Source organism: Lacibacterium aquatile (assembly GCF_042683105.1).
GTDB classification, from domain to species: domain Bacteria; phylum Pseudomonadota; class Alphaproteobacteria; order Elsterales; family Elsteraceae; genus Lacibacterium; species Lacibacterium aquatile.
The window spans coordinates 169944-226315 of the sequence record NZ_JBHUIP010000014.1 but is presented as its reverse complement, the minus strand read 5'-3'; the positions used below and the strand labels follow the sequence as shown (position 1 = coordinate 226315).

Sequence of the window (56372 nt, the reverse complement as noted above, 5' to 3'; positions counted from 1 at the left end):
GCGATATTATAGACGCGGGCATAGCCCTTCTCGGTGAGTTTCTTGGCCGCCGCCAAACTGCGCACGCCGGACCGGCACAGCAGCACCAACGGCGTTTCAGCCGTAATCACCGGGATGCGCCGCACCTCGCCGACGAACCCGTCGTTGAGAGCAGACGTCGGCCAATGCTGCCATTGGACTTTATGCGCCGTCCGATTGAGCGAGGTCAGATCGGGAAGACCGACGAAGTTCCATTCGGCTTCCGAGCGCACGTCGATAAGCTGCGCGGTCGGCTCCGCCACCAGCAGATCCCAAGCTTCGCGCGGCGAGATATCACCCGCATAGAGCGCGGCGACAACGGGGGGCGATCCATCAGGCATAGTGCCTCTCCTATCTCAGGAATGCGCGGCGGCGGCCTTCAGGCCGCGGTCGATATCCGCCAGCAGGTCGTTGACGCCTTCCAGGCCGACCGACAGGCGCACCAGCCCTTCGGTGATCCCCATGGCCAACCGGTCCTCCTCGGCCATCGCACGATGGGTGGTCGTGGTCGGATGGGTGATCAGCGACTTGCTGTCACCAAGGTTGTTCGAGATATCGATGATCTTGAAGGCATCCATGAAGGCCCAGGCGGCAGCGCGACCGCCCTTCAGTTCCAGCGACAGGATGGTGCCGCCGCGATACATCTGGCGACGCCCCAGTTCGACCTGCGGGTGGCTGTCGTGGTGGGGATAGAGCAGCTTGGCGACCTGCGGCTTGTCGCCCAGGTGGTCAGCCAAAATCTCCGCGGTATCGCAGGACCGCTGGACGCGTAGCGACAGGGTTTCGAGGCCCTTGGACAGCAGCCAGGCATTGAAGGGAGAGAGCGCAGGGCCGGTGTGACGCAGGAAGGGCTGCAGCACATCGGTGCAATATTCGGAGGTTCCCAGCACCGCGCCACCCAGGCAACGGCCCTGACCGTCGATATGTTTGGTCGCGGAATAGGTGACGATATCTGCGCCCAGCATCAGCGGGCGCTGCAGCAGCGGGGTCGCGAAGGCGTTATCGACAATGACCTTGGCCCCCGCCGCATGGGCGATGGCGCTGACCGCCTTCAGATCGACCAGGGCCAGGGTGGGGTTCGCCGGGGTTTCCAGGAAGAAGACCTTGGTATTGGGGCGCACCGCGCTTTCCCAGGCCTTCAGGTCGTCGCCGTCGACGAAGGTGGTCGTGATATTGTAGCGCGGCAGAATGGTCGACAGGATCACATGGCAGGATCCGAAAAGCGCGCGGCTCGCGACCACATGATCGCCTGCATTCAGGGAGGTCGCGAGCGCCGCATAGACCGCGGCCATACCCGAGGAGGTGCCATGACAGCCCCCTGCCCCTTCGATCTGGCGCAGACGCTGCTCGAAGATATCCAGGGTGGGGTTGGCATAGCGGGAATAGACGAAGCCGGGGTTCTCGCCGGTGAAGCGGGCCTCGGCCTCGGCAGCACTGCCATAGGTGAAGCCGGAGGTCATGTGGATCGCCTCCGACGTCTCGCCGTAATTGGACCGGGTGAGCCCGCCGCGAATCAGCAGCGTGTCCAGTTCGATAGCGTCGTCGGGATGTGGGATACCCATGAAATCCTCCAAGATCACAAACGTTCGATCCGACCGGGAGGAAGCAGGCGCGGAGTCCGCGCGCACGACCTTTTAGCTGCTTGTTTAACGTGGCCGCAAGCCGGTCGGCTCAAATCACCACGGGAAGTTGTTTAACCCTTGCTTGGCGGATCCGTCAAGCCCCGCAGCAGGAAAAGATGATAGGTCTCCGAAGCGCCTTTGCCCAGGGGAACCGTGATCGCGCCGATCCGCTCCTGTTCGCGGAAATGCTGCAAGGCGCCGGGCTGGTTCGAGCGGGTAACGTAAAGGATCGTATCCTCCCGCGCTTGGGAGGCCGGATTTTCCATCTCAAACTGGCTGTCGGTCCGCCCGTTCGCATCCCACTGCACCTGCTTGCGCGGCCGCGCGTAATAGGCGAGCTGGGCGTAGAGCAGCCGCTGATCCGTCATCAGCACCGGCATGCCGCGTTCGGCCAGCACACCCGCAACAGCCCGACCGATGGTGCGCCCCCCCTGGAAGCGGCGGGTCGGATCGCTCTTATAGGGGATCTCCACCCCCGCCATCCGGGCAAGGTCGTGGTAGGTATAGCCGATACCCATCGCCACCACATGCAGCACCGTGGCGGCGATCAGGACCATACGCCCCCGCTTGCCTTCCGCCAGCATCGCCGCGACCAGAACGCTCCCACCGACATAGCTGACCGCCGCCCAATTGGCATTGGCGCGCGACAACATCGACAGGCCGGTCATCAGTACCAGCGACGGCAGGATCAGGCACAGCAACAGCGCAGTCGCTTCTGCTTTCCAGAGCGTCTTGAAGCGCACGACGATCAGTCCTACGAGCGCCGCAAACGTAATCGGCCCGAAGACCCCCAACTGACCGGCGATAAAATCGCCCAGCTTGGCCGGATCCAGGCGAACGCCATGGCCGAGGTCGGCGTTATCAGCCGTATGGGCCAAGGTCGCGCCGCCGTTCATGGCGTTCCAGATCAGGTTCGGCGACAGAACCGCGAGGCCGACGGCGATCATCAGCCAGAGCCCCGGCATCCGCAGCAGATCGCGCCGCTTGGCAACGACCCACAACAGCAGGCCCGCCAGGAAATAGACCATGGCGTATTTGGCCAGCAGGCCGACACCGAAGGCCACCCCCCCGACCAGCCACCATTTCAACTTCTGCGGCGCCTCAACCGCCCGCACCAGGGCATAGAGCGACAACGCCCAGCAGAACAGCAGCGGCGGATCGGTCGAAATCAGCAGGGACGACCAGGAGACGCCGGGGATCAGGATATAGGTGAGCGAGCCCCAGAAGCCGACCCGACGAGAGAAAAGCCTGTTCCCGATCCCATAGATCAGCAGCGCGGTGCCGAGATGCAGCAGCGGTGATGCCAGGCGCACCACAAACTCACGGTCGCCCAGCAGCCCGGTGAAGGCACCGATGATCCAGGCGATCAGCGGCGGCTTGGAGTAATAGCCAAAGCTCAGCTCTTGCGCCCACAGCCAATACTGCGCTTCATCGCCATGCAGGGGGTAAAATTCGTTGCTGTTAACCAGCAGCCGGCTGGCCGTCACCAGAAACAGCAGCGATACGCCGAAGCGGAAAACTTCGGGCGGCATATCGTCTTGCGGTTTGGTGTCGACGCTCATCCTTTATGCACCCTGGTTCGAGCGCTGTTCCTTGCGCACCAGAAAAACATTGCGGATATAGACGATCAGGCCCAGCAGCTGACCGAGGCCGAACACCAGTTCCTCGCGATGGACGGCATAGGCGAAGAGCGACAGGCCGCCCGCGATGCTGATCCACCAGAAGGCCATGGGGATCATCGACCGCTGATGCTTTTCGCTATAGATCCATTGGACGATGAAGCGCGACATGAACAGCGCCTGGGCCCCGAAGCCGACCAGCAACCACCAGCCGTCGGCATGCCACTGCTGCAGGAACAAGCCCCAGAATTTATCGATAAGCGCCATCTTATTCCTCGTTGGCGGTCGGGATCGAGGCACGGCGTTGCAGCCATGCGACCCCCAGAAGATCCGACACTCCGACCAATGCGCGGTCGAGATTGCCGTATTTGGAAACACCCTGCGTGCGATGGCGGTGATTGACCGGCACAGAAACAATGTGTCCGCCCTGGCGGATCATCAAGGCACACAGATAGCGGTGCATGTGTTTAAAGTAAGGAAATTCGAGGAACTGCTCGCGCGGGAAAAGCTTCAGGCCGCAGCCGGTGTCGGGCGTGCCGTCCTTCAGCATTGCGCGGCGCAGCTTGTTGGCAAGGCGCGAGGCGATCCTCTTGGACAGAACATCCTGGCGCTTCACCCGCCAGCCCGCGATCAGCACGGGCTTGGGGTTGGTCGCGATCTCCTGCTGGGCGCGATCCCACATGGCGGGAATATCGGCCGGATCGTTCTGCCTATCGCCGTCCAGGGTCGCAATCCAGGTGCCGCGCGCCGCCTTTACACCCGACCGCACACCGGCAGACTGGCCGCAGCGCGTCACATGACGAAGGGAGCGGAAATTTGGCCCCTGAGCCCGCAGCTCGGCCAGGATCTGCGGGGTCGCATCGGTGGAGCCATCATCGACATAGATGATTTCATAGTCGAGTTTACCGTCGAGGGCGGCGCGGATCTCGGCCACCAGCGGGCGGATGTTCTCGGCCTCGTTGAGGACCGGGACGACGACGGAAAGCTGCATCTGGCAAAAAGCCCGCTAATCTCGAGGAAATACGCCGCAACGGCGTACCTTAAACGCCCTGCGCTGACCAGTTATTTCAGCTGCCTTTTCGTGCCATCAGAATGCCGGTCAGCACGATTATGCCGCCGCTGATCGTCCAGGCCGTCAGCGGTTCGCCCAGCATCGCCGCCGCGATCAAGGCCGCCCCCACCGGCTGGATCAGCAGACCGACCGCAGAGAATGTCGCAGGCAGATGGGCGAGGCTCCAGCCGATCAGCCCCTGTCCTGCCGCGTGAGTAAAGAAGGCCAGCCCCAGCACGACACTCCAGCCATAGGAGGTCTGCGGCATGATCGTCTCGCCGAATGCCAGCGCCACCGGCAGCAGAATAACGGCCGAAACAATCGCGCTGATCAGCATGATGCGGCCGGTGCCGACCCACTGCCGGGCCTTCTTCACGTAAAGCAGATAGGCGCAATAGAAAGCAGCGGTGCCGATGGCGATCACATCACCCGCCAGTTGCTCCGGCTTCACCGTGAAGCTGCCCCCCATCAGGACGATGGCTCCGCCCACCGCCAGGGCTAGTCCCGCCAGGAAGCGCAGCGAATAGCGCTCGCCCAGGAAGCAGAAGCCGATGACCGCCATATAGACGGGCATTAGGTTCGGCAGCAGCGTCGCATTGGCAACCGACGTCCATTTGACGCTGAGATGCCAGAAGCCCAGGTCGGCAGCAAAGGCGATACCGGCCAGAACCATAGCGCGCCATGCACGATTATCCGGCGAACTGTGCACGCCACGCCTCTCCAAAACCGTCCAGAGCAGCAGCACGGGGATGGGCAGGAAGACACGCCAGAAGGCGGTCGCCGTCGGCCCCACCTCGGAAAGACGCACAAAGATCGGCGCCATGGCGATGCAGCAGGCACCGGCGAACAGGGCCAGCAACGGCCAGCGCGGCAGGCCGGTGGATTGGGGTTCGGAAACAGCGGACATGGCGCGGGAGACTATCCGCCCGCCCCACACCCAGCAAGCCGCCTAGTCGACAGGCAGGGTTGCGATGGCAGAAGCCTTAGTTCTTCGCAGCGGGAACGCGACCTTCGACGCTGGCGGTTCGTGCGATGTTCGTCAGTTCCGCAGGCGAGATGCTTTCGCGCGTAGCGCATACGAAGGCCAACAGGTTACCAAGATCGGTACCAGCCTGGACGGAGGCACAATAGCCGACGTCTTTGCGTCGATAGTGGCTGAAGTTGTAAACCACCCCGTGTCGCGTCTCGGCCCAATCTCTTAGAAGAGTGGTTTCGTCATTGAGCGGTCTTGCCTTGGCCCAAGGGGCAATCGGATCCGCCGCCTTTGGATTGATCGCGAATACCATTGCCACTATTCGGGGATCAGCAGCTATCGATCCAAAAAAGACCGCTTTTTCGGATGCCATCGGAATAATGCCGGAAGTATAGACGTCCGGTCTGAAAGCGGTGAGATCAATGCGGGTCGGATCGGGCGCATTTCGATCAACCTCAAAGGGTAACTGACTTAATATTTTCGGATCATCGGCCTTGATTGCCGCTGCAAGTTTCTTCCCCTGATCAGGATCGAGATAATTCAGAAACAGCTGCATGCTGCCGACTTGCAGTTCGATCTTGTGCTGCCGCTCCTGTTCCGACCCCTTATAGGCACATCCAGCCAGAAAAATTGCCGCGATCACCAGTGGCGGGAACTTCCGCAGTTTCTTCATCTTCAAATCCATTGAATTGAATTAATCGACCGGAAGCGTTGAGATATCCGCACCTTCCGCAGAGAATTGCCCCGCTAGGCCTACACCATTGACGATGGCTTCAGCCCGTGACTTCCCTAGCGGTTGGCCAGGCGGCGCGCAAATATCTCCATAGATGGCGGCGGTCCAGGAACTGCCTGCAAAGATGACACAGGATGTGTCGCGCAGCCGGTAACGGGCATAATCGATAGTCGTTCCCGACGCTATGCGCTTGGCCACCCCCCGTGACAGCACCTCTTCTGGCTTCCGGTCTTCGAGTTTTTGGTCAACCGTACCAGCCCCCATCCTTAGGTTTGGCATGGGGTTTGGAAAAAGGATGCCACCGACACTCCCCAGATACCCGTCCTTGCTGCGCAGGCTCATCCCATAGTGATAGAAACCAAGGGAATAGAGGGCGACCCGATATTCGGCCTCCCAACGCGCTCCTGAACTTGAAAGCGCCGTTCGAAGGCGGCTATTTGCGTATGGGCCGTTCGTGATCTGATACGTCACGCTCTGGTCGGGCGACTGGAGGTTCATATTCCAGCGGTACCGCAGATCCGCCGTAAAGGCCGTCAGGTTTTCGAGATCGTCTCGCACGGTTCCCTGGGGCCCCGCGGCACACCCCGCCAAAAAAATCGCCGCCCCGAAGGCGGCGATGATACGTAGATGCACCACTTATACTCCCGCTTAAGCTGCGGGCGATTTAATCACGTTGTGGAAGTCGTGTCGTCTTCAATCCCGTCTTGACCCGCGCCAGAAGGTCGTGGGCGCTGGGGCCAAGGCGTAAGGCAATACCCGTCGTCAGAACATCGACCACAGTCAGTTGTACGATGCGGCTGGCCATCGGGGTGAAAACCTCGATGTCTTCAGCCGAGGAAACGCCTATCGCCGCAGCAGCCAGGGCGGCGAGCGGCGAAGCCGGTGCCGTAATCGCGACGACCGAGACGGCGTTATCCGCGGCAATCTCTGCCATCTCCAACACCGACTTGGTGCGGCCGGTATTGGAGATCGCGACGAAGACATCGCCCGGCGTCATGCCGGTCAGGATGATGCGGGTCTGCACCGGATCGACCAGCGCCTGCACCGGCATGGCAAAGCGCGAGAACTTATGCGCCGCGTCCTGGGCAATCGGGGCCGAGCCGCCGACACCGAAGATCACGATGCGCCGGGCATAGGCCAGCAGCCCCACGGCCCGCTCGATAGCCGTGATGTCGAGCCCGGTGCGCGCCTCATGCAGCGCGCGCGAGGTGGCATCGAAAATCTTCGCAACGAAGGTCGCCGTCCCGTCGCTGGTCTCCACCGCTGCCGAGACAAACGGCACGCCGGGAACGAGGCTCTGAGCCAGCTTCAGCTTAAAATCAGCGAACCCGTCGCAGCCGACCGAACGGCAGAGACGGATCACCGTCGGCTGGCTGACACCTGCCTTATTGGCAACCACCGCCACCGGGCTTTGCAGAGTTCCCTGCGGATCCGACAGGATGACCGAGGCGACGGCCGCTTCCTGGCGCGACAGGGTCGGCAGATGCGTGCGCAGACTATCGATGATATTTGCCATGCGCGTCAGCCTTTCAGACCAGCAGCCTCCCGCGCAAGCGTTTCGATGCGTGCCCAGTCGCCAGCCTTCACGGCATCGGCGGGGGCCACCCACGAACCACCCACACAGGGTACATTAGGAAGCTTCAGATATTCCTTGGCCTTGGCCAGATCGATGCCGCCGGTCGGGCAGAAGCGCATCTCGGGCAGCGGACCGCCCAGCGACTTGATGTAGTTGGTGCCACCCGCCGGTTCGGCCGGGAAGAATTTGGCATGGTTGAGGCCACGCTCGGCAAGGCCCAGGACTTCCGACGCCGTGACGGCACCAGCCAGGAACGGCAGGCCGCTGTCGAGGAAAGCATCCAGCAGTGCCTCGGTCGAACCGGGCGAGACGAGGAAGCGCGAACCGGCAGCAACGGCAGCTTTCACGCTAGCCGGATTATTCACCGTACCGGCACCGATCATTACCTGCGGCAGCGCATCGGCAATCGCGCGGATGCAATCGAGGGCAACCGGCGTCCGCATGGTCACTTCCAGCACCGTCAAACCGCCGGCAGCCAGAGCGGTTGCCAACGGCACCGCTGTCTTCAGATCATCGATAACCAGAACCGGAATGACCGGCGCGCGGGAAACCAGTTCGGCAGTGGCGTGATTGATCGCGGACATCAGGCAGTAAACTCCAACTGGTCATCGAGCCAGGCCGCAGCGCCATCAAGGGCGGGGGTGGCAGCAAGAATGAGGAAGGTCGGGATGCGCTTGGCGTATTCGACCATGCGGTACTTATTCTCGAAACGAGCCCGGAACTGGCTGCGGGACAGGAAATCGGCGATACGCGGCGCAATACCGCCACCGATATAGACCCCACCACGCGCGCCCAGCGTCACAGCGACATTGCCCGCCAGACCGCCCAGGATTGCGCAGAACAGATTGAGCGTCTCGCGGGCATGGGGGTCACCCTTGCCCAAACCGGCCTCGGTGATCTCGGCCGCCGACAGCGTCTTGGATGCGCCATCGAAACTAGTAAGCAGCTTATAGACCCGCTCCAATCCGTTGCCGGACAGGATGCATTCGCCCGTCACCGCGCCCTGATCGGCGATCAGGGCGGAGGCCAGACGCATCTCGCGCCCCGTCACCGGGGATAGATCCACATGACCACCCTCGCCTGGGATCGGGATCCAGCGTTTGCCGACCGGCAGCAGACCGCCGACACCTAGTCCGGTGCCTGCCCCAACCACCGCCATCGCCTGCCCTTCTTCCGACGTGCCGCCACCGATCTGCTTCAGATCGAACGGTTTCAACCGGGGGAGCGAGCGGGCCAGCGCCGTAAAGTCATTGACTAGGAACATGGCATCGAGGCCAAGCGCTGTCCGGGTTTCCTCGACCGAGAAATCCCAATGGCTGTTGGTCAGCTTGAAGCGGTCGCCCACCACAGGCCCCGCCACCGCGACACAGGCCGCCGTGGGCTTAGCGCCCTTGGCATGCTCGTCGAGGTACTTCTGCGCGGCATCGGCAAGGTTCGGGAAGTCCGCCACCGGATAAACGAAGGCTTCCTCCGGTACGCCTTTGGGAGAGGTCACCAATGCGAACCGCGCGTTGGTGCCACCGACATCGGCAACCAGCCAGGGCGCCTTTTTCGTCGCAGCCCGGATCACGGCTGATACCCCGGCAGATCGGCACCGAATACATGGGCGCCCTGCTCCGCCCCCACCGCCGCGCGGCGGAAGAGACCAAACAGATCGCGGCCAACACCAAAACCATTAGACGACAGATCGGCAGTTGCCTGTGGACGGGCGTTGAACTCGGCCTCCGGCACCTTCACTTCCAGCGTTCCGGTTTCGGCGTCGAGGCGGATAATATCGCCTTCGCGCACCTTGCCCAGCGGACCACCGGCCAACACTTCCGGCGTGATATGGATCGCGGCCGGAACCTTGCCCGAGGCACCGGACATACGGCCATCGGTGACCAGCGCCACCTTGAAGCCCTTGTCCTGCAGCACACCCAGCGCCGGGGTAAGCTTATGCAGTTCCGGCATGCCGTTGGCCTGCGGACCCTGGAAGCGGATGACGGCGATGAAATCGCGCTCCAGCTCGCCCCGCTTGAAGGCTGCCTGCATCTCGTCCTGGCTGTCGAAGATCAGCGCCGGGGCTTCCACCACACGCTTCTCCGGCTTCACCGCCGACACCTTGATAACCGAACGGCCGAGATTGCCGGTCAAGATGCGCAGACCACCGTCTTCAGAGAAGGGATTGTTTGCCGGACGCAGCACGCTTTCGTCGTGGCTGGTCTTGGTCGCGGGCTTCCAGGTCGCCTTGTCCCCATCCAGGAAGGCTTCCTTGCGATAGCCGTCAAGATCGGTCCCAGCGATGGTCTTCACGTCATTGTGCAGATGCCCCGAATCCAGCAGCTGCGAGATGAGGAAGCCCATGCCACCTGCGGCGTGGAAGTGGTTCACGTCGGCCGACCCGTTCGGATAGACGCGTGCCAGCAGCGGCACCGCACCGGAAAGATCGGACAGATCCTGCCAGTTGAGCTTCACGCCCGCCGCCGCCGCCATAGCGACGATATGCATCGTATGGTTGGTCGAACCGCCCGTTGCCAAGAGGCCGACGATGCCGTTGACCCAGACCTTCTCGTCCAGCACTTCGCCGATGGGAGTATATTCATTGCCCATGGCGGTGATCTGAGTCACCCGCTCCACTGCCGCCGTTGTCAGAGCATCGCGCAGGGGCGTGTTCGGATTGACGAAGCTGGAGGCTGGCAAATGCAGCCCCATGATCTCCATCAGCATCTGATTGGAGTTCGCGGTGCCATAGAAAGTGCAGGTGCCCGGCCCGTGATAGGAGGCGCTTTCGGCCTCCAGCAGTTCGGGACGACCGACTTTGCCTTCGGCATAGAGCTGACGGATACGGCTCTTTTCGTTGTTCGACAGACCCGAGGTCATCGGACCGGCGGGCACGAAGATCGACGGCAGATGACCGAAGCTCAAGGCACCCATGATGAGGCCGGGGACGATCTTGTCGCAGACGCCGAGATAGAGGGCGGCGTCGAACATCTGATGGCTCAAGGCCACCGCCGTCGATTGGGCAATGAGATCGCGGGAAAAGAGCGACAGCTCCATGCCCGCCTGACCTTGGGTCACGCCATCGCACATGGCCGGCGTGCCACCGGCCACCTGGGCCACAGCGCCAACTTTACGGGCAGCTTCCCGGATCAGTTCGGGATAACGTTCGTAGGGCTGATGGGCCGAGAGCATGTCGTTATAGGCGGTGACGATGGCGATATTCGGCGCCGTCCCGGCTTTGAGTTCCTGCTTGTCGCCCGGACCACAGGCGGCAAAACCATGGGCGAGATTACCGCAGGCCAGCGTCCCGCGACGCGGCCCCTGCGAGCCCGCCTTGCGGATCCGCTCCAGATAAATCTCACGGCTGCCCTTCGAGCGCTCGATGATACGGTTCGTAACCTCGGCGACGATCTTGTTCATGCTGGCCATTAGTCGACCTCCTCGTGCCACGTGCGACCGTCACGCTCGATCAGTGCGATCGAGGCCGCCGGCCCCCAGGTGCCTGCGGTATAGGGCTTCGGATGCTCCGACCGGCGCTGCCAGGCTTCCAGGATGGGCTCGACCCAGGTCCAGGCCGCTTCCACCTCGTCACGACGCATGAAGAGCGTCGCATTACCGCGCACCACATCGAGCAGCAGACGCTCGTAAGCATCGGGCGAGCGGACCTTGAAAGCCTCGGCAAACGTCAGGTCGAGGGGCGCCGGGCGAAGCCGCAGACCACCAGGACCAGGATCCTTGATCATCAGATGCATGCGGATGCCTTCGTTGGGCTGCAGCCGCACGACGAGACGGTTCGCTTCCACCATCCCGCTGTCTTTCGGGAAGATCGAATGCGGCACCGGGCGAAACTGGATGACGATCTCGCTGGTCTTCTGGTGCATGCGCTTGCCGGTTCGCAGATAGAACGGCACGCCTGCCCAACGCCAGTTCTCGACCTCCAGCTTCATCGCGACAAATGATTCCGTCAGGCTGTCGCGGCCAAGTTCCTCGATATAGCCCGGCACGGCGGCACCATTCGCGGCGCCTCCTTTATATTGGCCGCGGACCGTCTGGCTCAAGACCGCCTCCGGCTCCATCGGCTTCAGGGCGCGCAGAACTTTCAGCTTCTCGTCGCGGACGGCGTCCTTGTCGAAATGCACCGGCGGCTCCATCGCGACAAGGCAAAGGAGCTGGAGGAGATGGTTCTGCACCATGTCGCGCAAGGCGCCCGAGGTGTCGTAATAACCGGCACGACCTTCGACGCCGACCGTCTCGGCGACCGTGATCTGCACATGGTCGATCCAGGAGGAATTCCACAGGGGCTCGAACAGCGAGTTGGCGAAACGCAGCGCCAAGAGGTTCTGCACCGTCTCCTTACCGAGGTAGTGATCGATGCGATAAACCTGGGTTTCGTTAAAGACCGCGCCGACTTCCTGGTTGATACGCTTGGCCGACGCCAGATCCTTGCCGATGGGCTTTTCCAGAACAACGCGGCTGTCCTCGGAGACGAGACCGGCCTTCTCCAGGCTGCGGCAGATCGGGCCAAACAGATCGGGGGCGGTGGCGAGATAGAAGACGCGGATACGGGTCGATCCCTCAACCACCGCCGCCAGTTCTTCCCAGCCTTCAGAGCTGGTGACGTCCAGGCCGACATAGGACAGACGTTCGGCAAAGCGCGCCCAGGTCTTGGCATCGAACTCGGCAGCCGGGATGAGCTTCTTGGCCCATTCACCCGCCTTCTGCGCATATTCCTCGTTCGAAAGCTTGGAGCGCGACACGCCGATGATGCGGGCACCGTCCGGGATCTGACCATCCCGGTCGCGCTGATAGAGCGCGGGCAGCAGCTTGCGTAACGCCAAATCGCCTGTACCGCCGAAAACGATATAGTCGAAGGGCGCTACAGGAATGATCTGCGCCATTGTCTTCTCCCTCCCGAGATCGATCCGTTTCCGGCTTTTTGGAAACCGGATCGCGATTCTATTCTGGCCCTTAGGGGCTGATCGGCGGGGAGAGTAGACTGGTTAGCGGTGACATAAAAGTAATTTCGCTACAGTTTGATTGCTTAATCGCTCTTTTTGCAGCGCAACATGAAACCGAGCTTCAGAAACCCGCCATTTCCATATAGATGGCGTCGGCATCGTAGGTCGCAAGCTTGGCCGCCAGATAGGCATCCGGCGCGATTTGCTTAAAGCCGCAGGCCCGCCAGAAGTCCTGACTGTCGTTGACCGACGTCAGTGCTATGACGGCAAAGCCATGGCGCCGCGCCACATCCTGCATCAGCGGCACGATCCCCTTGCCGAGCCCGGTTCCCCGCGCCGTGGGTAGCAATGCTACGTCATGCATATACAGACAATCGACTTCCGGCGGCAAAACCCCAAGCAGACTGTCGAGCGCTGGGGGCCGCTGGCGTTTACCCGCGTGGGCTACGCAATAGCCGACGATGATGCCCTGATGCTCCGCCACCCAGCAGCCGTCGGGAAATAGCGACAGGCGATCGGCCTGGACCGCCGGATCTTCAGGATAGGCAGGATGGACGATATCGGCGATCAGGTTGGTTTCAACCAGATCGTCGGGACGCATCGGACGCCAGCTCATGCGGGAAGCCCTTCGGCCTGCCAGCGTTCGGCCAGATCCAGCAACTCGAAGCGATCCATCGTCCGGCCGCTGGCGATCCAGTGATCCTTCAGCGCCGCCCGTACCAGCACCGCATTCTCCTCATCCCACCCCAGCGCCGCGATATGACGGCGCTTCAGGGGGAAGCGACGATGAGGAACAGATCCCTCATGCTCATCAAGTGCGCCCAGCAGCGTGAGCGCTTCCTTGCGCTCCAGGGCCCGGGCAATCGGCAGCGCTTCGGCCAGAATCTCGTGACTGCGCCGTTGCAGGATCGCCGCCACGGTGGCCGGGCGGCCATAGACGAGGTTATGCAGCACCTCCACATGGATGCGGTCATCCTGCGGCCAGGCATAGCGCACAAAGACGCGCTTCACATCGCCCGGCGACAACAGCACCGCCAGACGCTGACGCCAATCGGCATCGGGTACTTCGGTCAACAAGGCCTGGAGCGCGGGGATGTCGGGGCGCGGCAGCAGAGAGCCCATCGCGCCGAACTGTTCCGCCAACTCCAGAGCCTTCACCGCCTGGGAGCAGCCCACCAGCTTCTGGAGCATCAGCCCGACACGGAAGGGCTCGGCCTTGGGCAGCAGGCTATTGGCAGCGCGGCGACAGGCTTCGGTCGTTTCGGGATTGGGCGGGATGCGGCCATAGATCGCCTGGAACCGCAGGAAGCGGATCAGACGCACCGGATCTTCCCGCAGGCTGACACCCGGATCGACGACAAAACGCACCCGCCCGGCCCGCAGATCGGCAAGGCCGCGCTCCACCGGGTCGTGGATACGCCCCTCGCGATCCGCCACCAGCGTATTGATGGTGAAGTCGCGGCGGAAGGCATCGGCACGCGCGTCGCGCGGTTCGCCGGGATGGGCCTGGACCGGCGTCACCTGCGCGCTCCAGTCCCCCCGCTCAACGGTCATCGTCCCCAGACGCCGCCCGGTCAGGTAACACCAGAGCCCCCGGTCGCGGAACCGCTTCTGCATGGCGCGGCTGGCCCAGAGGGTCGCGATATCCACATCGGTCACCGGCTGCCCCAGCAGCGCATCGCGCACCCCGCCGCCGACGAACCAGGCCTTGCCTTCCAGCGCTTCCATGACCTTCTGCGCGGCCTTGCCCGACCACCATTCGGCACTTGGCAAGACGCGGTCGGTCGCCCGGCCAAGAGAGGGGCCGGGACTCATGCCAGGCCTGCCAGCAACTCGTCACGACTGGCGACACAGCCCCCAGCCTCCCAAGCCTGCTCGATAGCGGCCAGGCGGCGGCCCAGATCCGGTCCTGGCTGAGCACCGCGTTCGATCAGATCACGGCCGCTCAGCGGAAAATCACGCGGCTGCCAGCCGATGGCGATCTCCTGCCAGCCTTGCGGTACGGAGCCACCCCGGGCGAGGCGCACCGCGAAACCGGATAGAACCGCCGCTCCATATCGGCGCAGCAGGCCATAGGGATGGGGCGGCTCGCTCTCCGCCGCTTCCTGCATACCGATCAGCAATCCCAGCTCCGCTTTCGACCAGCGCAATCGGTCCGACAGCGCCGTCAGATCACACCCTGGCGGCAGCAAGGCCAGCAATCGGACGGACCAGTCTCCAGCGGGCAAGGCCGCCGGCCATAGAGCCTCCGGCAATACTTGAGTTAGCACTCCGGTCTGCCCCATCGCCGCCAGAACCTCAGTTGGTGCGGGGGCGGCGAGCAGGCGTTTCAATTCCGACCAAACCCTCTCCGCCGACAGCTGGGCCAGCCCCGGAGCCAGTGCCGCAGCAGCCGTCAGCGCCTTAGCATCCATTGGCCCGGTGCCGTAATGGGCATGGAAGCGGAAAAAGCGCATCAGCCGCAGATAATCCTCGCGGATACGATCCTCTGCCCGACCGATGAAGCGGATGCGTGTCGGGGACAGATCCTGCGTCCCGCCGGTGAAATCGAAGACCCGACCCTCGCCATCCGCAAACAGGCCGTTGATCGTGAAATCGCGCCGCTGCGCGTCCTCCGCCCAATCGGTGGAGAAGGCGACGGTTGCCCGTCGCCCATCGGTCGACACATCCCGGCGCAGAGTCGTAATCTCGAACGTCTGGCCGCGCACCACGGCCGTCACCGTGCCATGGTCGATCCCGGTGGGAATGACCTTGAAACCGGCTGCTTCCAGACGGCGGGTGACTTCTGCTGGCAACAGAGGCGTTGCAAGGTCGACGTCATTGACCGTGCGGCCCAGCAGCCCATCACGCACAGCTCCACCGACAAAGCGAGCCTCGCCGTTCAAGGCAGACAGAAGCGCTTTTGCCTGGGGGCCCTGCCACCAGTCGGCAGCGGGAAGAATTAGGTCAGCGGATGACATGGCCCGGCTCGAAAGTGCCGTCGGGCCGGACGCTTGGCGGCACGTAGGTCCCACCGACACCCTCGGTGGACTGAATGCTGAAAGCCGCTAAAGTCAGCAGCAGAAGGCCGACCCCGGCCACCACCAGCCAAATGGTCGGCGGGCCGTCCGTGGGCGCAGGAAGGCCCTTTTGCCCGCGATACCAGCTCCAGATCGAATAGAGCAGGAAAGGCACCAGCAGCGGGATTAGGATGATGATGACGATCCTCATGCCCGCGCCGTCTCACCCACTGTGCCGTTCAGAACCTGTGCCAGATTCACCAACATGCCTGCCGTTGCCCCCCAGATGTACCAATCGAGATAGGGCAATACATAGTGTGACCGTTGCCTGCCGTGAAGCTCACGCGTCTGAACTACGTGATTGGCGGGGTCGAGAATGAAGGTCAGCGGCACCTCGAACGCGGCTGCGACCTCGAAGGGATCGAGCGTCAGAATATGATCGGGCGCCACCAGCCCGACGACGGGGGTGATGTTGAACCCGGTGACCGTGCGATAGAAATCGAGGCGACCGACAAGCCGTACTTTTTCCGACAGCAGACCAATTTCCTCGCGCGCTTCGCGCAGGGCCGCGAACTCGGGATTGGGGTCGTCGTCCTCGATCCGACCACCGGGAAAACTGATCTGCCCGGCATGATCGGCCAGATGATCGGTGCGTTTCGTCAGAAGAATGGTCAGACCTTCGGGGCGCTCGACAATAGGAACTAGCACCGCCGCCTCGCGATAAGGCCCCGCATGGCGGGGGACGCCGGGATGATCATGGTCGCCGCGCAGCGCTGCCTCGGCTGCCCCCAGCCGCTCCAAACGCCCGATGATGTCGGCCCCGCTAAGCCCGTTCATTCCCAACCCAACCAGATACCGAATTGTCTATACTAAGCCTCGCACGGGCCCAGAGGGAAGAATACTCCGCCGCTGGAGATTCCCAACAGGCCGTTTCTCTCCTCCGCCCATGCGACAAGGTCATAGAAAACCGACCGCACGATCAGCGCCTCCAATCCCGCACGCACCATCACATAGGGCCGCGGCTCGGCAGTTTCAGGATCGACCTCAATCCGGATGGGATGATCTTTGCCCGCTGTGACAAGCTCATCGAGGTTGGTGGTGAACAGGAGATTTTCGCCCTGGCGCTCGCAGGCAATGGCGGTAAAGGGGGCATCCTCTACCTCGATCCGGCCACGCTCCACCGGGGTGACGAGCCAATAGCCATCCCCTTCTTTCCGCAGCACGCTGGCGAAAAGTTTCACCAGCGGCTTGCGGCCGATGGGCGAGCCATAGTAGCTCCAGGTCCCGTCGCGATGGATCTTCAACCCAAAATCGCCGCAATCCGGGCGCCCCTGGTCAAGGGACGGTAATGCTCCCATGTCAGGAGCAAGAGCTTTGAGATTGGTCGGCATTTGCGTCATGCTGAATTTGCCCGCCCGGGAATGATCGTCGATCGTTCTATAGATGTAGAGGGAGACCGCGCGTGACCAGTGCCCATTCCGTCGATCCCGCAACTCCCCCCATTCAGGTCGATCCTGCCAAATTAGCCGCCGATATCGAAGCGGTCGGTGATCGCCTTAAAGCGGTCCAATCCGAAATCGGCCGCGTGATCTTCGGTCAGGAACAGATCGTCGATCAGACGCTGGCGGTTCTGCTGGCAGGCGGACATGGGCTGCTGGTGGGTATGCCCGGCCTTGCCAAGACCAAACTGGTCGACACGCTAGGGACCGTGCTGGGCCTTGATAACAAGCGCGTGCAGTTCACCCCCGACCTCATGCCCGCCGACATTCTAGGCTCCGAAGTCCTGGAAGAGGGCGAGGATGGTCGGCGCCATTTCCGCTTCATCAACGGCCCGATCTTCACCCAGTTGCTGATGGCCGACGAAATCAACCGCGCCAGCCCCCGCACCCAATCCGCTCTGCTGCAGGCAATGCAGGAGCGTAAGGTCTCCATCGCAGGCCAGGATCGTGTGCTACCCGGCCCCTTCCATGTGCTGGCAACCCAGAACCCTATCGAGCAGGAAGGCACTTACCCCCTGCCCGAGGCCCAGCTCGACCGCTTCCTGTTGCAGATCGATGTCGGCTATCCCGATCTCGCCGCCGAACGCAAGATGCTGATCGCAACGACGGGGGCGGATGAGGACAAGGCTCGCGCCGTTCTCACAGCCGCCGAACTTCAGCATGCCCAGCGCCTGACCCGTCTGCTGCCGGTGGGCGAGAAGGTGGTGGACGCCGTGCTGCGCCTCGTCCGCGCCGGTCGCCCCGACGATAGCGAAGTACCGGAAATCCGTCGCCACGTTGCCTGGGGTCTGGGGCCACGCGCTGCTCAGGCCCTCATCCTGTCCGCCCGCGCCCGCGCCCTGATGGATGGCCGTTTCTCACCCTCCATCGACGATGTGGTCGCCCTTGCCCATCCCACCTTGCGCCATCGCATGGCCGTCAATTTCGCGGGTCGCGCGGAAGGAGTTACGCTCAGCAGTCTCATCGACCGTCTGATCGCTCTTGTGGCCTGATGACGGAAGCCGCAGCCCTCCGCCCCACCGCTGAAGCGCTTGCCGCCCGGCTGCCGCCGCTTCTGGTGGCGGCCAGCCGGATCGCGGCCACGGTCATTCAGGGCGTGCACGGACGGCGGCGGATCGGGCGTGGCGATGCCTTCTGGCAATTCCGACCCTATCAGATCGGCGATGCCCCCCAGCGTATCGACTGGCGCCAGACCGCCAAGGGCCGCGATATCTTCATCCGCGAAACCGAATGGGAAGCCGCCCAGTCGGTCTGGCTCTGGCGCGATGCCTCCCCCTCCATGGGCTATAGCGGGCACAAGGATCGCGCCCCGAAACAGGACCGGGCCGAACTTTTGCTAATGGCGCTCGCCATCCTCCTGAATGAAGCGGGCGAGCGTGTCGGGCTGCTGGGCAACCGCCGTCCACCGGGCCAAGGGAAGGCGGCGCTGGAGCGGCTGTTCCTCAGCCTTGCCGAAACGCCGGACGAAAGCCTGCCGCCCGAACAGGATATCCCCCGCCATGGCCGCGTCGTCATGCTGTCGGATTTCCTGGAGCCGCTGGATGCGTTGAAGCAGCGCATCGGCGCTTTGGCCGAACGAGGCGTGCGCGGTCATATGCTGATGATCCTGGATCCCAGCGAGATCACCCTGCCCTTCAAGGGTCGCACCTTGTTTCGAGGGTTAGAGAATGAAGGCGAGATGCTGGCCCGCCGGGCAGAGGGCTTGAAAGACCTCTATGATGTTCGCCTTGCCGAACATATCGACGGGTTGCAGCAGATCGCCCGTGCTTCGGGCTGGAGTTTTGCCCGGCACCAGACCGACCATCCCGCGACAACGGCCCTGATGGCGCTGTTCCTGGCGCTGACCGCCCCGGAAGGAGCGATCTAGCATGCTGACGCTCGGCCCCCTCGCCTTCGCCGCTCCCTGGCTGCTTGCCGGGTTGATCGCGTTGCCGGCCATCTGGCTGGTTATCCGCCTGATCCCGCCCGCGCCTAAGCGCCAGATCTTCCCCGCCCTGCGCCTGCTGCTGGGGCTGGAGGTTACCGAGGAAACCGCGGCCCGCACGCCCTGGTGGCTGATCCTGCTGCGTCTGGCGCTGGCAGCCCTTGTTATCCTGGGGCTCGCCCAGCCGCTGCTCAATCCTGCCGACCGCATGGTCGGATCGGGTCCGGTGCTTCTGGTGATCGACGACGGTTGGGCCGCTGCACCAAACTGGTCGGAGCGCCGCGAAGTCCTGTTTGCAGCCCTGGAACAGGCCGAACGCGAAGGCCGCCCTGCCGCACTGCTGACCACGGCCCGCAGTCCGGGCAACGACGCCCCCTCCCTGTTCGGTCCGCGCCGGGCGAGTGAGATTCGCGAACGCCTGCAAGGCCTTGAGCCGAAGCCTTGGCCCGCCGACCGCGCGGCAGCTCTGAGTGCCCTCAACACCATGACCGTCAATGGCGCCTCACCCAGCACTGTCGTGGCCGATGGTCTTGAGGATCCAGCTTGGCGTCCCCTGCTGGAAAAGCTGCAGAGCATCGGGCCGGTCAAGCTCCATACGCCCGGCACTGCCGATCTCCCGATGCTGCTGATGCCGCCGGAGAACGGCGCCCAGGCCATGCGCCTTACGGTGCGCCGCGCCGACGCCTCGGCCCCCGCGGCTATGGGCATCCGGGCGCTGGGTCCGGAGGGCCGCCTGATCGCCCGCCCGATCCTGACCTTTGCCGCAGGGGAAACCGAGGCGCGCTACGACCTCGCGCTACCGGCCGAGGCCCGCAATATCTTGCAGCGCCTCGATCTCGATCAACCGTCCCATATCGGCGGTACGGTGCTGGCGGACGAGCGCTGGCGTCGGCGACCAGTGGGCATCGTAACCGGCAGCGCACTCGACCAGTCCCAATCGCTGCTTCAGGACGGCTATTATCTCGAACGCGCATTGCAGCCTTTCGCCGAGATGCGGCGTGGCGCCTTGAGCGAGCTGCTGAAATCTCCGCCCTCATTGATCCTGCTGTCGGATGCCGAGCCGGTATCGGACGAGGCGCGCGGCGCACTCGAAAAATATATCCAAGGGGGCGGCGTGCTGGTGCGCTTTGCCGGATCGAAATTAGCGGCGGGCGAGGATGATACGCTGCTGCCGGTGCGCCTGCGCCAGGGCGGTCGCTCCCTTGGCACCGCGCTGCAATGGACCACGCCGGAGCCACTGGCTGCTTTCAGTCCGAAGTCGCCCTTCGCCGGTTTGGCTATTCCCAAGGATGTCACCGTTTCCCGGCAGGTACTGGCCGAACCGGGACCGGATCTGGCAGATCGCAGTTGGGCGCAGCTTGCCGACGGCACCCCGCTCGTTACCGGGCTGAAGGAAGGCGAAGGCTGGCTGGTCCTGTTCCATGTGCCCGCCAGCGCCGAATGGTCGAACCTGCCGCTGTCCGGCCTTTTCATTGACATGCTCCAGCGGCTGGTAGCCCTAGGGCGCGGCCAGGCGGGCGGGGCTGCCGATGTGACACTGGCCCCCATCGAAACGCTGGACGGCTTTGCCCGCCTCGCTCCTGCCGCCGCCAATGCTCAGGCGATCCCCGCCGGGACCAAGCCCACCATCGGCCCGGCCCATCCGCCGGGGTTGTACGGCACTCCCGGCGCGCGGCAAGCCTTTGGCCTCACCCATGGCACGGTCACTCGGGTCGATGCGCTGTCGAGCGTGCCGCCCGGCATCGAGCGCGTGACCGGCACCGCGCCGCCAGAGTTTGCCCTGCGCCCCGCCCTTCTGACCGGAGCCATGGTCTTGCTGCTGATCGACCTTATCGTCGCCCTGGCCCTGCGCGGCCTGCTGCGTCCGGCCGTCACCCGCATCGCCGGGCTGCTGCTTGTCATCGGACTGGTTGCCATCTCTCCCCGAGCCGAAGCTCAGGATCCGATGGAGTTTGCCCTGCGCGCGACGCTGGAAACCCGTCTCGCCTATATCGAGACCGGGGATGCCACCATCGACGAAGTCTCCAAGCAAGGCCTGTCCGGCCTGTCGCTGGCTTTACGCCGCCGCACGGCCATCGACGCAGCCGAACCGATGGCCGTGAATGTGGAAAGCGACGAGCTCGCTTTCTTCCCTCTGCTCTATTGGCCGATAGCAGAAGCTCAGGCGCCGCTCTCTCCCAACGCAGTGGAGCGGGTGAATTTCTACCTGCGCAATGGCGGAACGATCCTGTTCGATACGCGCGATGGTGGCCTTGCCGAAGGGGTCGAGGGCGTGGGCAGCCGTCGCCTGCGGGCCCTGGTCGGCGCCCTCGATATACCGCCACTGACCCCAGCCAACACCGATCACGTGCTCTCCAAGACCTTCTATCTGCTCCAGGATTATCCGGGGCGTGAGGTTGGTGGGGAGTTGTGGGTGCAAAGTGCGGGCGGGACCGACGAAGTTTCGTCGATCATTCTGGGTGCCAACGACTATGCGGCTGCCTGGGCGACGGACCAGACCGGGCGACCGCTTTATCCCGTTGTTCCCGGTGGCGAGCGCCAGCGCGAGATGGCTTTCCGGACGGGCGTCAATATCGTGATGTATGCCCTGACCGGCAATTATAAGTCCGATCAGGTGCATGTACCGGCGATCCTGGAGCGTCTGGGCCAATGAACGGCGGCTTGACCCTGGATTTCGAACCGCTCGTCCCCGCCCTGGTGCTGGCGGGACTAGCCATCGCGGCGTTGCTCCTACTTGCCGTGGCCCATTGGCGGCGCGCCCGAGGCGCCTGGTGGCGTACGCTCGCAGCCGCGCTGCTGCTGGCCACCTTGGCCAATCCCAGCCTGATCCGCGAGCAGCGGGCCTATCACAAGGACATCGCCGTCCTGCTGATCGACGACAGCCCCAGTCAGGCCATCAGCGACCGCAAGGCCCGCACAGACGCCGCCGCCAAGGCCGTAGAGGAAGCTGCACGGGCTTTCCCGGACCTGGAACTGCGGATCGTGCGCACCGGCAATAGCGGCGATGCGGCCACCCGCGACAGCGGCACCACGCTGTTCTCTGCCCTCGAAGGGGCGCTGGCCGATGTGCCGCGCCGTCGCTTTGCCGGCGCGATCCTGATCTCCGACGGCCAGATTCACGATGTTCCCGGCGCCGCGCCGGTAGGTCCGCTGCATCTGCTGGTGACAGGCCAGAAGGGCGAGCGCGACCGCCGCCTTGTCATCGTCTCCGCTCCGGCTTTTGGACTGGTGGACCGGCCAGTGTCCCTCTCCTTCCGAGTAGAGGACGAAGGCCGCAACGAGCCGATCCCCGTTTCCCTGCGGGTCGACAGCGGGGCACCGCGCACCCTGACGGTGCTGCCAGGACGCGACACGACGGTGGAGATCCCGCTAAGCCATGGCGGTCAGACGGTGATCGAGCTGGAAGCTGCTGCCGGGCCGCAGGAACTGACCCCGATCAATAACCGCGCGGTCGTATCCGTCAACGGCATCCGCGACCGCCTGCGCGTGCTGCTGATATCCGGTGAACCGCATCCCGGCGAGCGCACATGGCGCAATCTGCTGAAGGCCGATCCGTCTGTCGATCTGGTGCATTTCACCATCCTGCGTCCCGCCGACCGCTTGGATGGGACGCCCGTTAACGAGCTGTCGCTGATCGCCTTCCCGATCCGCGAACTGTTTGAGGTGAAGCTCAACGAGTTCGACCTCATCATCTTCGATCGATACCGGCGCCGGAACCTCATTCCCAACACTTATCTCAAGGCCATCGCGGACTATGTCGAGCGCGGCGGGGCCGTGCTCGAGGTAGCGGGCCCTGCTTTTGCCACCAGCGACGGGCTCTATTACTCCCCCATTGGCCAGATCCTGCCGGGCGAGCCGACGGGCCGCCTGCTGGAACAGCCGTTCCGCCCCCTCGTGTCCGAGGTCGGGCACCGCCATCCGGTGACACAGGGGCTTACAGGCAGCGACGGGGCCATTCCTCGCTGGGGCCGCTGGTTCAGGCAGGTCGAGTTGCAGGGGCGTGGCGGGCAACCCGTCCTGGAAGGCCCCAACGGGTCGCCCCTGCTGCTGCTCGCACGTGTCGGCGAAGGACGTGTCGCCCAGTTGGCCTCCGATCAGGTCTGGCTCTGGACTCGCGGCTATGATGGTGGCGGCCCTCAGGCCGAGTTGCTGCGACGCCTTGCCCATTGGCTGATGAAGGAACCGGCGCTGGAGGAGGAAGACCTGATCGCTGTCGCGCGGGGCGGTCGCCTGGAAATCAGTCGTCGCAGTCTGACGCCGGGATCCTCGACCGTTACCGTCACCGATCCGGCCGGAAACGCCAGTGATGTGCGGCTGTCCGAAGATGGCAGCGGCACGGCACGAGGCAGTTTGACACTGTCCGGTCCCGGCCTCTATCGGCTGACGGATGGAACGCGCAGTCGCGTCGTTGCTGTTGGCGCAGTCAATCCCAGGGAATATTCCGACGTTCGCGCTACGGATAAAGTTGCAGGTCCAGTAATCGAGGCGAGCGGCGGCGGTATCGCCTGGCTGGCCGACGGCAATCTGCCCGATTTGCGGCGGGTGTCTGAAGGGCGGAATGCTTCCGGGCGCGGCTGGCTGGGGCTTGTGCAACGGCAGGATTTCGACGTCACAGGTGTGGCAACCACACCGTTGATGCCGGGCCTACTGGTCCTATTGGCGGCCCTGGGGCTGCTGATGATGGCATGGCATCGCGAAGGGCGCTGAGCGCTGAAATTTACTCAAAGAACGCCAGCGCTTAAGGTTCTCGTAATACAAAGCTGGTAATAATCACCCCAATGGCCCGCTGCCAAGGGTTGCTTTTTGGCAACCGCTTTGGCGCAATGATGCATCATTGGGGCTTGAATGAATTGGACGGTGGTGACCGGGGAGGATTGGTCACCACCGTCCGAGAAACGGAAAACAGCGGGTCAGGACTGTTTTCCGATCGAGAAGTGAGGGGGTGCCATCCGCACCGCGTCTCCAGGGCTTCCAAGGTTGAAGACCCGATGTGGAACGCCCCCTCTCCTCCGACCTCCTACGCCGGCAACAGCACGGCGTTTGCTTTGGCAGCAGCGACCTTCGCCGTGCCGATATCGTTCGCCAGATCCGCCGCCCGCGCCAACAGCCCCCAATTGAGAGGACTGGACGGCTTGTCGCTGACCCGCTCGTTCGCAAGGCGCCTCGCAACAGCTGCAAGACCACCCCGGATCGCCGCCTCGATCAGCGTCAGCGCAACGACATCCCGCTGCGCATGACTGCCGCCGCATGACTGCACGCTATGGCGCACAGGCTCCAGCTTCGCCACCGCCCCGGCATAATCCGCCAGACCGAAGGCATAAATCCCTTCAACTGCGGCCAACCCAGACAGGCGGGTCACCGCAGCATTCGTCCCAGGGCCGTCAGCTGCAGCGCGAACCCGCGCCAGCAGCTCACCCGCCATCTCCATCCGCCCTGCACCGACAAGCGCCATCATGGCGTGAATGTCGTTGAAGGCGTAGTACCCACCCGTCAGCAGCGGCGCCCATTCATCGGCAACCGCATTCCAACGAGTACCCAATTCAACTCCTCGCAGATGCAGGCGCCACAGAAGTGCCGTTGCATCCACCAGCTCCAGGGCCATTTCTGCGGCCTTGGGGCGAACTCGTGTGTCGTAGAGGCGCAAAACCTCGGGCACATCTTCCAGATCGAGGCAGAAGAGCGCCCGGTGCCACCAGACATGACGGGCCAGCATATTCTCTGCCGACCAATCCTCTACACGCTCGTCCAACCAGACCAGCCCCTCACGGGATCGGCCCTGCATTTCCATCACATGGGCAACCGCATGGATCGCCCAAGGATCGCGCGGGTTCATCGCAACCGCACGACGCCCTTCGCGCTCTGCCCGGCCATACTCCCGCATCTCCTCCAGCCCGAAGGCATACATGCCGACCACGAACCCGAAGCCCGGCACCGCATCATCCCAGTCCGGCAACACACCTGCGATCCTGTCCCGCAGCATCGGCGCGTCACCCAGAAAATAGTCCACCTGATGCCCGATCTGCAGCGCCAGCATATCGCGCGGCCAAACCTGGCTGATCTTCGTATATTCTGCCTGCGCCGCCCGATAGTCGCCCCTGGACCAGCATCGCAACGCTTCCGCATGACCCTTCTCGCGGTCATTCAAGGTGGCTGCCATCCCGTCCAAGACTTCAAGAGACTTGGTAACCTCGCCGACAAACCTCTGATCGGTGGACAAAGCGAACAATGCGCCCCGCAAACACCAGGCCAAAGGAAACTCCGGCTCCGCCTCAATTGCCGCGTCAATCTCCGCCAGGGGATCGAGATAAAACCCATTCAGAGAAAGTAATGATCGCTCAAACGCGGCAACAGCGACCGCGCTCTTACAGGTCATTTGCAGATCACGCAAGTCACGCATGAGTGCGTATTCCAAAATTACTGTCGAACGCCGTCTTCTCCAGCGTAATACCCCAGGTACAAGCGAAAGTAAAATGGAAAATTAAGCGAAAATTAAGTAGAGGAATGCGGCAGCAAAACCATATCGTTTCACAAGAAACCAATGTCATTTCCTTTCGCATCGCTGCAGTAACGCTCAAGCAGGGCGCCCTTTTGATTTAAAAGAACTCTAATTCACAGATCAAAATAACTCTCCTCCATAAAAAAACGCCTAATTAACATAATATTACAACAAATCCGACGTTCTGATCGGCTCCCTTCCGAATCACCTTGTGATTTTTGCAATTTTTTTTCATATCCGGCAATACAGACACCCCGACCGCCACCCGAAATAGGTCAGAAGATCATCCTTTTCGGCTATATAATCCCCTCCGAAATACCGCTGTAGCGGAATAAATTCGAAATCAGCATCCGAGCCTTGTGATTTTCCAGACATTCAAAGGTCGAGCATATGTAACAAAGCCGACTTATATGCTTACCCATAGAACCGATAGTTAACCATATTTTTTATATATTTTTCAATTCCTTATAAAAAATAGACAGACAGCTAAGCATGTCATCGCAAAATACCCCCATCTTCTCCAAACATGAAATTTGTGCCGGTATGGCACCTAAATCATATCCAAGTATTTCTTATAATTTTCCTTAAATGCTATATAACTACTTTAAGATGTTTAGCGACCACTTCCTTCCCAAGGCGCTGGATCCGCGAAAGCGGCCGCCAACTCTTCGATAAACAGGCGGACTTTGGTCGACAGCAAACGACTATGGGGATAGACGGCATGCACGGCGATGGAGGTCGGGACGCCATCCAACTGGATTTCCTCCATTGCCCCTGTCGCCAAATCCTCTGCCACCGCGAAGATCGGCAGCAAGGTGATCCCCAGATCTTCGAGGACCGAGGCCCGCAATGTATGGCTGTTGTTTGCCCTGACCCGAGCCGGCACCGCGATTGTCCGAATGCGCCCATCCGACATCACGAAGGGCCATGCATCTCCCGACCGCTGCAGGGAATAGGTCAGGCAGGCATGGTTAGCGAGATCACTGATCGAGGTTGGACGCCCATGCTTGGCCAAATAGGTGGGAGACGCCACAAGCAAACGCCGGACAGGTGCCAGCCGCTTGGCAATCAGGCGGCTATCCTGCAACTGACCGATGCGGATCGCCACATCATAGCCCTCCTCGACAAGATCGACATATCGGTCATCGAAATCGACATCGAGATTAACCAGCGGAAAGCGGCGCGCGAATGCAGCTGCCAGCGGCGCTATATAGAGAATGCCGAAATTCATCGGCGCATTCACTCTTAGCTGCCCCCGCGGCTCGCCCTGAAGACGCCCTACCGCCTCAACAGCCTCCTGCGCTTCAGCCAGGATTCGCCGCGCCCGATCATAAAAGGCCTGCCCCACCTCTGTCAGGCTGATCTGCCGTGTCGTCCGATTGAGCAACCGCGCCCCGAGATGATCCTCCAGCCGAGCCACCTGTTTGGAAACAGCAGCCTTTGAGACCCTGAGACGCTCGGCAGCCGCTGTGAAGCTTTTGGCATCAACCACCGCAACGAAGACCTGCATGCCCGCGAGATTGTCCATCACACACCCACTGTTTCCTTAAGGAAACAGTGTGATGAAAAAGCGATGGATTATCAACCAACCAGAAAGGGCGTACCTATTGGGGGCAAATCGGAAGGCCCCACATCGGGGCCCACTCTTGGGAGAGATTTCATGGCTAAAGTGCTGGTGCTTTATTATTCGAGCTGGGGCCACGTCGAGGCGATGGCAAAATCGGTTGCCGAGGGCGTCAAGGAAGTGCCGGGCGTCGAAGTCACCATCAAGCGCGTGCCGGAACTGGTGCCCGAGGAAGTTCAGGCATCCTTTCACTATAAGAAGGATCAGGTTGGCGAGGTCGCCACGGTCGCCGAACTGGCGGATTATGATGCCATCATCTTCGGCACCCCGACCCGCTTCGGCAATATGGCCGCGCAGATGCGTAATTTCCTGGATCAAACCGGCGGTCTGTGGGCCAAGGGCGCACTGATCGGCAAGGTTGGTTCGGTCTTCGTGTCGACCGGCGTCGGCGGCGGTAACGAATCGACCATTCTGACCTTCATCCCGACCCTGCTGCATCAGGGCATGGTCGTGGTTGGGCTGCCCTACTCGGCACCCGAACTGTCGGATATCTCGGAATTCCGCGGCGGCTCGCCCTATGGCGCCGGTGCAACGGCAGCCCCGGATGGCTCGCGTCAGCCGAGCGCCAAGGAACTGTCGATGGCCCGTCAGCAGGGCAAGCACGTAGCGGGTATCGCCGCGAAACTGGCGAAGTAAAGAGTTTGGCGCGGGCGGCGGGCCGCTTCAGGACGTCGCCCCGCCTTAACCACGGCAAAGGCATCTAAGATGATTTGCCACAGGAGGAGTATGGATCATGTTGGATTATCGTCCGTTCAATAGCCTGGGTCAGTTCAACTACGACTGGCTTGCCGCGCGTTACCACTTCAGCTTCTCGGATTATTTCGATCAGAGCCGCATGAACTGGGGTCCGCTGCGGGTCTGGAACGACGACACGATCCAGGCACAGAGCGGCTTCCCGACCCATGGCCATCGCGACATGGAAATCATCACCTATGTCCGCAAGGGCGCGATCAGCCACGCCGACAGCCTTGGTAACAAGGGTCGCACCGAGGCTGGCCAGGTTCAGGTTATGTCGGCGGGCAGCGGGATCCAGCACTCCGAGATGAATCTCGAATATGATCCCACCACGCTCTTTCAGATCTGGATCATGCCTAACCAGCGTGGTCTGAAACCCCGGTGGGAAACCCGCAATCTGCCGACCGACGAGAATGGCCGCTTCATTCCGCTGGTCAGCGGTCAAGGCATCCCCGACACCATGCCGATTGCCCAGGACGCCAGTCTCTATGTGGCGCATCTGGCCGCCGGTCAGACTGTCGAGCATGCCATCGGCAAGGATCGCCTGGGCTATCTCGTCGGCTTCAACGGCATGGTCGAGGTTGATGGCATCCAGATCAACAATCGCGACGGCCTCGCGATCAAGGATCTCGATGTTCTGAAACTGACGGCTAAAGGCGACGCTTCGGTCCTGCTGGCTGATCTGCCCGCCGGTATCTAGGCCACCAGCGGCCATTGAGGCCGCGGCCAAGGGCACGGATGTGCCCGCCCGGCGAGGGCTAAGCTAAGAGCGCCGAGGTCAGATTCCCGACCGCCCTTCGCAGAGGCATGATGCCACTGTCGAAGTGGCGGGAGGGATGGACCCGGTTCGTCAGCAAAGTCCAGGCAAAGCCCCGATCCCTGTCTACCCAGAGACCAACCCCAGTAAAGCCGGTATGGCCAATCGTGCCAGGTGAGCAAAGCGATCCGCCCGGCCAACCCGGATATCGCCTCTCCCACCCCAGCGCGCGCTGATCGCTCTGCGGCTCGACCATCGCGTCCAGCGCCGCCTTCGGCAACCAGGTCTGCTTCAGGATCGCTTCGGCGGCATCCAGCACCTGATCGACCGTCCCGAACAGACCGGCATGACCGGAGATTCCGCCCAGGGAATAGGCGTTTTCGTCATGCACTTCGCCGCACATGACGCGGCCACGCCATTGGCAATTCTCGGTCGCAACGGCTTGGCTGGCAGGGGCGCCCGCCTGAAAGCCCGCCTCGACGGCAAGATCCCGCAGCTTCTTGCCTGTCAGGCGCTCCACGACCAACCCGAGCCAAATGAAGTTGATGTCGGAATAGACGTTGGCACCGAGCGGCCAGTCTTTCTGCAGCACAAGCGCCTTCAGGGTTTCGGCGTCTGATCCCCAGGTATAGATCGGCTCGACCGCAGGGAGGCCACTTTGGTGTGAGAGGCATTGGCGCAGCGTGATCTTCCGCAACGCATGCCCCGCGACATACTGATAGAGGTCGGGAATAGCGGCACTGATCGGATCGTCCAGATCGATACGCCCCTCGGCCACCAGCCTCAGAACACTCGGGACCGTCAAGAGCACCTTGGTCAGGCTGGCGAGATCGAAGACTTTATCCGGCGTCATGGCCCGCTCGGTCGGAACCCGTTGCGCAACACCGGCATGACGGATATGGCGCACGCCCTCCTTATCCAGGATACCCAGCACCGCCCCCGGAATTTTTCCTTGGGCGATGGCGCTTTCGACCGGGGCAAAGACGGCGTCGATCATCGGCAGATGTCCTAGGGTCAATCCCGGGTCCGGGCGAGAACCAACGCCGACCAACCCTTGCGCTGGAACTTATGAACGAGGCGGAGCCCCTGAGCCCGGTGAGCTGCCAGCACCATGGCTTCCTGGTGGTTGAGCAGACCCGAGAGGATCGCATGACCACCGGGCGCCAGATGGGCTTTCAGATCCTTGGCCAGCATGCAGAGCGGGCGGGCCAGGATGTTGGCAACGATCAGGTCGTAGGGGCGCTTGGCACGGATAGCCGGGACACGGTAGCCCGCGCCATATTCCACACGGACCAGCTTGTTGACCCGGTTGAGCACGGTATTTTCGCGGGCGACACGAACGCTTTCACGATCCAGATCACTGGCGATCACGGGGCGACGGAAGCTTTTGGCCATCGCCATGGCCAGGATCCCCGATCCGCTGCCAACATCCAAGGTCCGCTTGGGCTTCTTGCGCCGACCGATCATATCGATGGATTGCAGGCATCCACGGGTGGTTTCATGTTCGCCCGAGCCAAACGCCGTGGCAGCATCGACCAGCAAACCGATCCGGCTGGCTGGAATCTTACCCTCGAAATGCGAGCCATAGATGAAATAGCGACCCAGCCCCTGGGGCGGGAAGCTTTGGCGATTCTCAGCCAGCCAGTCTTTGGGAGGCAGCGGGGCAATATGATAGGCGGGCATGCCGATATTGAAGGCGTCGGCCACGACACGGATCGCGTCCTTGACGGCCTCGGCATCCGGCTCGTCGACGCAATAGGCTTCCATGCGCCATTCGCCACCCGGCACGATCTCGAAGGCCGCGATGGCAACCGCCAGCGGATCCAGCGCCTCGCCGAACGCATTGACCTGACTCTGGCGGACAACCAGTTCGATCTTGTAACCCGAAGAATGACCCATTGAAGAACCCGACCTATGCTGGCGAAAACCGACAGCACTCTTTACGGGTTTTCGCTCCGTTTCAACGCATATTCGAGCATATCGAACAGCGTCTGGCTCATTTCGAGGAAACGGCACCCCAGGCCCTGCACATTATCCTGGTAGCGCACGGCTTGCGCACGGAAGCCACCGGTGCGCTGCGTCTTCGGCAAGCGAATCAGACCAGTGAAGGTCTGGCCGATTTCGACCTTACCGGTGAAGTTCGCGATCATGAAGCCGGTCAGCGACCAATTCACCGACTTATAGGCGATGGAAAAATCGAGCATCGGCAATTGCCGGGTCTTGCCCTCTTCCTCGGTCGTATTTTTGCTTTCCGAATAAACGTCGAACATCATCTTCGACTGTTCGGGATTCGTCATCTCGTAGTTGATCGCCATCTTGGCGTTCTTGCGGTCATGCATCGTCACGACACTGTCCATCAGGAACACGTCGGGCTTGTTGTCCAGACGTGCGACTGCACAGAATTCCTGGTCTTGCACCAGACGATTGTCGAGAACATCCATGATGAAACGCGACGGTGACCACAGGCGTGTGGAATAGCGTCGTTCGTTCAGATCAATCCATAGCCACGGGTGTTCGATCCGCTTATCGCGGATCTTATTGCGGGTGGCAGCAGGTCCAGGCCGCAGCAACATTCCGAAATCTCTTCTCCGTGGTGACCGCCGTCTTGGCAGTATGACGGTTGCACTATACCGCCGAGCCGATTGGTTAAGAAACTCTTTCTACGTATCCCGCGAGCACATTTTTCAAACCCGCGACCTCAAATGCAACCTCTAGTTTATCACCCTCCGCCCCAACAATACTTCCATAGCCGAATTTCTGATGAAATACACGATCCCCCACATTAACACTTGGAATTTTACGGGAGGCTACTTGTGTGTGGCTAGGTGTTAAAGTCACATTCTGAACAGGTTGTCGGCGCGGGGTCCAAGTATTCGCCGTCGGCACCTGCCAATCATACCCACCGTCGCGCATTGCTGCGCGGGATCCGACGAGACCATTGGCGTTCTCTTCCTCCAGATGAGCGGGCGGCAACTCGGCCAGAAAACGTGACGGCACCGACGATACCCATTGTCCATGGATGCGTCTGTTGGCCGCATGGAAGACATAGGCACGCTTACGAGCACGGGTCAAGCCGACATATGCAAGCCGACGCTCCTCTTCCAGCCCTCTCGAACCGCTTTCATCCAGGGATCGCTGGCTGGGAAAAACCCCCTCTTCCCACCCCGGCAGGAAGACACTGTCGAACTCCAGTCCCTTGGCACCGTGCATCGTCATCAAGGTGACCTGTTCGGCACCAGTCTCGGTCGTATTTTCCATGACCAGCGAGACGTGCTCCAGGAAACCTTCAAGCGTATCGAACTCGCCGACCGCCTGGACCAATTCCTTCAGATTGTCGAGGCGTCCGGGGGCTTCAGGCGATTTATCCGCCCGCCACATGTCAGTATAGCCAGATTCCTCCAGGATGGTTTCCACCAGCTCCTGGGCCGGGACACCCGCCGCGAGTGTGCGCCAACGGTCGAAGTCATTGACCAGCGCCGCAACCGCCTTGCGGGCCGCGGGTTTCAGCTCATCGGTCCCAATCACCTGCGACATGGTGGTCATGAGGGAAGCACCAAGCGCCCGGCCGATGCGCCGCAGATTGGCGAGCGCCGTATCCCCCAGTCCTCGGCGGGGCGTATTGATGATGCGCTCCAGCGCGAGATCATCGTCAGGTTGAGCAATGACCCGCAGATAGGCGACAGCATCACGGATTTCGGCGCGCTCATAAAAGCGCAGACCGCCGACCACCTTGTAGGGCATGCCGAGGGTGAGGAAACGTTCTTCGAACTCGCGGGTCTGGAAACCGGCGCGGATCAAGATAGCGATTTCGGCGAGCGAATGGCCCTCGCGCTGCAGATCCTCGATGATCTCGCCAATCGTCCGGGCTTCTTCCGGCCCATCCCAGACGCCGTTGACGCGGACCTTCTCGCCGTCCGCCACTTCAGTCCAGAGGGTCTTGCCCAGGCGGTCAGCATTATTCGCGATCAGCCCCGACGCCGCCGCCAGGATATGCGGGGTCGAGCGGTAGTTCTGTTCCAGGCGCACGATGGCAGCGCCAGGGAAATCCTTCTCGAAGCGCAGAATATTGTCGATCTCCGCCCCGCGCCAGCCGTAGATCGACTGATCGTCATCGCCTACACAGCAGAGATTCTTATGCCCCTGGGCCAGCAGGCGCAGCCAGAGATACTGGACGGTATTGGTATCCTGATATTCATCCACCAACAGGTATTTGAACTTCTGCTGATACTCGCGCAGCAGGTCCGGTTCCTTCTGCAGCAGCGCCACCATATGCAGCATCAGGTCGCCGAAGTCGCAGGCGTTCAGCGTGCGCAGCCGCTCCTGATAATCGGCATAGAGCTGGACGAGGCGTCCACCCGCCATCTCGCCCCCCGCATCGCCGGCCAGTTTTTCCGGCGTCAGGCCCTTGTCCTTCCAGCGCTCGATAGCGCCCAGAACAGCCTTGGCAGGCCAGCGCTTCTCGTCAATTTCCGCTGCCGTCAGGATCTGCTTCAGCAGACGCAGCTGGTCGTCGGTATCAAGAATCGTGAAATTAGAGCGCAGCCCGACCATCTCGGCATGTCGGCGCAACATGCGCGCAGCCAAGGCATGGAACGTCCCGAGCCAGAGATCCTGCGCCACTGGCCCTACCAGCGCGGCGATACGATCCCGCATCTCGCGCGCAGCCTTGTTAGTGAAAGTGACCGCCAGGATCTGCGATGGCCAGGCTTTCCGGGTCGCGATCAGATGGGCGATCCGGGTGGTCAGCACCCGCGTCTTGCCGGTCCCCGCACCTGACAAGACCAGTACCGGCCCGTCAGTCGTCAGGACAGCTTGGCGTTGTGCGGGATTGAGACCAGCCACATAGGGCGGCAGCGAGGTAGGGGCTTGTTCGGACATCCGGCTGATATAGCGCGACGCGCGTCATACGGCTAGTCCTGGAACATGGACACACGAACGGCTGCCTAAGATGCCCCGCTCTGTTTAAGGTCAGCCGGTACGCACCGTCATCAGGAACTTCTGCACTTCCCCCCGCAAACTGACCGATGCATGGTCGAGCAGGCTGGAGGCTTGGTTTAGGCTGGTCGCAGCCCCGGCGGCCTGGTCAGACGCATCGGTGACATCGCGGATATTGGCGTTCACCCGCACCGTCGCCCCGGCTACATCCTGGGTGGTATTGGCGATCTGCGCGGTCGCCACACTTTGCTGCTCCACCGCCGAAGCGATGATGGTCGATACATTGCGGACTTCGGCGATGATACCAGCGATATCGTCGATGGACCCCACCACCAAGCCCGTCTCATGGGTGATGGCGTCGATCATCGAGCGGATCTCGTCGGTCGCACGGGCTGTCTGGGTCGCAAGGCTTTTCACCTCCGACGCCACGACAGCGAACCCTTTGCCTGCTTCGCCGGCACGGGCTGCCTCGATGGTGGCATTCAGGGCCAGCAGGTTGGTCTGGCTCGCGATCTCGGTAATCAGACCAACAACCGATCCGATCCGGTTGGCTTGCTGGACGAGGGAGTCCACCTGGGTCCGACTGACTCCCACCGTCTCGGCAGCGCGCACGGAGATCTCCGCTGCCTGATGTACCTGACGGCCGATATCGCCAATGGACGCTGCGAGCTGTTCGGCTGCCGTCGCCACAGATTGCACGTGGCTGGTCGCCTGATCGGAAGCTGACGTAACAGCCTCGGCCTTGCTGCGGGTCACGGTGACGGCATTGGATAGGTGACCGGTCGCCCCGCTCACAGCCGTTGCGGCCTGATCGACTTCACCCACAAGTTTGCTAACCGACCCTTCAAAACTATCGGCAAGCGCATTGAGGGCCGCACGCTGCTCCTCAGCCACGCGGGCCTCCTGAGCTGCCTTCTCCGTATTCAGCCGTTCGACCGCCAGAGCGTTATCCTTAAAGGTCTGCAAGGTGGCTGCCATAGCGGTAATTTCGTCGCGACCACGCGGCGTAACCTCGACGCTCAAGTCACCACCGGCCAGCCGCCCCATCGCGCCTTCCACGGCCAGCAGCCGCCGAACAATCGACCTGTTGACGTAAAGCCAGGCAATCAGCGCCGCCGCCACCAGAGCGCCAAGAGCCATCACACCCAACTGGATCCGGCTGTTATTGATGAAGACCTTGGCGTCAACCGCAGCACCGCTGACCGCTTCGCGACTATCCTTGGCAAGATCCTGCGTCTTGGCGCGGATCTGCTCGCTTAAGGTCTGGTTGCTGGTCAGCTGAAGGTCGAGATCTTCCTGGTCCAGCAGCATCTGCTGTCGCAGGCCGAAAGGATCCTTGTCCAAGATCGCTTTCCAGAGCCCGAGGGCATTGGCCACACGCGGCGCCGCATCGCCCTCTATATTCCGCATCTGACGCTGGAGAGTGGAAAGATAGGCTTTCGTCGCAGTCTTGCGATGATCGAGTTGATCAGGATCCGCTTCGAAGGGAACGGCCATGATTTGGGTCGCGATCTGCGCGCTTCCCTGGCGCAGCGCGATCCCCTTGGCATCCGTAAAACTGTCGGCCGCATGATTGGTCGCCTGGACCGCCGCGTCGGTCTCCTTCATCAGATTGTTCAAGGTCACGCGGCGTTCGTCGATGCTTAAGGCGAACTGCGACATCTGAGCCAGATTGCGACGCATATCGGAAAAGAAGGAAGCCATCGCATCAATGACAACCTCGTCCGCGCCACCCTCTTTGAGGCGTGTCTGCAATTGTCTTGACGTCTCGAACGATTGGTCTGCCTGGGCCAGCAGGGCCTTATGTTGACCTGGCGGCGCCTGAATGAGCGTAGGCCCGTAACCAACCAGACGTTCACCTTCAACCGACAGTAAAAGTGCCTGCTCGGTCTGGGGCAACTGCCTATCGATTATTCCGCCTAAAGCGGCACTGAACTGCTCGAAAGCATTTTCAGCAACCACGGCCCCCATCACTGGCAAAAAAGCAATCAGTCCAATAGCAGCCCACAAACGACCGCGAACGCCGATACGCATTCACTATACCTCAAATCAAGAATTCTTAGCCTAATAGGATTTTGGCCAATTCACGCAATGAACTTTTAATTAAATGTTTTCAAAAAGCAACCGGGCGGTCGATGTTTTTTCGACCGCCCGGAAATAACGCCTTCAATGCCCAAATAATAGGCCAGTAACTTACTTGGTCTTGATCAGAGCCTTCAGCTCGTCAATGCTGGCCGAGAAGCGCTTGTTAATCACGTCGGCGGCTTCCTGGTTCGACTTGGTAACGATTTCGGCCAGTTCGCGCAGATTCGCGAGGGCCTTCTCGAAAGTCACCTTGGCCAGATCGGCCTGCTTCACAATCTTGGCGTCGGGCGCACCCTGGGTCATGGCATCGCGCAAGGCGGTCTGGGTCTCTTCGACGGTCTGGCGCATGATCTCGGTCTGGCGACGCAGGACAGCCTGCATACCTTCCACGGCCAGCTGATTGGCCTGGGTCACCGCTTCGATATTGCGGCGCTGTGCCTGGACCAACGCGTCAACGTCGATGCCCGGCACCTGGACCTTCATATCCGACAGGACCTTGCCGAAGTCCATCTTCGAGAAATCGAAATCCTTGAACGGGTTACCCGGAGCATTCACCACGACGCTTCTCCCCAATAAGTGGAATTCTATTTATGCTGCAACGCAACAGGCGGCACTATGCCGCAGCCTTCCTGTCATCGTCAAGGTCGATATTGCGGCGCACAAAACCCGGCAATTTCGCCATCCGTTTCAACTGACGGTCGAGTTCCTTCATGGTCGACCCCAGGTCCTCGGAGGCATCCTGCCGCCAGACCCGGAACAATGCCGCATCCGCCGCGACCAGCAACGCCGCGCGATAGAGATCTCGTATGGGATTGGTCGTCATGCCACCGGCTTCAAGCGCCCAAAGCATCGAGCGCTCCATGAGCGGCGCCAGGGGCAGCATCAGAAAGGCAAGACCGGCATTGCTCTCGGTCAACCCCGCCAGCGCAGGGCGGAAAGGCATCAGCGCATCGAAGCGCCGCATAATCAGGGCAAACAACCGATCATGATCTGACCCCTCGGTCTCATCCGGCCCTAGATCAGCAAGCATGGCGCGATCAGCAACCGCATGCCAATCACGGAGCAGAGCCGGGATATCAGGGTAGAGGGCAAAGACTTCGGCCAGGGGAACTCCGGCCCGGTCGGCCACCTTCTGCCAGGCGGGCTGACGCCAGCCATTTTCCGCAAAGACCTCGGCTGCCGCCAGGCGGATAGCATCATTCTGATCGGTCATCGGCAGCCTCCCGAAAGGAAAGGGGTTCTGTCGCGAGAAGGGTGGAGCTTGCGCCCGATACCCTGGCCCGTCAACGCCGCAGGCAGAATAAGCCGGTTACTTTTTAGGCAGCGATATCGGCGGCAGAGGCCTGTGTCAGCCGCTGCAACTCGTCAGACGTCAGGCGCATCATCGCGTTGGGGTGCCCCGCAGCGGCCCAGCATTCTCTCAACGCCAGCAGATCACGATCCAACAGCACCGCGGGCTGGGTCAGCCATCCAATCGGCGAAACGCCGCCGATCACGAAGCCCGAAACCTCTCGCACATAGGCTGCATTCGCCTTGCCAAGGCCGTAGCCCAGCAGGGCTGCAACCTTGCTTTCATCGACCCGGTTCGCGCCGCTCGCAACCACCAGCACCGGCCGGTCGCCCTCGCCTCTGAAGACAATGGATTTTGCAATCTGCGCCACATCGCACGCCAAGGCCTGCGCCGCCTCGGGCGAGGTGCGGGCCGGTTCCGCAAAGAGGCGGGTCCGATCCTCAATCCCCGCCGCCGCCAGGGCTGCACGCACCCGGGCAATCCCCTCATGATTATCCACAACGAGGCCCCTAAAGCTTGCCGAGTTCGGTCGCGCGGGCAGAGGCTGCACCAATCGCCCGCGTCATAAGCTCCTCCAGGCCCGGTTCGGCCCGCAGGATCTTGATCGCCTCGATAGTGGTGCCACCGGGGGAGCAAACATTCTCGCGCAAGGTCGCGGCAGGAAGCTCGGACTCATCGAGGAGCGCGCCCGAACCCGCAACGGTATTCCGAGCCAGCCGCATGGCGAGATCCGCCTCCAGCCCTGCTGCAACCCCAGCCGCCGCCATGGCTTCGACCAGATTGAAGACATAGGCGGGGCCACCGCCGGAAAGCGCCGTGACGGGATCGAGCAGCGGTTCTTCGGGAACCCAGCCCACCTCTCCGCAAGCCTTCAGCAACGCCTCGGCGGTCGCCTTCTGCGCAGGCGTAACCTCGGGCGAGGCAACCGCAACCGAAATACCTTTGCCGATGGAGGCTGGCAGATTGGGCATGGCGCGGACCAGGGCAGCCTTGGGCAGATACTGGCGATAGAATTCCATCACCTTGCCCGCCGCGATGGTGACGACGAGTGCACCGCTTGAAAGCTTGGGCGCTAATTGTTCGAGGGCAGCCGCCATCATCTGGGGCTTTACCGCCAGAACGACCGTCGATGGGATTTCGACGCCGAGTGCATCAATCGTGGCAGCCGAAGTCACCTTGGGATGGTTCGCAAGATCATCGCCGATGGCCGCCGGATAAGGCTCCACGATCACGATTTTCTCGACACCGGCCTTCAGCCAGCCGCGCGCCATCGCGCCGCCCATCTTGCCACAACCGACAAGCAGCACCGAACCCAGGGACATGGAGAAACTTCCTTAGAAGAAAAGAAGCCTGATGAACTCAGGCTTCGCCGATGGTTTCGAACAAAGCCGCTTCCATGGCTTCATTCGCGCTCTTGCCACCCCAAACCACGAATTGGAAGGCGGGATAGAAGCGTTCGCATTCGGTCAATGCCGCATCCACCACATCTTCCAGCTGCTCGACGCTGGCCCCAGCAGGCAAACCGCGCAGGGGCAGCGTGTGGCGGAAGGCGGGCATGCCTTCTTCGGCGGTAATATCGAAATGGCCGATCCAGAGCTTCTCGTTCAGCAGCGACAGAAGATCATTGACCTCGCGCCGACGGGTCTGCGGGACCTTCAGGTCGAAGGCGCAGGAGACATGCAAGGCCGAGACATCGTCACGCCAGACAAAGAAGAGGCGATAATCGCACCAGCGGCCGCGCGACTCGGCGACCAGCTCGTCATCCGAAGCCCGGTCGAAGGGCCAATCGTTGGCGGCGATGATCTCTTCGACGATGTCGAGCGGATTGGCAGGGATTTCCTGGCCCGTCGCTAATCCGGTTGTCGTCATGAAGTCGCCTCCTTGAAGCGGCGCCACGGACCGATTTTCCAACCGAAACCGTAGCGATATCTTGTGGCCACGTCCGCGACCATCCACCACATGATCGAAGATTGCCAGAAAACCCACCTATCGACAAGTCGCATCGGCGGGACTTTGGACGGGGCGTGATAGCCTATGCCCCCGTCCGACGCAAGTGCAAAGGGGCCTATTCGGCTCCGTCTTTACCTTGGCTATCCTCGGCTTTCCGCTTGGGCTTGGCCGCCAGTTTGGCTTCGAGTTCGCCAACTTTTTCCTCAAGCGCAGCCAGTCGATCAGCCATGGATTCTTCAGCCTCACGAGCCTTGGATGCCATGGCGAGCGCTGCATCTACCTCATCCTGACGGGCAAGGCCCATTTCGGACGCGACCTTTTCGACCCGCGCCTTGATCATGGTTTCAACTTCGCCCCGCAAGCCTGACAGCGCGCCCATGGCGCCCCCGGCGACTTTGCTCATATCTTCGAATAGCCGGCCTTGACCGATCATGATTAGTCTCCTCGACTATGTTCTTAACCGAACATGGCGTCCCTATTGCTGCGACGCAAGCGTTACAGCAGCGAACCTCTGCCGATGTCAGTTAAGAGCATAACTTTTGCAAAATTGTGTAATCGGCAGGCGGAGCTGATTTTCCCTCCCCGGCCTGGGCCAGTGCAGTCTTTCTGTCTGCCGTAGGCGGATGGCTCATGAGATAGCTCAGGGCGGTCCGCTCGCCGGTTTCTTTGGCCCGACGGTCAATACGCTCCAAGGCATCCGCCAGCCCAGTCTGCCGCCAGCCCAACGCCGCGAGCAGTTCGACCCCACCGGCATCCGCCCGCGTTTCCACCGCCCGGCTATCTGCACTCAGCAGAACATGCTGGGCGACGCCTCCGCCGACACCCTGCCCGAAGATCAGGCCGAAAATCGCCTGCCAACCGAAGCTGGCGATCAGCCGCGTCATCGGGTCACGGGTCCGCAGGTGCGACACCTCATGGGCGACCACCCCCGCCAGTTGATCCGTTGTCCGCAGCCGATCCAGCAATCCCCGGGTTACCGCCACTCGGTTGCCCGGCATGGCGAAGGCATTGGGGACATAAAGATCATAAACGGTGAGGGTCAGAGGCGGATCGAGCTGCGCAACCTCTCCCAGCGGACGGGCCATCGCCGATAGTTCGGGCGAAGTCTCGAGATCAGCGCAACGACGCCCGCTCCCACCGCCCATAGCCTTGAGCAGCGTTACCATCTGCCCCTCGACACTGGTGCCAAGACCCCGCTCGAAGCTGGCTGGCAGGATTGGGATCAGCGCAAAGCGGGCCAGCAGCGGCAGACCGAAGTAGATCGCCAATGCTGCCACCCCAAAGGCTCCAACCCAGCCGAAAGCTTTAAGCTTTTCCTGCCTGGTGCCGCCGGTGAAGGGAGGTGGACCGCCCAACTGGAACAGCAGATCGCCATCGGTGATCAGCCGGGCAGCGGAGGTATTGCCCAGGGTCAGAACAACCGCATCCTCCTTCGAGGCGGCCGGCACCGACCGGAGATCGGCCCGCGGCCAGCGCGCTCTTTCATGCCGTGTATGGATATCCACAAGCGTCAGGGCACCGGTATCGACAACAGCCCAGACCTCGCGGGGGACAGCAACTTCGCCGTCGAAAAAGCGGTAAACCGGCAGTATCCCATCAGCCATCGATTGCAAACAGCTCCATCAGCCCCTCCCCACGGGTGGGAAGCGCATCGGTATTCTGGCCAACTGCCGCCATATCGATCGCCCCCATAAGGACCGTGGTCTGGGCAATCGTGCGGTAGAGCGGATTGGTCCAGAACAGCGCGACCAGAACGACTGAGAGAACGGCGATGCCGATGTAAGCAAGAACGCCAGCACCAATGATGACGCCCGACGGATCGGGTCCACCGCCGGAGCCGACGCCGACACTGACGCCTGCCACGACGGTGAAGACCACCATGACGACGAGCAACGCCACGGTCTGAATTGCCGCAAGCGCAACGATGCGCCATAGCATTGTACGGGCCTTCAAGGTCGAGATTACCTTGACCCCCGCCACGCTAAGGCCATTCAAGATCTGGCGTAGTTCCCGCAGATAATAGGCGACGATACACCCCGTCGAGACGGCGATAGTGAATAGATAGGCAATAGCCCAGCCCACCATCGCAGCGCCCATGCCAGCGAAATAGGTGGAAAGGCTATCCCTGTCTTCCCAATCGATATCGCCCGACATCGCGTCGGCGGTGAGCTGTCCAAATATGACGAAGAACGAGAAGACCAGAAAAGCAATCCAGATACCATATTGCAGCAGCCAAGGCAGCCAGGCGCGCCCGACTTTCGCATCGCAGGTAATCGCAGCGGTGCCGAAACGGCTGTTATTCCAGAGGAAGCGTTTGCGAGCCAACGAACCAAGGGGATAGGTGATCCCCAAGGTAATGATCGTCAACAGGCCATACCCCAGCACCAGCCCGAAGTAACGCCCGATCTTCGCCTGCATGCCACCCCGGATCCCCCGCCAGCGGGTGCGGGTCAGGCGGTAGCGATGAGCGAAAAAGCCCGCAAGCCAGACCAGTGCTAGGATAACCATCAGGAAAACAAGGTTCAGAACCCCCGCCAATGCGGTCTCTTCGCCAGTGAAAACTATTGCGATCTGCAGCGGGAAGGCAAAGGCCAGGAAAAGCAGAGAGGCGACCAGAAACCCTTTGAAGAGTTCGCCGCCCGTCCCGGTATATTCCACCCGGTCGCCATCGAAGCTGAACCGGCTCCAGACATAGCGGCGCATCCGGGTTTTTGCCCAGAAGCGGAAGATACCGAAGGTGATCAGGGTCAGAAAACCGTTCCAGAGCGCGATCTTCGCGATCTCCCCGCCCGCACCGTCGTAGCCGAGGCTTTGGGCGGGTTGCTGGGGAGCGCCAACCGGGGGAAGGGAATTAATGTCGCTCATCAAAACCTCTTGTTCAAAAAACACGACGTCGTTTCATCCGCCCTGCAATCCGTCCGCCCTTCCACTGGAACAGCGACTGCGAGCGAGAACTTGAGCCTAGTATGCACGCGAGATGTGTAGCCGCCACAGACAATGATTAGCCATCGCCAACAGAAATCGCGCCCGGCCCCAGCCCCAGCCCCGGCCCGCCCCCATCCAGCGCGCCCCGAATTTGGATCGTCCGGGCTAAGGCTCGATAGAGCGGGTGCATCAGCAGCAACCTCCCCAGAATGTCGAGAATGATCCACGCCAGGATCGCCAGGGCAAACAGAGGGAACAGTTGGTTAAGCGTCACCCGCGTCGTCATCACCATGACAAGACAGCTTAGCAGTAGCGCCATGATGATTATGACGTAGAGCAGTTTCACCAGTACCATCCGGCCCAGAAGGGGGCCCAATCGCAGCGCGCTTGTGACGGTGACACCGGCGTTGGAGATCCCGTCAATCAACTGCCTGAACTCTGCCAACCGATAGGCGGCCAGGCTGGTGAAGGCACCGGTCAGCAGGAAAGCCACCACGACGTACCAGAGGACCACGGCACCATATGAATAGAAGTGAAACTGAAGATGGGACCCAAGAAGGTCCACCGTTGCCAGCCTATAGAATCTGCCGAGAACCACGAAAAGGATCAGGGCCAGCCAAAAGGCGCAATGGATCAGCCAGGGTGTCCAGGCGCTTCCCACCTTGGCATTGCAGTGGATGCCAGTTTGACCGAATTGGCTATGGCCCCAGAGGTAACGGCGGCGGGCCATGGATCCCAGCGGATAAGCGATACCGAACGTCACCAGGCTTAGAAGAGCGTATCTCACCACCATCCCGCCATAGGCCCAGACCGAGGCTTGCCGCCCAAAACCAGCCGACATATCGCGCCAACGCGTATGGTTCAGCCGATATCGATGGGAAAAATAGCGCGCCGTGCTGATCAGAAGCAGCAGCAGGCTCACATATCCGACCGTCAGGCTCGCGCTCTTCCAGGAATCCGATGGGACCGCCGACAGGGCGAAGCGATACGCCATCGTGACGGCCAGGAAGGCGAGGAAGGCAACGATGAAACCTTTGAAGAGCCCCGCTTCCGTCCCGGTATATTCGACCCGGCTCCCATCCAGACTAAAGCGGCTCCAAAGATATTGGCGCATCCGGTTTTTGGCCCAGAAAAAGAAGATCCCCAGCGTTACGAACGTAACGCAACCGTTCCAGATCCACAGGGCCGCGACCGCCTTCGCCGTGCCGTCATAAGCCAAGGTCACATCGGATGCCTGATCCGGGGATTGCCTGGGGCCTGGAGAACCCAAATCGCTCATCCGTTATTCCTGTAAACCTTCACCTAATCGCACAAGCTTGCAGGCGCCCTTAGTCACTATGCACGCATAACGCGCATGGGCCACCCCCCTTGTGAGGTGAGGGGGAGGCGTCCTATAAAGCGCCGGACAGAAGCGCAAGGGGCCGTGTAGCATGATCGTCGTAACCGGTGGTGCCGGATTCATCGGATCGAACCTTCTGGCGGCTCTCGAGGCCAAAGGTCACCATGATCTCGTGGTCATCGACCGTCTGGGCAGCGACGACAAATGGCGCAACATCGCCAAACGCGAACTCGTCGCCGTCATCCCGCCCGAGGAAACCTTCGCCTATCTCGATGATCACGCGGCCGAGATCGATGCCATTTTCCATCTCGGCGCCATCTCCGCGACCACCGAGACCGATGCGGATCTGATCAACGACAGCAATTTCCGCCTGACGATGAAGTTATGGGATTGGTGCACCTGGCGCGGCGCCCGTTTCATCTATGCCTCCTCCGCCGCGACCTATGGCGATGGTTCGGCAGGCTTTGAAGACAGTTCTGCTATCGAGGATCTGGCGAAGTTCCAGCCACTGAATGCTTATGGCTGGTCCAAACATGCGACCGACCGGCGCATCGCGCGCATGGTCTCGCGCGGCGAGCCGACGCCGCCGCAATGGGCAGGCCTCAAGTTCTTCAACGTCTATGGCCCCAATGAATATCACAAGGGCGGCCAGAAGAGCGTCGTCGGCCATATCTTCCCGCGCGCGGCGAAGGGAGAGGCGGCAAAGCTGTTCCGCTCCCATCGGCCAGACTATGAAGACGGCGGGCAGCTGCGCGATTTCGTCTGGGTCGGCGATGTGGTCGATGTGATGATCTGGCTGCTCGAACGCCCGGACGTCAGTGGACTTTTCAACGTCGGATCGGGCGGCGCCCGTAGTTTCAAGGACCTCGCGAGCGCTGTCTATGCCGCATTGGGTAAGGCGCCGGATATCGAATACATCGACACGCCCGTCGAAATCCGCGACAAGTATCAATACTTCACGCAAGCCTCGCTGGACCGTCTGCGCGCCGCCGGATACGACCGCCAGACCACCCCCTTGGAAGCTGGCGTGGCGCGCTACGTGCAAGAGTATCTTGCTGCTGAAGACCCCTATCTCTGATCAGAGCGTAAGCCTTTTACGATGTTCTTTGCCCTTCCCTTCCCCATGATTAACCCGGTCGCCATCGCCGTCGGCCCGATTGCGATCCGCTGGTATGCGCTGGCCTATATCGTTGGGATTCTGCTCGGTTGGTTCTATGCCAAGAAGCTCGCAGGCAAAGCCGCGCTTTCCTGGGGCTGGAATCCGAAGCTGATCGAGGATTTCGTCACCTACGCGACGTTAGGTGTGATTCTGGGCGGGCGCCTGGGCTATGTGCTGTTCTACAAGCCGATGCATTATCTCCAGAACCCCGGCGAGATCCTGCAGGTGTGGAACGGTGGCATGGCCTTCCATGGCGGGGCGCTGGGCGTCATCGTTGCCATTATCATTTTCGCGCGGGTCAAGAAGCTGCCGGTCTTCGGCTTGGGCGATATCGTCTGCGCCGTGGTTCCGATTGGCCTGGGGCTTGGCCGCATCGCCAATTTCGTGAATGGCGAGCTTTACGGCCGGGCGACCGATGTGGCCTGGGCTATGGTATTCCCGCACGACGAAAAGCAGGTGCTGCGCCACCCGAGCCAATTGTATCAGGCCGCGATGGAAGGCTTGATCCTGTTCTTGGTTCTGCTGGTGCTCGAAAAGAAGGGCATGCGCAAGTATCCCGGCGTCATCTCCGGCACCTTCCTGGCCGGGTACGGCGTTGCGCGCTTCATCGGCGAGTTCTTCCGCGAACCCGACAGCTTCCTCGGCCTTCTGACGGCTGGTCTGTCGATGGGCCAGTTGCTCTCGCTGCCGATGATCGCGGTCGGAGCCTTTATCATTCGACAGGCCTTGCAGGGCAGCTTCGCGCCCGCCCGGCCTGCGGCCGCGACCCGGTGACGGCGCTTACGCCCCTTGAGAACCTGCTGAAACGGCGCCTTGCCGAGGCGCCGATCACCATTGCCGACTATATGCGCCTTGCGCTCGGCCATCCCGAGCATGGCTATTACCGCACTCGCGACCCCTTGGGTGCTGCCGATTTCGTCACGGCACCGGAAGTCTCGCAGATGTTTGGCGAGCTTCTGGGCTTCTGGTGCGCCCACCTATGGGCCCTGATCGGCCAGCCTAAGCCTATCCGCCTCGTGGAACTGGGACCGGGCCGCGGCACCCTGATGGCGGACGCCCTGCGCGCGGTCAAAAGCGTGGTCCCGACCTTCTATCAAGCCGTCGAAGTCCATCTGGTCGAGACCAGCCCGGTTTTACGAGCCCGTCAGCGCCGGGCGCTCGACGGGATCGATGTGACTTGGCACGACGATCTGGAAACCGTGCCAGACGGTCCGCTGCTGCTGATCGCAAACGAGTTTCTGGACGCCCTGCCGATCCATCAGCTCATCAAGCATGAGGGTGAGTGGTACGAGCGCCAGGTCATGCTTTCGGCCGAAGACGGCGGCTTCACCTTCGGCCGCTCCGAACAGCCCTCGCCCTTGGCCCGCCTGCTGTCGCCCATGGTCACTAACGCCCCCGACGGGACGATTGCGGAAGTGTCGCCGGACGCCCGTTCGGTCTCCACGGCAATCGCAAGGCGCATCAAACGCTCCGGCGGGGCCGCTGTTCTGGTCGACTATGGTTATTCGCGCCCGGCCACCGGCGATTCGCTCCAGGCGATCCGAGGCCATAAATTCCATCCTGTTCTGGCGCGCCCAGGCGAGGCAGATCTGACCGCCCATGTGGATTTTTCCGCCGTCGTGGCGGCCGCCGGGCTGGAAGGTGTCGAGGTTCATGGTCCCGTTGAACAGGGAGTGTTCCTGGAGCGCCTTGGGATTCACGAGCGCGCGGATCGTTTGACCCGCGACACCGATACCGTTACCTCCATCGGAATTCTCGACGGGCTTGCCCGCCTCACGGCGCAGGATCGCATGGGATCGCTGTTCAAAGTGGTCGCTTTTGGTCCGCGCGGTCTGAAACCCCTACCTGGTTTTGTTCGCTGATGAGCCTTTCGCCCCTGACCTCCCCGCAGCTTGCCGGTCTGCCCCATGGTTTCTTCACCCGCAAGGGCGGGATCAGCAAGGGTATATACGACAGCCTCAACTGCGGTCTTGGATCGGACGATAATCCCATCGCGGTAGGCGAGAACAGGTCGCGCGTCGCCAAATATCTGGGCGCCGACCAGTTGCTCACCGTCCATCAGATCCACAGCCCCGATGTCGTCACCGTCACCGAACCCTGGACGCGTGAGAATACCCCCAAGGCCGATGGCCTCGTAACAAAAGTACCGGGCATCGCCCTGGGTGTGTTGGCCGCCGATTGCGCACCGCTGCTGTTTGCCGACAAGGACGCAGGAGTCATTGGCGCTGCCCATGCAGGCTGGCGGGGGGCGTTCGGCGGTGTCGCCGCCCGCACGGTCGAGGCAATGGTGGCCTTGGGTGCTAAGCGCGGGAGTATCCGCTGTGCCATTGGCCCCTGCATCGGCCCAGCCTCCTACGAGGTGTCGCTGGATTTTATGAACACCTTTGTCGAAGCCGATGAGGGCAACGTCGAGTTCTTCATTCCTGCCGAACGGGATGGCCACGCGATGTTCGACTTACCCGGATACCTGCTGAAGCAGATCGGCAAGCTGCGCATCGGCGGTGTTGAGTGGGTCGAAGCAGATACGCTGCCCGACGATGCCCGTTTCTTTTCTTATCGCCGCGTGACGCTTGCGGGGGGCGGCGATTATGGGCGCCAGATCAGCGCCATCTGTCTTCCCACGGCTTGACCGGCAGGCCGTGATGCCGCACTTCTTCATGCTCCTTGCCATGATGTTCATAGCGATGTTGGTCGGATGCGTCATGTTGTGATCCTGGTGCTGACGGCGCTGCTTGCCGCCTGTCAGCCGCTGCCTGCCCCCTACGCCCCGACGTTCGAGGAAAAGGCGAGTCCGCTGCTGATGCTGCGGGATGCAACCGGCGTGTGGGTAGAGGTGCCAAGCGGCATACCCCCCGATCTGGCTCAAGCCCTCGCCGACTCCGTCGCCGAGAATTTGCGCACCGCAGATATCCCCGCCGCCGTCGGTACGGGTAATCGCGGTTCCGCTCTTCTGCGGGCAGCGGGGCAGATCTACCCCATCGGACCGGCAGAGAATCAGTTGGCCCTGATGTGGCAGTTCGTCGGGCCGGACGGCAAACAGGTTCAGTGGGAGCAGCGCGAGACGGTGCCGCGCGCTGCGGGCCTGCGCCCGACGCCGGGGCAAGTTGCCCGCATGGGGCAAACCATCTCGGGCCGGGTGATCCCGCTGCTTGCCACTTCCACCGCTGCCGTGCCGCTCGATAGCGGCGTGCTGATCGGGGATGTCACCGGCGCGCCTGGGGATGGCAATACCGCCCTTAAGCGCGCGCTGGAATATACCCTGAAGCAGCGGGGTGTGCTGATCGCGGACAAGGCCGGTCCGACAACCCTGACCATTCGCGGTAAGATCGAGATCGGCAAGCCCGTTGGCCTTCTGCAGGCCATCCGCCTCAACTGGGGCCTGTTCCAGCCCGACGGCAGCGAAATCGGCACCATAACTCAGGAAAACGACATTCCTGCCAACAGCCTGGATCGCACCTGGGGTGAAACCGCGCTCTTTGCCGCCGAAGGGGCGGTCGATGGGTTGAAGCCGCTGATTGAGAAAGCCCCCCTGCCTAAAAAGCAGCCGTGAGCAGCCCGCTCGACTGGGAACATCTGAAAACACTGCTGGCCTTGAGCCGGGGTGCAACCCTGTCCGGTGCGGCCCGTGCACTGGCCGTCGATCAATCCACCGTCACCCGCCGCCTCTCAGCCATGGAGGCCCGCCTGGGGGTACGGCTGATCGAACGGAACGGGGATGGCATCCACCTGACAGCCGCTGGGGAAACCGCCGTGGCTGGCGCCCGGTCGATGGAAGCCGCGGCCCTGGGGGTCGAGCGCCAGCTTTCCGGCCTCGACGCCCGCCCGACCGGCACCGTGCGGGTGACCACACTGGAGATGATCGCTGCCCGCGTCATTGCCCCCGCCCTGCCCCAATTGGCACAGGAACATCCGGGACTGGTGCTGGAGGTTATCGCCGACAACCGCACCCTCGACCTCACGCGCCGGGATGCCGACCTCGCCTTGCGCCTGGGGCGACCGACGGAACCGGACCTGAAAGCCCGCAAGCTCGCCACACTCACCCTTGGCCTTTACGGATCGACGGGGATCGACTGGCAATGGCCCGTAAACCCTGGCCTCGATAACCGCCCGCTGATCGTTCCAGACAGCAGTATCGGGGCGACGCCCGAGGCGAGCTGGCTCTCAGAGCAGGGGCGGGATGCCAAGGTGATGGCGCGCCTCAGCAGCCTTACGGGCCAGATTGCGGCCTGTCGGGCGGGGCTGGGTATCGCCTGCCTGCCGGATGTGTTTGCGCGGGAAGAAGCCGACCTCTATCGCTTGGCTGATACCGGCATCAACCGGGAACTCTGGCTGGTGCTCCATCCAGACTTAAGCGACGCGGCCCGAGTCCGCGCCGCCGCCGATTGGCTGGTTCGCCTCTGCTCAAGCCTGGGTTAGATCGTCCACAGTCTGGGCAATAGAGACAAAACGATCCGCCAGCGCCGCCAGTTCGGCCTCATGCAGCACCTTGGCCGGAACCACTCCGCCGCCGATGGCCGGTAGATCGCGGCTCGCCGTCGCCTTGGCCACCAGCGTGACCGGAATATCGAGATCCAGGGCACACCGCGCCGTGGCGGAGACGCACATATGCGTCATGAAACCCGCCAGGATGATCCCCTGGCGCCCACTGGCCCGATAGACCGTCTCCAGATCGGTTCCGGCAAAGGAGTTCGGCTTGCGCTTATCGATGACGGTCTCCCCCACCAGCGGCATCGCCTCGGGCAGGAAGGCACCGAAGGTCGCCGGATCGAACAGCCCATCCGGCCGCCCCATCTGCTTGATATGCACGATAGGTGTCCCGGCTTTGCGGGCCGCCGCCAGCAGCTTGGCAACTTCGGCAGCAGCGGCATCGATGCCATCAAGCGGCAGGCGACCCTCGCGATATTCTGTCTGGGCATCGACGATCACGACAAGCCCCTGGTCCAGGGAATGGATCGGCAGCTTGGCGTTGGAATGATCGAGTAGCGTCTTGGGAGCGGCCATGGAAATCTCCATCGGAGGTTTTGCGATGCCTCAGCAATAATCCGTCTTATCTTTCAGGGCGATCCGAGCTTTTGCCAAATCTCTCTGCATTTTTGCGGAAGGACTTTACCCCCGGACGAAGAACACCGTGGTCAGCATGGCGCCGGTTCCGATGACGACCCAGCGGATGACCTTTTCCGGCAGTTTGCGCCCGACCTTCACCCCCAGCCAGCCGCCGCCGATGGCACCTGCCATCACCAGGAAGCAGGCGTGCCAATCGATCAGCCCGCCGAAGATGAAGAGGGCGATGCAGGTGATCTGGATCAGCATCGCCAGCAGATTCTTCAAAGCGTTGAGGGTGTGGAAATTCTCCTGCTCGGTCAGGGAAAGCCCCGCCAGCATCATGATACCCATCCCGGCCCCGAAGAAGCCGCCATAGATCGCGACTACCGTCTGGAAGATGCGCCCGGCAAACCGCCTTAGCGGTCCTTGGGTGGTTGCTTCGGTGTGATGGCGGCTAGTGAAGCGTTTGATATAGGGGCTGGCGAAGAACAGCGCCGTCGCCAGCAGGATCAGCCAGGGTACAAGCGCGCGGAACTGGGCATTCTCGATCCGGGTCAGCAGCCAGGCGCCAAAGAGGCTACCCAGCACGCTCACGATGATCAGCGTCTTGAAACGCCCCGCATCCCGGCGGATTTCCGGCAGATAGGCCAGGGTCGAGGTAATATTGGCAGGCGTGACGGCCACGGCGCTGGTGGCATTGGCGGCGATGGCCGGAACCCCGGTCGCCACCAGGGCCGAGAAAGTGAAGAAGGTACCACCGCCCGCGATCGCATTGATCATTCCGGCCACCAGACCCGACCCGGCCAACAGGGCGATTTCAAACAAAGTCACGTGCCGTTTCCTCCCAGCATCGATTTTGATTATTGGGAGGAACGGTCGGCTGGAACCTAAGGGCGGGTCAACCGCGCTCGCTGCAATCCTGCCCTGCGATCTTCTCGAAATAGCGGACATCGTGACCGCGATAGCTCGCCCGCCCTGTCTCGATCAACCCAGCCTTGGTCAGGACGGCAGCAGAGCCGTGATTGCTGTCGCCTGTCACGCCGACCAGCTTTTTGCGGCCCAGGATCTCGAACCAATGACGCGCCGCAGCTATCGCCGCCTCACCGCCGAGGCCCTTACCCCAGGCGGAGGGGGCATAGCGATAGCCCAGCTCGAAATCGGTGGTTTCGAGATAGGGAACGATGAAGATCGTCCCGATCAGGCCAGGAGTATCGCGCTCTTCGACCGACCAATAGAAGCCGGTCCCGGCCAGATCGCCCGTCAGACGCGCGAAGAACCGTTCAGCAAATTCCTCGCGCGTCGAGGCCAGCATCGGAATGAACTGGCGCACCGCCGGGTCAAGATCGATGGCGAGCTGTGCCTCGAAATCCTCGGCGGTGCGGGGGCGGAGGCGCAGCCGCGCCGTTTCGATCAGGGGGGCGATGAAGGTCATGCAGATTTGTTAGCGCACCTTCGGCGCGGCGTCATCCCCCCACTCGAATGACGATCTTGCCAAGGGGACCTTCATCCAGGCGGGTCAGCGCCGCAGGCACATCGGTGAAATCGAAGGAGCTATCGATCACCGGCTTCAGCTTGATCCGCTCCACCGCCTGAATCAGATGTTCCAATCCCGTCCGATGCCCGACAAGCAAAGCCTGCAGAGTCGCCTGCGCCTGGAAGGCATCGAACAGCGGCAGGTTGGCAGAGAAACCGTCGATGACCCCGATCAGCGAGATTTTGCCGCCCGGCGCGATAGCCTTCACCGACCGGATAAGATTGTCGCCGCCCGCCATCTCAAGCACATGATCGACGCCGCGACCATCCGTCAGTTCCAAGGCCGCCACCTCCCAGTCGGGGCGTTGCTTGCGGTCAATGCCCTGCACAGGCCCCAACGCCTGCAGGCGTGCCAGCTTGTCCGGACCGCTGGAGGTCACGATAACCTGCGCGCCCATTGCCAGCGCAATCTGCACGGCAAACAGCGCGACACCGCCGGTGCCTTGCACCAGCACGCTCTGTCCCGGACGCACCGGGCCATTCTCCACCAGGGCCGTCCAGGCTGTAAGCCCGGCAATGGGCAAGGTGCTTGCCTCGATATCATCCAGGTTCGCCGGGGCCTTCACCAACCATTCGACCGGCATCGTCACATAGTCTGCCAACACGCCCTTTAAAGCTCCCCCCAGGGTTGGGACCATGCGGGGCGACGGGCCATCGATCCAATCGCCACCAAAATTCGCGATCACCCGGTCTCCCAGCGCGACCCGGCCTGCCCCTTCGCCCAAACCGACAACCTCACCCGCCATGTCGGAGCCTAGGACCTTCGTCCCGCCCAGCGGCACATAGCCCACATCGTCCAGGATAAGTTTGTCGCGATAGTTGAGAGATACCGCTTTGACCCTGACCAGCGCCTCGCCGGGTCCAGGTTGCGGCACAGGAACCTCTGCCAGCGCCAGGGACGCCCGCCCCTCGGGCCCGAACTGCCATTGCTTCATCTGATTACCCATCGTCAACTCCTTGGGAAAGTGATGAGCGGACGGTAGCGGATCAGATAACTCTCCAGTGGCGGTCAGATATCGTTTATCTGTAGATCAAAGATCTACAATGGAGATGACGATGTCGGATCGATTGAGCGGTATCGCCGCCTTCATTGAGGCCGTGGAAGCAGGCAGCTTCGCCGGCGCGGCACGGCGCCTCAACCTCTCGCGCTCCGCCATCGGCAAATCCATTGCCCGGCTGGAGGAACGGCTGGATGTCCGCCTCTTCAACCGCACCACCCGTCAACAGAGTCTGACAGACGAAGGGGAGGCCTATTTCGAGCGCTGCCAGCGCGCGCTCGCCGAACTGATCGAGGCCGAGACCGCTCTCGATGCCCGCCGGGCGGAACCGACCGGCACTCTTCGTGTCAGCGCACCCGTTCAGCTTGGTCGCCATTGCGTCGCGCCGATCCTGGTGGGCCTTGCGACACGGCATCCGAAACTGCAGCTCGATCTCTCCCTGGCCGACCGCTTTGTCGATCTGACCGAGGAACGGATCGACCTTGCCATCCGCATCACGCCCTTGCCGGAAAGCATCGGTCTGACGGCGCGCAAGATCGGCAGTTTCGGGATGGTCTTCTGCGCGGCGCCCAACTATCTCGCGCGCCATGGCGAACCGAAGGTCCCTTCCGATCTGCGCGATCACCATTGCCTGGCCTACGGACGCGGGGGGCGGGCAAAGGCCTGGACCTTCTTCGGAGAGGGCGGCCGGGAAGAGCTGATCGATACGACGGGACGTATCCGGATCGAGGATATCGAGTCGCTGGCGGATGCCGCCGTCGCGGGCGCTGGCATCGCCTCCATGCCCTGCTGGCTGGTGCGGGACCGCGTCGCGTCGGGTGCGCTTGTGCCGGTTCTGGGCAGCTATCGGACGCTGGATTACGACGTCTACGCCTGCTGGCCGCAGACGCGCCACATGCCCTCGAAGGTCCGCGCGGCCGTGGATGCCCTGGTGGCGGGAATGCAGGAGCAACTGCGAGGGCGGGCTAAGGGCTGACGACGTGGCTTGGCCACAAAAGATCCCGCATCAAGTGCGGGATGACAGATCTTTTCTAAGTGTAGAAGCGAAGGCGGGAGGGGTCAGATGCTAGGCGCTTGAGAGCGCAGGACCGGAGCGTACTTCAGGTAAGTGAAGATCCGAGCATCTCAAGGAACGACGCAGATTCCCCCTCCGGCCGAGCGCCGTCAGTCTTTGGGGACGGTCCATTCCTTGGCCTGCTTCGTCGGCGGCGGCGCAACGAAACCGGCAGGCAGGGCGACGGGACGCGGGCCGAAGCTTGCAACACAGGTGGCACGGACCGACGTGTCCTGAATGGGACCACATTCGACACGCTCGCGGTTTGCGCGGAACCAGGGTGAGTTCTTCACCAGGGCCAGATAGCGCACCTCGGCGCCTTTGGCAGATGGCGGACCATCGGGAGTCTGCGCCATGGCGGTCCCCGCGAATCCAAGCAAACCCAAGACAATCATCAAACGCGGCATTCTTGCCCCCATCTTTCAATAGGGCAAATTTTAGCAAATCCAATAAAAAAGACCAGAGGCAATAATCTAACCTCTGATCTTTTCAATCAAGACGAAGTAATACTTGGTGTTACGATTTATTACGACCAGATTCAATCAAGGAGAGAATCTCAGCCGCCGCCGCAGGAATATTGGTACCTGGCCCATAGATTGCCGCCACGCCCTCAGATCGAAGAGAATCATAGTCTTGCGGCGGTATGACACCCCCTGCAACCACCAGGATGTCGTCGGCCCCTTCGGCCCGCAGCGCCTGGATCAGGGCAGGCACGAGAGTCTTATGGCCCGCAGCCTGGCTGGAGACCCCCACCACATGGACGTCATTCTCGATGGCTTGGCGCGCCGCCTCTTCCGGTGTCTGGAACAGTGGGCCGATATCGACGTCGAAGCCGATGTCCGCGAAGGCGGTCGCAATCACCTTGGCACCACGGTCATGACCATCCTGACCCAGCTTGACCACCAGCATACGCGGGCGGCGGCCCTCTTTTTCGGCAAAAGCGGCCACATCCGCACAGATCTTGGCAAAGCCATCGTCACCGTCGTAAGCCGACCCATAGACCCCGGTCACGGAGCGAATAACCGCGCGATGGCGTGCATAGACTTTTTCGAGAGCATCCGAAATCTCCCCAACCGTGGCGCGGGCGCGTGTCGCCTCAATGGCGCCTGCCAGCAGATTGCCCTCGCCGGTTTCCGCCATACGGGTCAAGGCATCAAGCGTGGCCTGGACCTTGGCCTCATCGCGGCTGGCGCGGATCTGCTTCAGGCGGGCGATCTGCTGCTCGCGCACTTTAGTATTATCGATATCCAGGATCTCGACCGGCGAGGGATCGTTGGAGCGATATTTATTGACCCCGACGATCACTTCATCGCCACGGTCGATGGCAGCCTGTCGACGGGCCGCTGCCTCTTCGATGCGCAGCTTGGGCATGCCGGTTTCGACCGCCTTGGTCATCCCGCCCATCGCTTCGACCTCGGCAATCAGCTTGCGCGCGGCATCGGCCAGTTCTGCCGTCAGGCTTTCGACGTAATAGCTGCCCGCCAGCGGATCGACGACCTTGGTGACGCCCGTTTCCTCGGCAATGATGAGCTGGGTGTTACGCGCGATCTTGGCCGAAAAAGGCGTCGGCAGCGCCAGAGCCTCGTCAAAGCTGTTGGTATGCAGTGACTGGGTTCCACCCAACACCGCCGCCATGGCTTCGACCGCCGTACGCACGACGTTGTTATAGGGATCCTGTTCGGTCAGGGAGACGCCGGAGGTCTGGCAGTGGGTGCGCAACGCCAGACTCATCTGGTTTTTGGGATCGAACGGCTGGATCAGTTCGGCCCATAGCAGACGCGCGGCGCGCAGCTTGGCCACTTCCATGAAGAAATTCATGCCGATGGCGAAAAAGAAGGACAGGCGCGGCGCGAACTCATCGATCTTGAGCCCCTTGGAAAGGGCGGCGCGGACATACTCCAAGCCGTCTGCCAGGGTGAAGGCCAGCTCCTGTACCGCCGTCGCCCCCGCCTCCTGCATGTGGTAGCCGGAGATGGAGATCGAGTTGTACTTGGGCATGTTCTGCGCCGTGTACTCGATGATATCGGCGATGATCCGCATGCTGGGGGTTGGCGGGTAGATATAGGTATTGCGGACCATGAACTCCTTGAGGATGTCGTTCTGAATGGTCCCGGAAAGCTTGGCCGCCGGAACGCCCTGCTCTTCTGCGGCCACGATGTAACCCGCGAGCACTGGCAGCACGGCGCCGTTCATGGTCATGGACACGCTCATCTTGTCGAGCGGAATGCCGTCGAAGAGGATCTTCATATCCTCGACACTATCGATGGCGACACCCGCCTTGCCGACATCCCCCACCACGCGCGGATGGTCGCTGTCATAGCCACGGTGCGTCGCGAGATCGAAGGCAACCGACAAGCCCATCTGACCGGCGGCAAGATTGGCTTTATAGAATTTGTTGGATTCCTCGGCGGTAGAGAAACCCGCGTATTGCCGGATGGTCCAGGGGCGATTCGCATACATCGTCGCCCGTGGCCCGCGGGTAAAAGGCGCGATCCCCGGCAGTGAGCCCAAATGGTTAATTCCCTGAAGATCAGCTTCAGTATAAAGCGCTTTGACTGCTATACCTTCCGGCGTCATCCAGGTGAGGCTGTCAGAGCCCGCGCCCTTCAGCTCCGAAGCAACAGTCGCCTCCCAAGTATCCAACACCGGCTTGGTAAACTCGCCCATGCAACCATTCCCTCCAGCTATTTTTTTGGCCTCATTGGGGCCCTATCTCTGGCGGCGACTATAGCGACCGAGAGAGACTCAGTAAACTTAACGCCGATCTTTACGGTGCAGTGCCGCATAGACTTGAGTTGAGGGGAAAAATGCGTCACTGTGCGCGTCTCTGCATACAATTGTGTGCTGCTGTGACAACGTACCCTGTGGATTCCTAGACTTGAGCACAAGCGAGAGCGATGAAGGTGCCCGATATCGTCGCACCGTTACCGTATCCGGCAGACGCACTTCTATCAGTATAGAGACGGTTGTCTGGGATGGTCTTGAAGATATCTCCAACCGGGAAGAATTGACGCTGGCGGAGATTCTGACTCTGATCGACCAGCGGCGGCTGGGGTCTAGCCTCGCGTCCGCTGTGCGCGTCTTCGTGCTGTTCTATTTCCGCACCATCGCCGATATCGCTCAGCCGCTGATCCGCGCAGCCAACAAGCCATCGGCCGCCCATGACAGCGATGACAGCCATGTACCGCTAACGCCACCCAACACGCTGCCAGGTTTGCTCGACAAGGTGCTGGAGCGTTTCGCCACCACCCGCGCCGAACTGACGACACGCGGGCGGCAGGATCACTGAGCGGACTTAGCCGACTAGCGCGTCCCCTCGGCGTTAGCCGAACATCGCATCAATGTCGGACTGGCTGACCCCCGGCTTGTTAAGCTGCGGGCCGTTCAGGAGATTGGAATCGGCGTCGGCCGGGCCATTTTCCGGGACAGGTACATTGTTGAACTCGTCACCGAACAGATCGATGATCGTGCCTATACGTTCATCCACAAACGTCAGA

At 61.8% G+C, this 56372-nt stretch carries 56 protein-coding genes and 1 riboswitch (2 of these 57 cut by a window edge); of the genes, 14 read left to right on the top strand and 42 right to left on the bottom strand.

What is annotated here, in order from left to right:
* The 19 genes from ACFSM5_RS18185 to ACFSM5_RS18095 form a co-directional block, all read right to left on the bottom strand.
* A protein-coding gene (locus ACFSM5_RS18185; RefSeq protein ID WP_379877977.1) for a rhodanese-like domain-containing protein crosses the window boundary here: on the bottom strand, positions 1-359 show its 5' portion. 91 nt of this gene lie to the left of the window's left edge; the window shows 359 of its 450 coding nt (coding positions 1-359); it begins with the start codon at positions 357-359; its stop codon lies beyond the left edge, outside the window.
* A 15-nt stretch (positions 360-374) separates the two neighbouring features.
* Positions 375-1580 carry an O-succinylhomoserine sulfhydrylase gene (gene metZ / locus ACFSM5_RS18180; RefSeq protein ID WP_379877976.1) on the bottom strand — a complete coding sequence of 402 codons (1206 nt, stop codon included), beginning with the start codon at positions 1578-1580 and terminating at the stop codon, positions 375-377.
* 52 nt (positions 1581-1632) lie between these two features.
* Positions 1633-1711: riboswitch (SAM riboswitch) on the bottom strand.
* A complete protein-coding gene (locus tag ACFSM5_RS18175) occupies positions 1712-3202 on the bottom strand; it encodes an ArnT family glycosyltransferase (RefSeq protein ID WP_379877975.1) in 1491 nt (496 codons plus the stop codon).
* Positions 3203-3205: 3 nt separating this feature from the next.
* Positions 3206-3526 carry a lipid-A-disaccharide synthase N-terminal domain-containing protein gene (locus tag ACFSM5_RS18170; protein ID WP_379877974.1) on the bottom strand — a complete coding sequence of 107 codons (321 nt, stop codon included), beginning with the start codon at positions 3524-3526 and terminating at the stop codon, positions 3206-3208.
* Between the two features lies 1 nt (position 3527).
* Positions 3528-4250 (bottom strand): glycosyltransferase family 2 protein, encoded by a 723-nt coding sequence (locus ACFSM5_RS18165; RefSeq protein ID WP_379877973.1) that lies wholly within the window; start codon positions 4248-4250, stop codon positions 3528-3530.
* A 76-nt stretch (positions 4251-4326) separates the two neighbouring features.
* Complete coding sequence (locus ACFSM5_RS18160; RefSeq protein ID WP_379877972.1) at positions 4327-5217, bottom strand: DMT family transporter; 891 nt, start codon at positions 5215-5217, stop codon at positions 4327-4329.
* Positions 5218-5293: 76 nt separating this feature from the next.
* Entirely contained in the window at positions 5294-5956 is a 663-nt protein-coding gene (locus ACFSM5_RS18155; protein ID WP_379877971.1) for a hypothetical protein, read from the bottom strand.
* A gap of 21 nt (positions 5957-5977) precedes the next feature.
* Positions 5978-6649, bottom strand: coding sequence for a hypothetical protein (locus ACFSM5_RS18150; RefSeq protein WP_379877970.1), 672 nt, complete (start codon positions 6647-6649; stop codon positions 5978-5980).
* Positions 6650-6680: 31 nt separating this feature from the next.
* A complete protein-coding gene (gene hexR, locus ACFSM5_RS18145; protein WP_379877969.1) occupies positions 6681-7532 on the bottom strand; it encodes a transcriptional regulator HexR in 852 nt (283 codons plus the stop codon).
* 5 nt (positions 7533-7537) lie between these two features.
* A complete protein-coding gene (gene eda / locus ACFSM5_RS18140) occupies positions 7538-8176 on the bottom strand; it encodes a bifunctional 4-hydroxy-2-oxoglutarate aldolase/2-dehydro-3-deoxy-phosphogluconate aldolase (RefSeq protein ID WP_379877968.1) in 639 nt (212 codons plus the stop codon).
* Positions 8176-9162, bottom strand: coding sequence for a glucokinase (gene glk / locus ACFSM5_RS18135; RefSeq protein WP_379877966.1), 987 nt, complete (start codon positions 9160-9162; stop codon positions 8176-8178). Before glk ends, eda begins: the two co-directional genes overlap by 1 nt.
* Complete coding sequence (edd, locus tag ACFSM5_RS18130; RefSeq protein WP_465261257.1) at positions 9159-11000, bottom strand: phosphogluconate dehydratase; 1842 nt, start codon at positions 10998-11000, stop codon at positions 9159-9161. The genes glk and edd overlap by 4 nt, the downstream gene beginning before the upstream one ends.
* Positions 11000-12469, bottom strand: coding sequence for a glucose-6-phosphate dehydrogenase (gene zwf / locus ACFSM5_RS18125; protein WP_379877964.1), 1470 nt, complete (start codon positions 12467-12469; stop codon positions 11000-11002). Before zwf ends, edd begins: the two co-directional genes overlap by 1 nt.
* Positions 12470-12650: 181 nt before the next feature.
* Positions 12651-13145 (bottom strand): GNAT family N-acetyltransferase, encoded by a 495-nt coding sequence (locus ACFSM5_RS18120; RefSeq protein ID WP_379877963.1) that lies wholly within the window; start codon positions 13143-13145, stop codon positions 12651-12653.
* Positions 13142-14344 carry a tRNA nucleotidyltransferase/poly(A) polymerase family protein gene (locus ACFSM5_RS18115; protein ID WP_379877962.1) on the bottom strand — a complete coding sequence of 401 codons (1203 nt, stop codon included), beginning with the start codon at positions 14342-14344 and terminating at the stop codon, positions 13142-13144. Before ACFSM5_RS18115 ends, ACFSM5_RS18120 begins: the two co-directional genes overlap by 4 nt.
* A complete protein-coding gene (locus ACFSM5_RS18110) occupies positions 14341-15489 on the bottom strand; it encodes a CCA tRNA nucleotidyltransferase (RefSeq protein ID WP_379877961.1) in 1149 nt (382 codons plus the stop codon). The genes ACFSM5_RS18115 and ACFSM5_RS18110 overlap by 4 nt, the downstream gene beginning before the upstream one ends.
* Complete coding sequence (locus tag ACFSM5_RS18105; RefSeq protein ID WP_379877960.1) at positions 15476-15739, bottom strand: hypothetical protein; 264 nt, start codon at positions 15737-15739, stop codon at positions 15476-15478. The genes ACFSM5_RS18110 and ACFSM5_RS18105 overlap by 14 nt, the downstream gene beginning before the upstream one ends.
* A complete protein-coding gene (locus tag ACFSM5_RS18100; protein ID WP_379877959.1) occupies positions 15736-16365 on the bottom strand; it encodes a CoA pyrophosphatase in 630 nt (209 codons plus the stop codon). Before ACFSM5_RS18100 ends, ACFSM5_RS18105 begins: the two co-directional genes overlap by 4 nt.
* Before the next feature lie 32 nt (positions 16366-16397).
* Positions 16398-16928: a DUF1285 domain-containing protein gene (locus ACFSM5_RS18095; protein WP_379877958.1), complete on the bottom strand. Its 531-nt coding sequence runs from the start codon at positions 16926-16928 to the stop codon at positions 16398-16400.
* Between the two features lie 62 nt (positions 16929-16990).
* Between ACFSM5_RS18095 and ACFSM5_RS18090 the strand changes: the two genes are divergently transcribed.
* From ACFSM5_RS18090 to ACFSM5_RS18075, 4 genes are read left to right on the top strand one after another with little or no spacing between them, the layout of a single operon-like run.
* On the top strand, positions 16991-18019 hold the full coding sequence (locus tag ACFSM5_RS18090) for an AAA family ATPase (protein ID WP_379877957.1): 1029 nt from the start codon (positions 16991-16993) through the stop codon (positions 18017-18019).
* Complete coding sequence (locus tag ACFSM5_RS18085) at positions 18019-18894, top strand: DUF58 domain-containing protein (RefSeq protein ID WP_379877956.1); 876 nt, start codon at positions 18019-18021, stop codon at positions 18892-18894. Before ACFSM5_RS18090 ends, ACFSM5_RS18085 begins: the two co-directional genes overlap by 1 nt.
* 1 nt (position 18895) lies before the next feature.
* Positions 18896-21604 (top strand): DUF4159 domain-containing protein, encoded by a 2709-nt coding sequence (locus ACFSM5_RS18080; RefSeq protein WP_379877955.1) that lies wholly within the window; start codon positions 18896-18898, stop codon positions 21602-21604.
* The gene (locus tag ACFSM5_RS18075) at positions 21601-23658 is read left to right on the top strand and encodes a hypothetical protein (RefSeq protein WP_379877954.1); all 2058 of its coding nucleotides are present in this window, start codon (positions 21601-21603) and stop codon (positions 23656-23658) included. Before ACFSM5_RS18080 ends, ACFSM5_RS18075 begins: the two co-directional genes overlap by 4 nt.
* 310 nt (positions 23659-23968) lie before the next feature.
* Here ACFSM5_RS18075 and ACFSM5_RS18070 read toward each other — a convergent pair whose 3' ends face one another.
* The gene (locus ACFSM5_RS18070) at positions 23969-25108 is read right to left on the bottom strand and encodes a tetratricopeptide repeat protein (RefSeq protein ID WP_379877953.1); all 1140 of its coding nucleotides are present in this window, start codon (positions 25106-25108) and stop codon (positions 23969-23971) included.
* A gap of 952 nt (positions 25109-26060) precedes the next feature.
* Positions 26061-26975: a LysR family transcriptional regulator gene (locus ACFSM5_RS18065; RefSeq protein ID WP_379877951.1), complete on the bottom strand. Its 915-nt coding sequence runs from the start codon at positions 26973-26975 to the stop codon at positions 26061-26063.
* Positions 26976-27107: 132 nt separating this feature from the next.
* On the opposite strand from ACFSM5_RS18065, the gene wrbA reads away from it, so the two are divergent.
* Both wrbA and ACFSM5_RS18055 read left to right on the top strand, forming a co-directional pair.
* Positions 27108-27707, top strand: a complete 600-nt coding sequence (gene wrbA, locus ACFSM5_RS18060) for an NAD(P)H:quinone oxidoreductase (protein ID WP_379877950.1) — start codon at positions 27108-27110, stop codon at positions 27705-27707.
* A 97-nt stretch (positions 27708-27804) separates the two neighbouring features.
* Positions 27805-28506: a pirin family protein gene (locus tag ACFSM5_RS18055; RefSeq protein WP_379877949.1), complete on the top strand. Its 702-nt coding sequence runs from the start codon at positions 27805-27807 to the stop codon at positions 28504-28506.
* A 58-nt stretch (positions 28507-28564) separates the two neighbouring features.
* Here the strand turns inward: ACFSM5_RS18055 and ACFSM5_RS18050 are convergent, their stop codons facing one another.
* The 14 genes from ACFSM5_RS18050 to ACFSM5_RS17985 form a co-directional block, all read right to left on the bottom strand.
* Positions 28565-29560, bottom strand: coding sequence for a serine hydrolase domain-containing protein (locus tag ACFSM5_RS18050; RefSeq protein WP_379877948.1), 996 nt, complete (start codon positions 29558-29560; stop codon positions 28565-28567).
* Positions 29561-29577: 17 nt separating this feature from the next.
* Positions 29578-30462 (bottom strand): 50S ribosomal protein L11 methyltransferase, encoded by an 885-nt coding sequence (locus tag ACFSM5_RS18045; protein ID WP_379877947.1) that lies wholly within the window; start codon positions 30460-30462, stop codon positions 29578-29580.
* A gap of 41 nt (positions 30463-30503) precedes the next feature.
* On the bottom strand, positions 30504-31136 hold the full coding sequence (locus tag ACFSM5_RS18040; protein ID WP_379877946.1) for a hypothetical protein: 633 nt from the start codon (positions 31134-31136) through the stop codon (positions 30504-30506).
* A gap of 73 nt (positions 31137-31209) precedes the next feature.
* Positions 31210-33441, bottom strand: a complete 2232-nt coding sequence (locus tag ACFSM5_RS18035) for an ATP-dependent helicase (RefSeq protein WP_379877945.1) — start codon at positions 33439-33441, stop codon at positions 31210-31212.
* Positions 33442-33531: 90 nt separating this feature from the next.
* A complete protein-coding gene (locus ACFSM5_RS18030; protein WP_379877944.1) occupies positions 33532-35532 on the bottom strand; it encodes a methyl-accepting chemotaxis protein in 2001 nt (666 codons plus the stop codon).
* Positions 35533-35691: 159 nt separating this feature from the next.
* Positions 35692-36141, bottom strand: a complete 450-nt coding sequence (locus ACFSM5_RS18025) for a phasin family protein (RefSeq protein ID WP_379877943.1) — start codon at positions 36139-36141, stop codon at positions 35692-35694.
* Between the two features lie 55 nt (positions 36142-36196).
* Entirely contained in the window at positions 36197-36796 is a 600-nt protein-coding gene (locus ACFSM5_RS18020; RefSeq protein WP_379877942.1) for a hypothetical protein, read from the bottom strand.
* A gap of 103 nt (positions 36797-36899) precedes the next feature.
* Entirely contained in the window at positions 36900-37373 is a 474-nt protein-coding gene (locus tag ACFSM5_RS18015) for a YbaK/EbsC family protein (RefSeq protein ID WP_379877940.1), read from the bottom strand.
* 10 nt (positions 37374-37383) lie between these two features.
* Positions 37384-38196, bottom strand: a complete 813-nt coding sequence (gene proC, locus ACFSM5_RS18010; RefSeq protein ID WP_379877938.1) for a pyrroline-5-carboxylate reductase — start codon at positions 38194-38196, stop codon at positions 37384-37386.
* A gap of 37 nt (positions 38197-38233) precedes the next feature.
* Entirely contained in the window at positions 38234-38743 is a 510-nt protein-coding gene (locus ACFSM5_RS18005; protein WP_379877937.1) for a type III secretion system chaperone family protein, read from the bottom strand.
* Positions 38744-38939: 196 nt separating this feature from the next.
* On the bottom strand, positions 38940-39257 hold the full coding sequence (locus tag ACFSM5_RS18000; protein WP_379877936.1) for an accessory factor UbiK family protein: 318 nt from the start codon (positions 39255-39257) through the stop codon (positions 38940-38942).
* A 91-nt stretch (positions 39258-39348) separates the two neighbouring features.
* On the bottom strand, positions 39349-40428 hold the full coding sequence (locus ACFSM5_RS17995) for a M48 family metallopeptidase (protein ID WP_379877934.1): 1080 nt from the start codon (positions 40426-40428) through the stop codon (positions 39349-39351).
* Positions 40421-41689: a YjgN family protein gene (locus ACFSM5_RS17990; protein ID WP_379877933.1), complete on the bottom strand. Its 1269-nt coding sequence runs from the start codon at positions 41687-41689 to the stop codon at positions 40421-40423. The genes ACFSM5_RS17995 and ACFSM5_RS17990 overlap by 8 nt, the downstream gene beginning before the upstream one ends.
* A 136-nt stretch (positions 41690-41825) precedes the next feature.
* On the bottom strand, positions 41826-43028 hold the full coding sequence (locus ACFSM5_RS17985) for a DUF898 family protein (protein WP_379877932.1): 1203 nt from the start codon (positions 43026-43028) through the stop codon (positions 41826-41828).
* A gap of 151 nt (positions 43029-43179) precedes the next feature.
* Between ACFSM5_RS17985 and rfaD the strand changes: the two genes are divergently transcribed.
* The 6 genes from rfaD to ACFSM5_RS17955 all read left to right on the top strand — a co-directional run bounded on the left by rfaD (position 43180) and on the right by ACFSM5_RS17955 (position 48663).
* Complete coding sequence (gene rfaD / locus ACFSM5_RS17980) at positions 43180-44166, top strand: ADP-glyceromanno-heptose 6-epimerase (protein ID WP_379877931.1); 987 nt, start codon at positions 43180-43182, stop codon at positions 44164-44166.
* 21 nt (positions 44167-44187) lie between these two features.
* Entirely contained in the window at positions 44188-45021 is an 834-nt protein-coding gene (gene lgt / locus ACFSM5_RS17975; protein ID WP_379877930.1) for a prolipoprotein diacylglyceryl transferase, read from the top strand.
* Positions 45018-46109, top strand: a complete 1092-nt coding sequence (locus ACFSM5_RS17970) for a class I SAM-dependent methyltransferase (RefSeq protein ID WP_379877929.1) — start codon at positions 45018-45020, stop codon at positions 46107-46109. Before lgt ends, ACFSM5_RS17970 begins: the two co-directional genes overlap by 4 nt.
* Complete coding sequence (gene pgeF / locus ACFSM5_RS17965; protein ID WP_379877928.1) at positions 46109-46876, top strand: peptidoglycan editing factor PgeF; 768 nt, start codon at positions 46109-46111, stop codon at positions 46874-46876. Before ACFSM5_RS17970 ends, pgeF begins: the two co-directional genes overlap by 1 nt.
* A 66-nt stretch (positions 46877-46942) precedes the next feature.
* Complete coding sequence (locus ACFSM5_RS17960; protein WP_379877927.1) at positions 46943-47797, top strand: hypothetical protein; 855 nt, start codon at positions 46943-46945, stop codon at positions 47795-47797.
* Positions 47794-48663: a LysR family transcriptional regulator gene (locus ACFSM5_RS17955; protein WP_379877926.1), complete on the top strand. Its 870-nt coding sequence runs from the start codon at positions 47794-47796 to the stop codon at positions 48661-48663. The genes ACFSM5_RS17960 and ACFSM5_RS17955 overlap by 4 nt, the downstream gene beginning before the upstream one ends.
* On the opposite strand, the gene ACFSM5_RS17950 is transcribed toward ACFSM5_RS17955, so the two are convergent.
* From ACFSM5_RS17950 to ACFSM5_RS17935, 4 genes are all read right to left on the bottom strand, one after another.
* Positions 48649-49248, bottom strand: coding sequence for an isochorismatase family protein (locus ACFSM5_RS17950; RefSeq protein WP_379877925.1), 600 nt, complete (start codon positions 49246-49248; stop codon positions 48649-48651). The two genes, ACFSM5_RS17955 and ACFSM5_RS17950, sit on opposite strands and share 15 nt — an antisense overlap.
* Positions 49249-49353: 105 nt before the next feature.
* Positions 49354-50121, bottom strand: coding sequence for a sulfite exporter TauE/SafE family protein (locus ACFSM5_RS17945; protein ID WP_379877924.1), 768 nt, complete (start codon positions 50119-50121; stop codon positions 49354-49356).
* A gap of 67 nt (positions 50122-50188) precedes the next feature.
* The gene (locus ACFSM5_RS17940) at positions 50189-50722 is read right to left on the bottom strand and encodes a GNAT family N-acetyltransferase (protein WP_379877923.1); all 534 of its coding nucleotides are present in this window, start codon (positions 50720-50722) and stop codon (positions 50189-50191) included.
* Between the two features lie 31 nt (positions 50723-50753).
* Positions 50754-51770, bottom strand: coding sequence for a zinc-dependent alcohol dehydrogenase family protein (locus ACFSM5_RS17935; protein WP_379877922.1), 1017 nt, complete (start codon positions 51768-51770; stop codon positions 50754-50756).
* 109 nt (positions 51771-51879) lie between these two features.
* Here ACFSM5_RS17935 and ACFSM5_RS17930 point away from each other — a divergent pair, with 109 nt between their 5' ends.
* Positions 51880-52797: a LysR substrate-binding domain-containing protein gene (locus ACFSM5_RS17930; RefSeq protein WP_379877921.1), complete on the top strand. Its 918-nt coding sequence runs from the start codon at positions 51880-51882 to the stop codon at positions 52795-52797.
* 188 nt (positions 52798-52985) lie between these two features.
* Here the strand turns inward: ACFSM5_RS17930 and ACFSM5_RS17925 are convergent, their stop codons facing one another.
* Complete coding sequence (locus tag ACFSM5_RS17925; protein ID WP_379877920.1) at positions 52986-53231, bottom strand: hypothetical protein; 246 nt, start codon at positions 53229-53231, stop codon at positions 52986-52988.
* A gap of 160 nt (positions 53232-53391) precedes the next feature.
* Complete coding sequence (gene scpA / locus ACFSM5_RS17920; protein WP_379877918.1) at positions 53392-55542, bottom strand: methylmalonyl-CoA mutase; 2151 nt, start codon at positions 55540-55542, stop codon at positions 53392-53394.
* A gap of 211 nt (positions 55543-55753) precedes the next feature.
* Between scpA and ACFSM5_RS17915 the strand changes: the two genes are divergently transcribed.
* Positions 55754-56164 carry a ribbon-helix-helix domain-containing protein gene (locus tag ACFSM5_RS17915; RefSeq protein WP_379877916.1) on the top strand — a complete coding sequence of 137 codons (411 nt, stop codon included), beginning with the start codon at positions 55754-55756 and terminating at the stop codon, positions 56162-56164.
* Between the two features lie 33 nt (positions 56165-56197).
* On the opposite strand, the gene ACFSM5_RS17910 is transcribed toward ACFSM5_RS17915, so the two are convergent.
* Positions 56198-56372 carry the final stretch of a hypothetical protein gene (locus ACFSM5_RS17910; protein ID WP_379877915.1) on the bottom strand. The gene runs 323 nt beyond the window's last position, so the window shows 175 of its 498 coding nt (coding positions 324-498); its start codon lies beyond the right edge, outside the window; it ends in the stop codon at positions 56198-56200.

What these genes read in the sequence shown, in the direction of transcription:
- metZ (WP_379877976.1), bottom strand. Translation starts at nt 1,580, where the DNA reads ATGGGTATCCCACATCCCGACGACGCTATCGAACTGGACACGCTGCTG.
- ACFSM5_RS18175 (WP_379877975.1), bottom strand. Translation starts at nt 3,202, where the DNA reads ATGAGCGTCGACACCAAACCGCAAGACGATATGCCGCCCGAAGTTTTC.
- ACFSM5_RS18170 (WP_379877974.1), bottom strand. Translation starts at nt 3,526, where the DNA reads ATGGCGCTTATCGATAAATTCTGGGGCTTGTTCCTGCAGCAGTGGCAT.
- ACFSM5_RS18165 (WP_379877973.1), bottom strand. Translation starts at nt 4,250, where the DNA reads ATGCAGCTTTCCGTCGTCGTCCCGGTCCTCAACGAGGCCGAGAACATC.
- ACFSM5_RS18160 (WP_379877972.1), bottom strand. Translation starts at nt 5,217, where the DNA reads ATGTCCGCTGTTTCCGAACCCCAATCCACCGGCCTGCCGCGCTGGCCG.
- ACFSM5_RS18155 (WP_379877971.1), bottom strand. Translation starts at nt 5,956, where the DNA reads ATGAAGAAACTGCGGAAGTTCCCGCCACTGGTGATCGCGGCAATTTTT.
- hexR (WP_379877969.1), bottom strand. Translation starts at nt 7,532, where the DNA reads ATGGCAAATATCATCGATAGTCTGCGCACGCATCTGCCGACCCTGTCG.
- eda (WP_379877968.1), bottom strand. Translation starts at nt 8,176, where the DNA reads ATGTCCGCGATCAATCACGCCACTGCCGAACTGGTTTCCCGCGCGCCG.
- edd (WP_465261257.1), bottom strand. Translation starts at nt 11,000, where the DNA reads ATGGCCAGCATGAACAAGATCGTCGCCGAGGTTACGAACCGTATCATC.
- zwf (WP_379877964.1), bottom strand. Translation starts at nt 12,469, where the DNA reads ATGGCGCAGATCATTCCTGTAGCGCCCTTCGACTATATCGTTTTCGGC.
- ACFSM5_RS18120 (WP_379877963.1), bottom strand. Translation starts at nt 13,145, where the DNA reads ATGAGCTGGCGTCCGATGCGTCCCGACGATCTGGTTGAAACCAACCTG.
- ACFSM5_RS18115 (WP_379877962.1), bottom strand. Translation starts at nt 14,344, where the DNA reads ATGAGTCCCGGCCCCTCTCTTGGCCGGGCGACCGACCGCGTCTTGCCA.
- ACFSM5_RS18110 (WP_379877961.1), bottom strand. Translation starts at nt 15,489, where the DNA reads ATGTCATCCGCTGACCTAATTCTTCCCGCTGCCGACTGGTGGCAGGGC.
- ACFSM5_RS18105 (WP_379877960.1), bottom strand. Translation starts at nt 15,739, where the DNA reads ATGAGGATCGTCATCATCATCCTAATCCCGCTGCTGGTGCCTTTCCTG.
- ACFSM5_RS18100 (WP_379877959.1), bottom strand. Translation starts at nt 16,365, where the DNA reads ATGAACGGGCTTAGCGGGGCCGACATCATCGGGCGTTTGGAGCGGCTG.
- ACFSM5_RS18095 (WP_379877958.1), bottom strand. Translation starts at nt 16,928, where the DNA reads ATGACGCAAATGCCGACCAATCTCAAAGCTCTTGCTCCTGACATGGGA.
- ACFSM5_RS18085 (WP_379877956.1), top strand. Translation starts at nt 18,019, where the DNA reads ATGACGGAAGCCGCAGCCCTCCGCCCCACCGCTGAAGCGCTTGCCGCC.
- ACFSM5_RS18080 (WP_379877955.1), top strand. Translation starts at nt 18,896, where the DNA reads ATGCTGACGCTCGGCCCCCTCGCCTTCGCCGCTCCCTGGCTGCTTGCC.
- ACFSM5_RS18075 (WP_379877954.1), top strand. Translation starts at nt 21,601, where the DNA reads ATGAACGGCGGCTTGACCCTGGATTTCGAACCGCTCGTCCCCGCCCTG.
- ACFSM5_RS18070 (WP_379877953.1), bottom strand. Translation starts at nt 25,108, where the DNA reads ATGGCAGCCACCTTGAATGACCGCGAGAAGGGTCATGCGGAAGCGTTG.
- ACFSM5_RS18065 (WP_379877951.1), bottom strand. Translation starts at nt 26,975, where the DNA reads ATGGACAATCTCGCGGGCATGCAGGTCTTCGTTGCGGTGGTTGATGCC.
- wrbA (WP_379877950.1), top strand. Translation starts at nt 27,108, where the DNA reads ATGGCTAAAGTGCTGGTGCTTTATTATTCGAGCTGGGGCCACGTCGAG.
- ACFSM5_RS18055 (WP_379877949.1), top strand. Translation starts at nt 27,805, where the DNA reads ATGTTGGATTATCGTCCGTTCAATAGCCTGGGTCAGTTCAACTACGAC.
- ACFSM5_RS18050 (WP_379877948.1), bottom strand. Translation starts at nt 29,560, where the DNA reads ATGATCGACGCCGTCTTTGCCCCGGTCGAAAGCGCCATCGCCCAAGGA.
- ACFSM5_RS18045 (WP_379877947.1), bottom strand. Translation starts at nt 30,462, where the DNA reads ATGGGTCATTCTTCGGGTTACAAGATCGAACTGGTTGTCCGCCAGAGT.
- ACFSM5_RS18040 (WP_379877946.1), bottom strand. Translation starts at nt 31,136, where the DNA reads ATGTTGCTGCGGCCTGGACCTGCTGCCACCCGCAATAAGATCCGCGAT.
- ACFSM5_RS18035 (WP_379877945.1), bottom strand. Translation starts at nt 33,441, where the DNA reads ATGTCCGAACAAGCCCCTACCTCGCTGCCGCCCTATGTGGCTGGTCTC.
- ACFSM5_RS18030 (WP_379877944.1), bottom strand. Translation starts at nt 35,532, where the DNA reads ATGCGTATCGGCGTTCGCGGTCGTTTGTGGGCTGCTATTGGACTGATT.
- ACFSM5_RS18020 (WP_379877942.1), bottom strand. Translation starts at nt 36,796, where the DNA reads ATGACCGATCAGAATGATGCTATCCGCCTGGCGGCAGCCGAGGTCTTT.
- proC (WP_379877938.1), bottom strand. Translation starts at nt 38,196, where the DNA reads ATGTCCCTGGGTTCGGTGCTGCTTGTCGGTTGTGGCAAGATGGGCGGC.
- ACFSM5_RS18005 (WP_379877937.1), bottom strand. Translation starts at nt 38,743, where the DNA reads ATGACGACAACCGGATTAGCGACGGGCCAGGAAATCCCTGCCAATCCG.
- ACFSM5_RS18000 (WP_379877936.1), bottom strand. Translation starts at nt 39,257, where the DNA reads ATGATCGGTCAAGGCCGGCTATTCGAAGATATGAGCAAAGTCGCCGGG.
- ACFSM5_RS17995 (WP_379877934.1), bottom strand. Translation starts at nt 40,428, where the DNA reads ATGGCTGATGGGATACTGCCGGTTTACCGCTTTTTCGACGGCGAAGTT.
- ACFSM5_RS17990 (WP_379877933.1), bottom strand. Translation starts at nt 41,689, where the DNA reads ATGAGCGACATTAATTCCCTTCCCCCGGTTGGCGCTCCCCAGCAACCC.
- ACFSM5_RS17985 (WP_379877932.1), bottom strand. Translation starts at nt 43,028, where the DNA reads ATGAGCGATTTGGGTTCTCCAGGCCCCAGGCAATCCCCGGATCAGGCA.
- rfaD (WP_379877931.1), top strand. Translation starts at nt 43,180, where the DNA reads ATGATCGTCGTAACCGGTGGTGCCGGATTCATCGGATCGAACCTTCTG.
- lgt (WP_379877930.1), top strand. Translation starts at nt 44,188, where the DNA reads ATGTTCTTTGCCCTTCCCTTCCCCATGATTAACCCGGTCGCCATCGCC.
- pgeF (WP_379877928.1), top strand. Translation starts at nt 46,109, where the DNA reads ATGAGCCTTTCGCCCCTGACCTCCCCGCAGCTTGCCGGTCTGCCCCAT.
- ACFSM5_RS17960 (WP_379877927.1), top strand. Translation starts at nt 46,943, where the DNA reads ATGCGTCATGTTGTGATCCTGGTGCTGACGGCGCTGCTTGCCGCCTGT.
- ACFSM5_RS17950 (WP_379877925.1), bottom strand. Translation starts at nt 49,248, where the DNA reads ATGGCCGCTCCCAAGACGCTACTCGATCATTCCAACGCCAAGCTGCCG.
- ACFSM5_RS17940 (WP_379877923.1), bottom strand. Translation starts at nt 50,722, where the DNA reads ATGACCTTCATCGCCCCCCTGATCGAAACGGCGCGGCTGCGCCTCCGC.
- ACFSM5_RS17935 (WP_379877922.1), bottom strand. Translation starts at nt 51,770, where the DNA reads ATGGGTAATCAGATGAAGCAATGGCAGTTCGGGCCCGAGGGGCGGGCG.
- ACFSM5_RS17930 (WP_379877921.1), top strand. Translation starts at nt 51,880, where the DNA reads ATGTCGGATCGATTGAGCGGTATCGCCGCCTTCATTGAGGCCGTGGAA.
- ACFSM5_RS17925 (WP_379877920.1), bottom strand. Translation starts at nt 53,231, where the DNA reads ATGGCGCAGACTCCCGATGGTCCGCCATCTGCCAAAGGCGCCGAGGTG.
- scpA (WP_379877918.1), bottom strand. Translation starts at nt 55,542, where the DNA reads ATGGGCGAGTTTACCAAGCCGGTGTTGGATACTTGGGAGGCGACTGTT.